We start from the raw sequence: 55731 nt of genomic DNA, 5'->3' as shown, positions 1-55731 counted from the left end.
GGTATTGGCGACGACTGCGCCCTGCTGGATGTTCCCTTCGGGGAACAGCTGGCGATTTCCACCGACACCCTGGTAGCCGGGGTGCACTTCGCAGATCCCTGCGACCCTTTCCTGCTCGGTCAGCGTTCGCTGGCAGTGGCGGCCAGTGATTTGGCGGCCATGGGGGCAACTCCTGTCGCATTTACCCTTGCCCTGACCCTGCCGACGTTTGACGCCGAGTGGCTGCAAACCTATGCCCGTGGTTTGAACCTGATGGCCCAGACCTGTGGCCTGCGCCTTATCGGTGGTGACACCACGCGCGGGCCATTGTGTCTGACCCTTACAGTTTTCGGGCGAGTGCCCACGGGCCATGCCCTGACCCGCAGCGGCGCGCGCCCCGGTGACCTGCTGTGTGTGGGTGGCGAGCTGGGCAATGCGGCCGGGGCGTTGCCGTTGGTGCTGGGGCAGCGCACCGCGGCATCGATGATCGGCGAACCGTTGCTGGCCCATTACTGGTCGCCACAACCGCAGTTGGCGCTGGGCCAGGCCCTGCGTGGTAAAGCCACCTCGGCGCTGGATATTTCCGATGGCCTGCTGGCCGATTGCGGGCATATCGCGGCGGCGTCGAAGGTGGGGCTGGCGATTGAACTCGACCGGGTGCCGGTCTCGCTGGCGCTGGAAGAGTTCCTGGGCGAGGCGGGAGCGCAACAGGCAGCGTTGAGCGGCGGGGATGACTATGTACTGGCGTTTACCTTGCCTGAGGTTGAGGTGCCGACCCTGCTGGCCGATGGCTGGCCTATCCATGTGATTGGTCGCGTGGTTGAAGGGCAGGGCGTCACGCTGCTGGATGACGAAGGCCTGGACATTACTCCGGCAGTCCACGGCTATCAGCATTTTCGTGCGTGACCCTGTGGGAGCGGGCTTGCTCGCGATGGCAGCGCCACGTTCAGCCTGATACACCGCATCGCCTGTTTCGCGAGCAAGCCCGCTCCCACGGGGCCTGTGTAGCGTAAGTCATCAAACTTTTAGATATTTATCCTCGGTAATTCAGCCTAAGCGTCTGTAGGAACCTCCTGTTACAATGTCGCCTCTGCGAATTTCCAGTACTCAAACTGATCAGGAGCACACGGTGCCTGTCGTTTTCGTTGCCGCTTGCAAATTACCCACCCCCTTTGCCGAGTTCACTATGCATGGCTTCCTTGAGAAGGCCACGGGTCGTGAACACGTTGTGCTCAGTTTGGGCGACGTTACAGACGGTGCGCCGGTTCTGGGGCGTGTGCATTCCGAATGCCTGACCGGTGACGCCCTGTTCAGCCAGCGCTGCGACTGCGGCTCGCAGCTTGAAGCCGCCTTGCAGGCCATTGCCCGCGAAGGTCGTGGCGTATTGCTGTACCTGCGTCAGGAAGGCCGTGGCATCGGCTTGCTCAACAAAATCCGTGCCTACGAGTTGCAAGATGGCGGCGCCGATACCGTTGAAGCCAACGAGCGCCTCGGCTTTGCCGCCGACCAGCGCGATTACGCCATTTGCCTGCCGATGCTGGAGCACGTAGGCGTGCATTCGCTGCGCCTGATGACCAACAATCCGCGCAAGGTCAAAGCCCTGACTGACATGGGCATCACCGTGGCCGAGCGTGTGCCGCTGCACACCGGGCACAACCCGCACAACAAGCTGTACCTGGCGACCAAAGCCAACAAGCTAGGGCACATGATGGGTAACCAGCATCAGAGCGAGGCTGACCCGGCATGACCCGTGGCCAGCGTCGTCGGCGCCTGAGTTTCAGTTGGTGGCAACAGCTGCTGCTGACCCTGCTGCCTCTGGTGCTGGTCTGCTGGTTTTTCGGCAGCGCCGAGCCGTTGCTGCCTGAGCTGGCAATGCCGTTATTTATTGCGGGCGTGGCTTCGATGTTCGTCACCCTGCGCACGTTCGGGCCTTACAAACATGGCCTGATCAATCTGCAGAAAGCCCTCAACACCCCACAGGAACCTGCAGCCTGGGATGAGCTGGCGCGTGCACGTCAGCGGTCCCTGCTAGCGGCGGGGCTGCCCACCTGGATTGCCACGCTGGCGGTGTTTGTCGGGCTTGAAGGCGTACCGCTATTGCTGCTGGTACTGTCAACGCTGGTGCTGTTTTACCTCTATCGCGTCCCCCGCCAGGTAGGCTGATGCGCGTCTGGCTGGCAGCTCTGTTGCTGACTGTCAGCTTTTCTGCCCAGGCTGTCAGCCGCGTGGTGAGCCTGTCACCGTCCCTTTCTGAAATGGTTGTCGAACTCGGCGCCGCCGATTTGATGGTGGGGCGTCTGGAAGCAGGGGAGCCGTTACCTGAGCTTGCCGACGTGCCTTCTGTGGGCCGCTACGGGCAACTGGACATGGAGCGTCTGCTCAGCCTGCAACCCGACCTGCTTTTGCTTTGGCCAGGCAGTGTGGGTGTTGCCCAGCGCGAGCAATTGCGTAACCTGAATATCCCCACCTTCACCGCCGAACCGGCAAGCCTCGATCAACTGGCCGATCAGGTTGAAGCCCTGGCCATCGCCCTGGGTCGCCCGCAGCGTGGAAGGGAGCTGGCAACGCAACTGCGCCAACGTCTGGCACAACTGCGTGAACAGTACCGGACTGACGTGCCTGTGCGGGTGTTTTATCAGGTGTGGGATCAGCCGCTGTACACCATCGGCGGCGGGCAAATCATCAGTGATGCGCTGGCAGTGTGCGGAGCAAGCAATGTGTTTGACCACCTCAAACTGCCGGCGCCGCAGGTTGGTATAGAGTCTGTGTTACAGCGTAATCCTGAGGTGATTATCGCCGGCACCCAGGCGCAGCTGGATGCCTGGAAAGCCTGGCCGCAGATCGATGCGGTCAAGCATGGGCGTTTGCTGCTATTGGCCGACAAGGGCCTGGAGCGTCCGAGCGGGCAGATGCTGGAAGCGACGGCCAGATTGTGTGAGCAATTACAGAGATAAAAATTATCTGTGGGAGCGGGCTTGCTCGCGATGCAGGTGATGCGCAGTGTCAGGTAAGTCGCGGTGATGCTATCGCGCTCCCACAGGTTTAGAACGTCGGCGTCCAGGTAATTGCCAGCTGCAGCGAGCGCCGTTCTTCGCGGTAGCCATAGTAGTTGCCGTCATAGCTGTACAGCGCGCGGGTGAAGCTTTTGTCCAGCAGATTATCGACCTTCAGGTCGAGCCGCACTTCTGAGCTGGCCTGCCAGTTGCCGCGTAATCCCAGCAAGCCATAACCGCCAACGGGCTGCTTGTTGTCTTCATCATTGAAGCTGCTGCTCACCGCTTGCCAGCTGGCGCCGACACCTACCTTGTCAAATTGCCGATCCAGATCCAGGCTCAAGGTACGGCGTGCGCGTCGGCTCAGGGTATGGCCGGTATCACGATCGCGCGGGTCAATAATCGCGATACCCAGGCTGCTCTGCCAGCCGAACCATTCTTGCTGCAACGCGCTTTCGAAACCGGTGATCCGTGCTGCGCCGATGTTCTGCTGAATAAAGTCGGCATCGGCCACAATCGCGTCGCGAATATCGGTGCGATACAGCGAGGTTTCCAGGCGACTGGTCTCACTTAGCTGACTGCGCCATTGCAGCTCGTAGCTTTTTGAGTATTCCGGCTTGAGATCGGGATTGCCGAACTGCGGGTAGTACAAGTCATTGAACGTCGGTGCGCGAAACCCTTCACTGTAAGTCAGCATAACGTCGTTGTCGGCGTTCAGCGGCACCGTCAGGCTGGCGCTCCAGGTGTTGTGGCTGCCAAATTGCTGGTTCTGGTCGTGACGCAGGCCCAGCTCGGTCGAGAAGTACTCGCCGTGGAAGCGGTGCTGAACAAACGCGGCGCGGTTCCAGCGGCTGTCTTCCTCGAAAACGGTGCTGCTGCGTACCCGGTCTTGATAGGCGTCGGCGCCGAGGATCAGGCTGTTTTGATCGTCCAGCGTCAGGTTGTTCTGCCAGTTCAGCGAGTCGCGATAGGTGTTGAAGCTGTAGATCTCGGCGCTGAGTTTGTCCCGGGTTTTTTCACGGTTTTCGCTGTGGCCCAGCTCCAGGCGCGAGTTCCAGCGTTCGTTCAGTTGCGCGTCGATAAAACTGCCGACGCTGCTGATATCAAAATCGCTGTAGAGCTGTTGGCCACTGACAGTCTGGGTCTGCGGGTCCCAGCGCCCGAACGAATTGTCGAGTTCGGTCTTGCCGACGTTTTTCATGGCCGTCAGGCCAATTTCAAGCTCTTGGTTCAGGTAGTGGCTCAGGTTCAGGCTCAGTGACTTGTTGCGATAGGCGTCGTGGTCGCTGTCGCTGGGGAAGGATTCGTGGGTGCGGTTGATCCCGGCGGTTTGTTCCAGGCTGCCACTGAGGTTGTAGCGCGTTTGCCCGTCGCCACCGGAGATGCCCAGGCTGTTTTGCGAGCTGCCATAACTGCCCACTGCACTATGCAGGCGAAGCTGCGGGGCTTGATCGGCACCGCGTCGGGTGAAAATCTGGATCACACCGCCAATCGCATCGCTGCCGTAGATCACCGAGCGCGAGCCGCGCAGCACTTCAACCCGCTCGATCTGATCGATATTGAGGTACTGCAGATTGCTGTCGGCCGAAGTGGCATTGGCCATGCGCTGGCCGTCGACCAGCACCAGGCTTTGCGCCGACTTGGTGCCGCGAATGTAAATCCCCGGCAAACCGCCGCGTCCACCGCTGCGGGCCACTTGTACACCGGGTACCCGGCCGAGCAAGTCGGTCAGGCTGGTGGGTTGCAGGCGGTCGATATCGTCACGGGTGAACACGCTGTTGGCGCTTGTGCTGTCCGAGCGAGCCTCGACCTGGCGATTGCCGGTGATCAGGGTCTGCGGGAGTTTGAGCGCATCTTCGCGCTCCAGCGGCTCTGCAAGCAAAGGGCAGGCGGGGATAAAACCGAGGATCAGGGCAAGACGAAGGTGTTTCATGGTGTCTCAACAGGGTGTTGGGCGGATCGTAGCAGCTGCCGTAGGAACGAGGCTGCGTCCGGTGGCGTAGCCACCGTAAACCATGCCTCGCGGTGTATCAGTATCACCGAGGGGGGCGGATTTACGATCGCTTCGCAATCGAACGCAGCCTGCGGCAGCTGCTACGAAATCGCGCAGACCAAGTGGCTCAGAGCCCCAGGAGTTCCATGCGCTGACGTACCGAGGCTTCGATACCTGCCGCATCCAGGCCGCATTCGGCCAGCATCTGGCTCGGTTTGGCATGTTCGACGTAAATATCCGGCAAGCCCAGGTGCAGCACAGACTTGAGCACGTTTTCACGGGCCAGGAACTCGCTGACGCCGGCGCCTGCGCCGCCCATGACAGCGTTCTCTTCGATGGTCACCAGCAGCTCATGGCTGGCAGCCATTTCGCGAACCAGCTCTTCATCCATCGGCTTGACGAAGCGCATGTCGACCACGGTGGCGTCGATTTTTTCTGCCACTTGCAGGGCTTCTGCCAGTTGCACGCCGAATACCAGCATGGCGACTTTCGAACCCTGGCGACGAATCACGCCCTTGCCGATTTCCAGCGGCTTGAGGTTTTTTTCGATCACTGCGTTCGGGCCTGTGCCGCGAGGGTAACGCACTGCCGCCGGGCCGTTGTACAGGTGGCCGGTGGTGAGCATTTTGCGCAGTTCGTTCTCATCGCTCGGGGTCATGATAAGCATGCCCGGGATGCAGCGCAGGAACGACAGATCGAAGCTGCCAGCGTGGGTCGGGCCGTCTTCGCCCACCAGGCCGGCACGGTCGATGGCGAACAGCACGTCAAGATTCTGCACCGCGACGTCATGCACCAGCTGGTCGTAACCGCGCTGCAGGAACGTCGAGTAAATTGCCACTACCGGCTTGGAGCCTTCGCAGGCCATGCCGGCAGCAAAGGTCACGGCATGTTGCTCTGCAATCGCCACGTCGAAATAGCGCTTTGGATACCGCTCGCTGAACGCAATCAGATCCGAGCCTTCTTTCATGGCCGGGGTGATGCCCACCAGGCGCTCATCGGCAGCGGCCATGTCGCACAGCCACTCGCCAAACACGGCGGAGTATTTGGGCCCGCTGGGTGCCTTCGGTGCAGCTTTCGGAGCATTGAGCGGTTCGAGCTTGGTGATGGCGTGATAGCCGATCGGGTCCGCTTCGGCCGGAGCGAAGCCCTTGCCTTTTTTGGTGACGATATGCAGAAACTGCGGCCCTTTGAGGTCGCGCATATTGCGCAGCGTCGCGATCAAGGTCGGCAGGTCGTGGCCATCGATCGGGCCGATATAGTTCCAGCCCAACTCTTCGAACAGGGTGCCGGGTACCAGCATGCCCTTGGCGTATTCTTCTGTGCGCCGCGCAATTTCCCACGCACCAGGCAGACGCGAGAGCACCTTTTTGCTGCCTTCGCGCATGCTTGCATAGGTGCGGCTCGACAGGATCTTGGCCAGGTAGTTGGACAAACCACCAACATTGCGCGAGATCGACATGTCGTTGTCGTTGAGGATCACCAGCATGTTGGCGTCGACTTCGGGGGCGTGGTTCAACGCCTCAAACGCCATGCCCGCAGTCAATGCGCCGTCACCGATCACGGCAATCGCCTTGCGCTCGCTTTTTTGCAGGCGGGCGGCAATGGCCATGCCCAGCGCTGCGCTGATCGAGGTGCTGGAGTGGCCGACACCAAAGGTGTCGTACTCGCTCTCGGCACGACGCGGGAAAGCGGCAATGCCGTCTTTCTGACGCAACGTTGCCATCTGCTCGCGACGGCCCGTGAGGATTTTATGCGGATACGCCTGATGGCCCACGTCCCACACCAGCCGGTCGTCCGGGGTGTCGAACACGTAGTGCAACGCGATGGTCAGCTCAATGACACCCAGGCCGGCACCGAAATGCCCGCCCGTCTGGCCGACGGTATAGAGCAATTCCAGGCGCAACTCATCGGCCAGGGTTTCCAGCTCGGCTTCTGCCAGGCGGCGCAGGCCCGCAGGCGTGCCTGCCCGGTCAAGCAGGGGCGTAGTCGGACGGTTGCGGGGAATCTCTTGAAACGTCGTTGGCATCAGGCGAATCGTTATAGGTATAAGAAGAGGCGGCAGTTTACCTTATGGAACGTAAGCTGCCCACGCAGTCTGGCATTCGTTCGTAAGACCTTGGCATTAGAGCTGTCAGAAAACGTTACTGAGCAGCGCCCTTTAGTGGCGTCGCTCAACGATATAACGTGCCAGTTCACGCAGCGGTTCGGCGGCTGCATCAAAATGTCGCAGGGCGTTGAGCGCCTGGTCGCGCAGCTCAAGCGCATAGCCTTTGGCCTGCTCCAGCCCCATCAGGGCGGGGTAGGTCGGTTTGTCCCGTGCTATGTCGGCCCCCTGGCGTTTGCCCAGAGTTGCGGTATCGCTTTCAACATCCAGAATGTCGTCCTGAACCTGAAACGCCAGGCCAATGGCCCGTGCATAAACGCTCAGTGCGTGCAGGTTGTCTTCGTTTGCATGACCGCTGGCCAGGGCGCCCAGTTGCACGCTGGCTTCGATCAGGGCGCCGGTCTTGTGCCGGTGCATGTATTCCAGCGCGGCCTGGTCAAGCTTGAGCCCCACCGAACCGAGGTCGATCGCTTGCCCGCCGACCATGCCCGCCGGGCCTGCAGCAAAAGCCAGGGCCGTGACCATGCGCAAACGGGTGTCGGCGTCCAGGTTGCTCAGGCGCGGGTCGAGCAAAGCGCTGAACGCCAGGCTTTGCAGGCCGTCGCCCGCCAGAATGGCGCAGGCTTCGTCGAACGCTTTGTGGGTGGTTGGCTGGCCGCGACGCAGATCGTCATCGTCCATTGCGGGCAAGTCGTCGTGCACCAGCGAATAGGCGTGGATCAATTCCACGGCACAGGCCGCGCCATTGGCTTGCTCAGGTGTACTGCCGAGGGCTTCGCAGGCGGCATAGGCCAGCAGCGGGCGAACCCGTTTGCCGCCATTCATGACGCTGTAGCGCATGGCCTCATAAAGACGGGCCAGCTCGGGAGCCGGAGCGACAAACAGGCTTTCAAGCGCCGCATTGACACGGGCCTGGCTGCTGATCTGGTAAGCATCAATCATTCGGACTGTTCCGCATCAAAAGGCTCTTGTGCCAGCTCACCGTCACGCTCAAGCAGGATCTGTACTTTCTGCTCGGCCTGGGCCAGTGCGCCCTGGCAATCACGGGTCAGGCGGATGCCTTGTTCGAAGGCGGTCAGGGAATCTTCCAGCGACAGCTCGCCATTTTCCAGACGCTCGACCAGTGTTTGCAGGTCAGCGAGTGACTGTTCGAAATCCGGGGAAGCTTTTTTGCGGGCCATGGCGGCATTCTCGGTAGGCGTTAAAACCGGCTGACACTAGCAGACGGCGGGTTTTGGGGCAAATCGACAGGGCGCCCATGTATCCAGGTGAGGGGGTTTTCACTTGTCGCTACTAAACGAGTGGGTGGCAGCCGTACGCAGGTTAGTCGACCGGTGCATCCGGAACCCGGCGCGCCACAAGGGCGCCCTGCGCACGGCCACCATAAAACACAGGCCGTAAAAAGCACCTTGCGGAAGTGTTGCCTTGCGCCGGATTACAGATCGGGCGACTAAACCCGACCGCTGATTTTGCAGCGATGGCCCGAGACTATTTCCCGAGTTTGGCAGGCGCAAGCGAACGGGATTTTTCTCGGAAGTTTCACGAGAATGAAAGCGAAGTGTCGTACGAAAAGACCGAATTTAAAGGCTTATGTTGTGTGCCCTGCCAGCGATTGGATCTGTGCACTGCAGATGTTTCGAGCACGCTGGCGTGGTCACGAGAGAAAAAGCCATGAGTGAAACTCCTGTTGGTTTGAGTGCGCAGCCCGAGGGCTACAGTGACTGGTTGAGCGATCTTAAAGGCCGCATTCATGGCGCCCAGCAGCGCGCCACGTTGGCGGTGAACCGCGAGCTGGTACTGCTGTACTGGCAAATCGGTCACGACATTTTGACCCGCCAGACACAGCAAGGTTGGGGCACGAAAGTGATTGAGCGTCTGGCGCTGGATCTGCGCGCAGCCTTCCCGCACATGAAAGGTTTCTCGCCACGCAACCTCAAATATATGCGTGCCTTTGCCCAGGCATGGCCTGACACAGCAATTGTGCAAGAGGTGCTTGCACAATTGCCCTGGTATCACCAATTGGCGTTGCTGGACAAACTCCCCGGCCCAGAAACCCGCCGTTGGTATGCGGCCAAGGCCATCGAACACAACTGGTCGCGAAATACGCTGGTCATGCAGATCGAGGGTCGTTTACTGGAGCGCAGTGGCAAGGCCGTGAGCAATTTTGAAAACTTCTTGCCCAAACCCCAGTCCGATTTGGCCCGTGAGTCGTTGAAAGATCCCTACCGTTTCGACTTTCTTGGACTCGGCGCTGATGCGCACGAGCGAGAGATAGAAACTGCTCTAGTCAGGCATGTCACCGACTTTTTGCTGGAGCTGGGCGCAGGTTTTGCCTTCGTCGGCAAACAAGTGCTTTTGAATGTGGGAGGTGACGAGTTTTTCATCGATCTGCTGTTCTACCACCTCAAGCTGCGCTGCTATGTAGTGGTTGAACTCAAGGCCGGTAAATTCAAACCGGAGCACCTTGGGCAGTTGGGTTTTTATCTGGCCGCCGTGGATGGGCAGGTCAAGGATCCTCAGGACAGCCCCACCATCGGCCTGTTGCTGTGCTCCAGCAAGAACAAGGTGGTGGCCGAGTACGCCTTGCGCGATAACACCCGGCCCATCGGCGTGGCCGAGTACCAGTTGGTAGAGTCACTGCCAGCAGAGTTGCAGACCAGTTTGCCCAGCATCGAACAGATCGAACGCGAACTGGCGGGTGATGGCGTCGCTATCGAGGAGTGTCGAGTGAACGAGGATTATTTCAGGCATTAAAAAGCCGGCTTGTGGCCGGCTTCTCGGGGGCGGGTTTGGCTTATTTTTGGTAAGCCGTACTCGCCTTCAATCGGGACATCCAGCGCGTTGTGGCTGGGTGTGGGGCGTAGCGGCTTTTTGCTGCCTGGCCCTGCATTCCGGCTCGCGTGCCGCGAGGGGGAGTGCACAAGTGCGACGAATCATACTGGGGTTTGAGTACTTTTCCCAGACCTAAGGTTGTTCGTCCAGTTTGTAAGGCACTGGCGGGCGTCGCTGGCTAAGCGTGGACCACCAGAATACCCAGCCCAGTATCCGTATCTGCTGCGCATGGACTTCTGTTGCGTCAAAGACTTCGTCCGGATACTCCAGGCAGTTGTGGCTGCGGATGCGCAGGCCGTTGTTGGGCAGGCGGTAGAGGTATTTGATGCGCAGCATGCCATCCTGCTCGAGCGCGTAGATTTCACCGTCGACGATTTGGGTCAGGCTGCGGTCGATGGCGACTGTGGAACCATCCTGGATCCTGTGCGCCATGCTGTTGCCAATCATGGGTGCGCAAATGGCCTGGTCGGGGCTGACATCCAGGGCCTGCAGGGTCGAGCAACTGAGCCGCACGGTGCAATCAGGAATTTTCACCACATGGGTTTTGCCTGATCCGTCGGGGTGCAAGGTTTCGTTGTAGAAGGGCGCGTCAATATCGCAGGCATTAGCCGGTTTGGGCTGTCCGGTCTGGGCAGGCGATTTTTCATCGTTGCTGCTGACAAGGCCCGGATGCTTGACGCCCTCGCCGGTACGTAGCCAGCGGCTGTTGACGCACAGCAGTTCGGCGATTTCGTCCAGGCGAGCCATCGGAATGCCCCGTTTGAACCAGTTGTTGACGTGCTGCGGCGTAACGCGGCGATTGGCTGCGAAGTCCGAAGCGGTTAAATGGCACTCCCGCAGGAGGGCTTTCAGGCGATCACCGGATGTATTCATGAACACAGAGTCTACGGGCAAGCCAAGCCTGTTTAAATAAACTAAGCGTTCAAAAAAAAACGGTAAAACCAGAAAATTCCTAGACTTGCAGCGATATTTCCTACTGGCATTGACTGGGCATTTTGCGCGCCGTAAACAGGCTGTTTTATTGCGTTTATGCAGGCATAAAAAAACCCCGGCGAGCCGAGGTTTTTTTTAACCGCTTGCTTAGCCTTTGTAGGCCGCAACCGATTTGGTGATTTCGGCGCGGGCAGCTTCAGCATCGCCCCAACCTTCGATCTTCACCCATTTGCCTTTTTCGAGATCTTTGTAGTTCTCGAAGAAGTGCTGGATCTGCTGGATCAGCAGGGGTGGCAGGTCGGTGTACTCTTTCACGTCAACGTACAGCTGGGACAGCTTGTCGTGAGGCACTGCAACCACTTTGGCATCGCCGCCGCCGTCGTCAGTCATGTGCAGGATGCCAACCGGGCGAGCACGGATAACCGAGCCTGGAGCTACCGGGTAAGGGGTAACCACCAGCACGTCCAGCGGATCACCGTCGTCAGCCAGGGTGTTAGGGATAAAACCGTAGTTGGCCGGGTAGAACATCGGGGTGGCCATGAAGCGGTCAACGAACAGGCAATCGCTGTCTTTGTCGATTTCATATTTGATCGGCGCGTGGTTAGCCGGAATCTCGATAGCGACGTAGATGTCATTCGGCAGGTCTTTGCCAGCCGGAATCTTGCTGTAGCTCATTGGGCGGTGCCCCCGTTAGTAGGCCAGTTTGTTTGGCCGATTTGGCCAAAAAGTGGCGGCGATTATAGGCGTATTCCTATAAGGACGTCACCCTTGGGCGATCAGTGCTGCGCGCGGTATTCGGGGTGTTCGCTTTGCAGCTGCTTGAGGCGTGCCAGCGTGTCCTGACGATAAAACAGGCTCAGTTGTTGATAGACCAGCGGGTAGGCATGGTTCAACAGGTCGGGTGCGCTGAAAAAGTACTCGCTGGTGACCGCAAAAAACTCCGCCGGGTTTTCGGCGGCATAGGGGTCGATAGGCGCGTGGTCGGGGTTGTGGTGGTCGAGGTAGTGATTGAGATGGTCGTAGGCCTGTTGCATGGCCTGGGTCCAGTCACTGACATGCATGCTGCTGTGCAAGGGCGGCATGCCATTCGCGGCACCATTGAGCATGTCCAGCTTGTGCGCCAGTTCGTGGATGACCAGGTTGTAGCCTTCCCAGCCACCGCTGGCCAGAACGCCCGGCCATGCCAGAACGACCGGCCCATGCTGCCAGGCTTCACCGCTGTGATGGCCTTCCCATTCATGCTCTACACCGCTGGAATCGCGATGGCGCTGGGGGCTGACGAAGTCGTCGGGGTAGAGCACGATTTCGTGAAAGCCCTGGTACCAGTCCAGGTCACCCAGGTTGAGCAGCGGCAATTGCGCCTGAGCGGCCAGCAACAGCCGGCCCTCTTCGGTCAGCTCAACCCCGGGCATGGGGGTGAGGTGCTTGGCTTGCAGAAACAATACGCTGCTGTCGCGCAGCCATTTGTCCTGCTCGTCATTCAGCCCGTCGAGAATGCTCAGATGCTGGCGCACGTTGTGCCATACGTCAGGCGTTACCGGGTGCTGCGCAAGGATTCGCTGGCGCCGCCATTCACTTAGAGACCACATGGTGGTGTCTCCCGATCAGGCTTTGGCTTTGGCTGGAGTACGGCCCAGACGGCTGCGGATCACGCCAATAATCATCGGTACCAGCGACAGCAGAATGATGCCCACCACCAGCAGCGACAGGTTCTTCTTGATAAATGGCACATTGCCGAAGAAATAACCCAGAGTGACCAGGCCGCCAACCCACAGGATGGTGCCGAATACGCTGAACATAAAGAAGCGCGGGTAGAACATGCGCGCCACACCGGCAACAAACGGAGCGAAGGTGCGGAAAATCGGCAGGAAACGGGCCATGGTTACGGTTTTACCGCCATGACGCTCATAGAAGTCGTGGGTTTTTTCCAGGTAGTCGCGACGGAAGATTTTCGAATTCGGGTTGCTGAACAAGCGCTCGCCTGCCGTTCGTCCGATAACGTAGTTGGTGCTGTCGCCCATGATCGCAGCCAGCATCAGCAAGCCTGCGAGCAGTACCGGGTCCATGCCGCCGCCGGCAGCTACGGCGCCCGCGATAAAGAGCAGCGAATCACCCGGCAAAAACGGCATGACCACCAGACCGGTTTCGCAAAAAATCACCAGAAACAGGATGGCGTAGATCCATGGCCCGTAATTGTTTACCAGCATGTCGAGGTACACATCGAGGTGCAGGATAATGTCGATCGGGTTGAAATCCATGTGAAGCACCTGTGTTGATGACCCGGCTCTGCAGGTCTGTGCGGGTAGGGATGCGTAGTTAACTACAACAATTGTAGTTTTTTCGTACTTTTTTGAAGAACCGGATTATACGGATTGAGACGAATTCTGCAGTGTGAGTTTGTAGCGAAGCGTGTATTGGTAGTCAAAAGCCGTAGCAGCAGCCTCGTTCCTTCGGCAGCTACTACGCAGAGTTAATCGCCCTTGAGCAGAAAGTTTTCGCTGGGCGCCTCGACATCCAGGGTCTGCACCTGGGCTTCATCCTTCAGATTCACTCCCGATAATTGCCGCCGGCAGGCTTCGCGCATCAGGTACGCCAGCCGATGAGCGGCCATGCCGTAGCTCAGGCCTTCAAGCCGTACATTGGAAATACAGTTGCGATACGCATCGGTCAGGCCGATTTTCGGCGCGTAGGTGAAGTACAGCCCCAGGCTGTCGGGGGAGCTGAGCCCGGGGCGTTCGCCGATCAACATCACCACCATGCGTGCGCCCAGCAGTTCGCCAATTTCATCGGCCACGGCAACTCGCCCCTGCTCTACCAGAATCACCGGCGACAGCGACCAGCCTTCAGTCGCCGTGTGCTCTTCCATGCGCGCCAGGAAGGGCAAGGTGTGGCGATGCACGGCCAGTGCCGACAAGCCATCCGCTACCACCACGGCGACATCGATGCCGCCGGGGTTGGCCGCTGCGTAGTCGCGCAATTGCTGCGCAGAGTCGTCGTTGAGCTTGCGTCCCAGATCCGGGCGTTGCAGGTAGCTGTGGCGGTCAGCCGCGGCACTTTGCAGCAGCAGGCTCTCGCGCCCGCGCTCGGTTAACTGTGCACTCAGGCCGGGGTGATCAAACGGCAAATGCACCGCATCCCGGGCCTGGGCATGGGCGAATTGAAAGTCGAGTTGGGCCTGGGTCGGCATGCTGGTGCCGGTGCGTCCCAGGGCAATACGTGCGGGGGTCAGGCGGCGCAGCTCCAGCCACGGGTTAAGGTTGTCGGCCATGCCTAGCGTCCTCCCAAATGAGCCAGCGCCTGGCGAAATGCAGGTGGCAGTTGATGGCCGAACTCGATGCGGCCATCGTTCTGAGTAAAAATGCCCACCTTGCTGAGCCACTGTTCAAACTCTGGGGCGGGTTTTAACCCCAGGGTTTTGCGGGCATACAGGGCGTCATGGAACGACGTGGTCTGATAGTTGAGCATGATGTCGTCCGACCCCGGGATGCCCATGATGAAGTTGATCCCGGCCACCCCCAGCAATGTCAGCAGGGTGTCCATGTCGTCCTGGTCCGCTTCGGCATGGTTGGTGTAGCAGATATCACAGCCCATGGGCACACCCAGCAGCTTGCCGCAGAAGTGGTCCTCAAGGCCGGCGCGGATGATCTGCTTGCCGTTGTACAGGTACTCGGGGCCGATAAAACCGACTACGGTATTGACCAGAAACGGCTTGAAATGCCGTGCCACGGCGTAGGCGCGGGTTTCACAGGTTTGTTGATCCACGCCGAAATGGGCGTTGGCCGACAGCGCGCTGCCCTGACCTGTTTCGAAATACATCAGGTTATTGCCCAGAGTCCCGCGATTAAGGCTCAAGCCTGCGTCATAGCCTTCCTGCAGCACATTCAGGTTGATGCCAAAACTGGCGTTGGCGGCCTCGGTGCCGGCAATGGACTGAAATACCAGATCCAGCGGCACGCCGCGATTGATGGCTTCGATCGAGGTGGTGACGTGGGTCAGTACGCAGGACTGGGTGGGGATTTCATAGCGCTGGATGATGGCGTCGAGCATGTTCAGCAGGTCGCAGATCGAGGCAATGCTGTCAGTGGCCGGGTTGATGCCGATCATGGCATCGCCGTTGCCGTAGAGCAGCCCGTCGAGAATGCTGGCGGCAATGCCGGCCGGGTCATCGGTGGGGTGGTTGGGTTGCAGGCGTGTCGAAAGTCGGCCGCGCAGGCCCATGGTGCCGCGAAACCGGGTAACCACACGGATCTTTTGCGCGACCAGAATCAGGTCCTGTACGCGCATGATCTTCGACACGGCGGCGGCCATTTCCGGGGTCAGGCCCGGCGCCAGGGCCCGCAGGCTGTCCTCGCTGGCTGCGTCGCTGAGCAGCCAGTCGCGAAAGCCACCGACGGTCAGGTGGCTGACCGGGGCGAAGGCTTGAAGATCATGGCTGTCGATAATCAGCCGGGTGACCTCATCGGTCTCGTAGGGGATCAGAACTTCTTGCAGAAAATAGGCGAGCGGGATGTCAGCCAGCGCCATTTGCGCGGCCACCCGTTCGCCGTCGTTTTGCGCAGCCACGCCGGCCAGAAAATCCCCGGAACGGGCCGGGCCAGCCTTGGCCATTACATCTTTAAGGCTATCGAAACGGTAGGTCTGAGTGCCAACCGCATGTGAGAACGTTGCCATACAGGGTGCTCCATGACGCCAGACGCAAGGCGTCTGGCGGGATTCTCAGCGGTCAGTGCAAGGCTTTTTCGGCCTGTTGAATAGCCGCAAATTCCTCTTCCGGCGTACCGGCCACCAAATGGTGCCGACTGTAAAAAGCGAAGTAGGCAATTAATACTCCATAGATCACCGCAGCGCCAATCACCACCCGCGGGTCAACCAGGAAGCCGGCCACCACCGCGACACAGGCAAGCACCAAAGCAGTGCCCGAAGTGAAAATCCCGCCCGGCGTGCGATACGGGCGCTCCATTTTAGGGCGGCGAATACGCAGGGTGATATGCGCGGCCATCATCAGCACATAGGAAATGGTCGCGCCAAATACCGCCACCAGAATCAGCAAGTCGCCCTGGCCGGTCAGTGACAGACCAAAACCGATAATGCCGGGGATGATCAAGGCCAGCACCGGCGCCTTGCTCTTGTTGGTTTCGGACAGTTTGCGCGGCAAATAGCCGGCGCGGGACAAGGCGAAGATCTGACGTGAATAGGCGTAAATGATCGAGAAGAAGCTGGCAATCAAACCGGCCAGGCCCACCAGGTTCACAAAGCCGCCCATCCAGGTCGAGCCGCCATACGCCTTGCTCAGGGCTTCGACCAGCGGATTACCCGATGCCATCAAGTGGTGCGCGCCGGCGCCGCCCGGGCCGATCACCAGAATCAGCAGGGCAAAGGTGGCCAGAACCAGCATGGCGCCGATCAGGCCGCGAGGCAGGTCACGCTTGGGGTTCTTGGTTTCTTCAGCAGCCAGCGGCACGCCTTCGACAGCGAGGAAAAACCAGATCGCATAAGGGATGGCTGCCCAGACACCGACATAACCGAAGGGCAGAAATGCGCTGGCGCCCTTGGCCTCGGTGACAGGGATATCCAGCAGGTTGGCGACGCTGAAGTGCGGCACCATCGCGACCAGAAACACCCCCAGGGCAATGGCCGCCACGGCGGTGATGATGAACATCAGCTTGAGCGCTTCCCCGACCCCGAAAATATGGATGCCGATAAAGATGATGTAGAACGCCAGGTAGATCATCCAGCCGCCAATACCGAACAGCGACTCGCAATAGGCGCCGATAAAACAGGCAATCGCGGCAGGGGCGATGGCATATTCAATCAGGATCGCCGTACCGGTGAGGAACCCGCCCCACGGCCCGAAAGCACTGCGGGCAAAGCCGTAGCCGCCACCGGCGGTGGGGATCATCGAGGACAATTCGGCCAGTGAAAAGCACATGCACAAGTACATGGTGGCCATCAGCAATGTGGCGATAAACATTCCGCCCCAGCCGCCCTGGGCCAGGCCGAAGTTCCAGCCGGCGTAGTCGCCGGAAATCACATAGGCCACGCCCAGGCCCACCAGCAGAACCCAGCCGGCAGCGCCTTTTTTCAGTTCACGTTGTTGGAAATAATCGGAGCCGACTTTTTCAAAATCGACAGAGGACGCCGCCGCAGCGGCAGTAGGTTCGCTAGGCATGGGAATTCACCTGTTCTTTTATAGTTTGAGAAAATATGACAGGGAGATAAGCAAGAGCTAGGCCAGAAGGCCCGGTGTAGAGCTATTGATGCCAGTTTGTGGGAGCGGGCTTGCTCGCGATGCAGGCGCTGCGGTCGTTCAGTACAGCGCAGCGATCCTTTCGCGAACAAGCCCGCTCCTACAGGGTTCTGGGTTAGAAGAAACCCAGCGGGTTGATGTCGTAGCTCACCAGCAGGTTTTTGGTCTGTTGGTAGTGGTCGAGCATCATTTTGTGGGTTTCACGGCCGACGCCGGATTTTTTGTACCCGCCGAACGCGGCGTGTGCCGGGTAGAGGTGGTAACAGTTGGTCCACACGCGACCCGCCTTGATGGCACGGCCCATGCGATAGGCGCGGTTGATGTCGCGGGTCCACAGGCCGGCGCCGAGGCCAAACTCGGTGTCGTTGGCAATCGCCAGCGCTTCGGCTTCGTCCTTGAAGGTGGTGATGCTGACCACCGGGCCAAAGATTTCTTCCTGGAAGACGCGCATTTTGTTGGTGCCCTTGAGCAGGGTCGGCTGGATGTAATAGCCGGTTGCCAGATCGCCTTCGAGCTTGGCTACGGCACCGCCGGTCAGCAGTTCAGCGCCTTCGTTCCTGGCAATTTCAAGGTAGGACAGGATCTTGTCGAATTGCTGTTCGGAGGCCTGGGCGCCGACCATGGTGTCGGTGTCCAGCGGGTCTCCACGCTTGATTGCCTCGACCTTGCGCATCACCACTTTCATAAAGTCGTCGTAGATCGACTCCTGCACCAGCGCCCGCGACGGGCAGGTGCACACTTCGCCCTGGTTGAAGAATGCCAGCACCAGACCTTCAGCGGCTTTTTCAATAAAGGCCGGCTCGGCCTGCATGATGTCTTCGAAGAAGATGTTTGGCGACTTGCCACCCAGTTCCACGGTCGACGGGATGATGTTCTCGGCGGCACATTTCATGATGTGAGCGCCTACAGGTGTGGAGCCAGTAAAGGCGATCTTGGCAATGCGTTTGCTGGTAGCCAGCGCTTCGCCTGCTTCTTTACCGAACCCCTGCACGACGTTGAGGACGCCAGGTGGCAGCAGGTCGCCGATCAGCTCCATAAAAACGGTGATGCTCAGCGGCGTTTGTTCAGCCGGTTTGAGCACGATGCAGTTGCCCGCCGCCAGTGCAGGGGCAAGTTTCCAGGCGGCCATCAGCAGCGGGAAGTTCCACGGAATGATCTGCCCGACCACGCCCAGCGGTTCGTGGATGTGATACGCCACGGTATTGCCGTCAATTTCGGCGGCGCTGCCTTCTTGAGCGCGGATGCAGCCGGCGTAGTAACGGAAATGATCCGCAGCCAGCGGCACGTCGGCGTTCAGGGTTTCGCGTACGGCTTTGCCGTTGTCCCAGGTTTCGGTAATGGCCAGCAGTTCGAGGTTTTGCTCAATGCGGTCAGCAATCTTCAGCAACACCAGCGAACGTGCCTGCACTGAGGTCGCGCCCCAGGCATCAGCAGCGGCGTGGGCCGCGTCGAGGGCTTTTTCGATGTCTTCGGCAGTAGAACGCGGGAATTCGGCAATGGCTTTGCCGTTGACCGGCGAGGTGTTGGTGAAGTACTGGCCTTTGACCGGTGCCACGAATTCGCCGCCGATGTAGTTACCGTAACGGCTCTTGAACGAAACAATCGAGCCTTCAGTACCGGGTTGTGCGTAACGCATGGTGAGTGTCTCCTGGCTTTATTGTGCTTATGGGAGGACGCGCTGTGGCGCTGGCAAAAGTATGAGCAAGGGCTGGGCCATCTTTGTGCAGGCCTTGTCTTCCAAGGCTTTGCGGGTTTTACCCGGTCGTTGGGGAGAGGGGCTTGTGGCACACCTGATACAGCTGTGGTGACAATTTGTACCAGTCTTGGCACAACCGATGACCGGCCGGTCAGTTCGCGATTGCAAAGGCCGGTGAGCAAGAGGATGCTGGGCGTTCGGTTTGGACTGGATCTTTGTTGCCGCTGAGGGCGAGTTGCCTCTGTTGAGCACGGGACCACCGAGACAGAGCGGAGAACAATAAGAAATGCACAGCACCGATTTGCGCCGTCACGCACGGCAAGTCATTGATGTCACCCGCGGTCGCCCGCAAGGGTGTGACCCGTCCATCGTCCGTTCCTGGCAGCGTTGCCTGGAGGACTATCAGCTCGATCCTGCGCAAACCGTAGCCCCGACCGTACTTGAGCAAGGCCGTATCCTTGAAGGCCGCGAGCGTTTGCAGCAGGTGCTGAAAATCGCCGGTCACGAAATGAACAGCCTGCATCAGCAACTCTCCGGTGCCGGGCACGCGGTGCTATTGACTGATGCCCGTGGCGTGATCCTCAACTGTGTCACTGCCCCCTCCGAACGCAAGGTGTTCGAGCAGGCGGGGCTGTGGCTGGGAGCCGACTGGAGCGAAGCCAGGGAGGGTACCAACGGCATCGGTACCTGCCTGGTCGAGCGTCAGGCACTGACCATCCATCAGGATGAACACTTTCGTGGCCGGCACACCGGGCTGACCTGCTCGGCCAGCCCGGTGTTCGATCCGCAGGGCGAGTTGCTGGCGGTGCTCGACGTGTCTTCGGCCCGCCATGAGGCTTCCCGTCAGAGCCAGTTTCATACGATGGCGCTGGTTAATCTGTCAGCGAAAATCATCGAAAACAGCTACTTCCTCGGGCACTTTCAGAATCAGTGGCTGCTGCGTTTTCATCTGCACGCCGAGTCTGTCGGATTGTTCAGCGAAGGCATGCTGGCGTTTGATGGCGACGGAGTTATAGGCGCGGTTAACCAGAGTGCCCTGAACCTGCTAGGGCATGTGCGTGGCAGTTTGCTCGGGCAATCGGTCGACAGTGTTTTCGATTGCCCGCGGGATGAGCTTTTCAGTCGGGCCACCCTCCAGGCGAATGCCAGTTGGCCGCTGCATACCCGCGACGGGCGTCGATTATTTGCGGCACTGCGCGGCCAGCCACGGAACGGGCCTGCCCCGGTCATGGTGCAAGCCGAGCCATCGCGCCCGAGCAGCATCTGCCTGGGTGATGAGGCCCTGCAGACGGATTTTCGCCGGGCATTACGGGTGTTTGAGCGCGATGTGCCGCTGTTGGTCAATGGTGAAACCGGCTCCGGCAAAGAAGCCTTTGCCAAGGCTGTGCATCAAGCCAGCTTGCGCAGCAGCAAGCCGTTTGTGGCGCTCAATTGCGCGTCGATCCCCGAAAGCCTGATCGAGAGCGAACTGTTCGGCTATCGCGGTGGTAGTTTTACCGGGGCACGCAAGGAAGGCATGCAGGGCAAGTTGCAGCAGGCCGATGGCGGCACCCTGTTTCTGGATGAAATTGGCGATATGCCGCTGGCGTTGCAAACCCGGTTGTTAAGAGTGCTGGAGGACCGTGTGGTGGTGCCCATTGGTGGCGAGCCGATGGCGGTCAACGTGCGCATTATCAGCGCCACCCACCGTAACTTGCAGGAGCGCGTGGCGGACGGCAGTTTTCGTGAAGACCTGTATTACCGCCTTAATGGACTGGAAATCGGTTTGCCAGCGTTGCGCGAGCGCACGGACAAATCGCAGTTGCTGGACTTCTTGCTGGCCGAAGAGGCGGGAGGGCAGCGCCTGTTTATCAGCCCGGCGGCACGTGAGGCGTTGCTGGATTTTGCCTGGCCAGGCAACGTGCGTCAGCTGCGCAATGTGCTGCGAACCCTGGCTGCACTCTGCGAAAACGACGTGATCCAGTACGAAGATCTGCCGGCCACTATTCGCCTGGCTCCGCCCAAAGCCCCTGAAGCATGTGAATACCCGCTTGAGGATGCCGAAAAGCAGGCCTTGTTGCTGGCGCTCGAACTGCACCGCTGGCATATGACCCATACCGCGCTGCAACTGGGGGTGAGCCGCAACACCCTGTATAGAAAGCTGCGCAAGCATGGGATTGAGCGGTAATGCTTAAAAGCCCCTCACCCCAACCGTCTCCCGGAGGGTGAGGGGGCTGACCTGAGGCGTTGCGCAAATCCGCTTTTGCTTTTAGTCGCCTCTCCCTCAGGGAGAGGGCTAGGGTGAGGGTTTCAGAATCATCAGGTGCGAAAAGAACCTTGCTACGCTACCCTTCGCCGATGGTTTACGAGGTCAACTATGCACATTCATATTTTGGGTATTTGCGGCACTTTCATGGGGTCGCTGGCGGTTCTGGCCAAAGAACTGGGCCATCACGTTACTGGCTCAGACGCCAACGTCTATCCGCCGATGAGCACCCAGCTGCAGGCTCAAGGTATTGAACTAACCCAGGGCTATGACCCGGTTCAGCTCGATCCGGCGCCAGATGTAGTAGTGATCGGCAATGCGCTGTCCCGTGGCAACCCCGCAGTTGAGTACGTGCTCAACAAGGGCCTGCCTTACGTGTCCGGCCCGCAATGGCTGGCTGACCATGTGCTGCAAGGCCGCTGGGTACTGGCCGTGGCAGGTACCCACGGTAAAACCACGACCAGCAGCATGCTGGCCTGGGTGCTGGAGTACGCGGGCATGGCCCCGGGTTTCCTGATTGGCGGTGTGCCGCAGAACTTTGCCGTGTCGGCCCGTCTGGGTGATACGCCGTTCTTTGTGGTAGAAGCCGATGAATATGACAGCGCCTTTTTCGACAAGCGCTCGAAGTTTGTCCACTACCGTCCGCGCACGGCAATCCTCAACAATCTCGAGTTCGATCACGCTGACATCTTCCCGGACTTGCCGGCCATTGAGCGGCAATTCCACCATTTGGTGCGCACTATCCCGAGTGAAGGGCTGGTTATCCACCCGACCACCGAGCCTGCATTGCAGCGTGTAATCGAAATGGGCTGCTGGACGCCGGTACAAACCACGGGCGTCGATGGTCAATGGCAAGCCAGGCTGCTCAGTGATGACGGCTCTCGCTTTGAGGTGCTGTTTGACGGCGCGCTGCAAGGTACCGTCGATTGGAACATGACCGGCCAGCATAACGTGGCCAACGCCCTGGCGACCCTGGCCGCAGCGCGCCATGTCGGCGTGGTGCCGAGCATGGCGATAGATGGGTTGAGCGCTTTCAAAAGCGTGAAACGACGTATGGAGAAAGTCGCCGAAGTCCACGGCATTACCCTCTACGACGACTTTGCCCACCATCCGACTGCGATCGCGACCACCCTCGATGGCCTGCGCAAGCACATTGGTGACGCGCCCTTGATCGCGGTGATTGAGCCGCGCTCCAACTCCATGAAGCTCGGAGCCCACCGTGATGGCCTGCCGCAAAGCGTGGTGCAGGCGGATCATGTGGTCTGGTATGCCCCGGCCAATCTGGGTTGGGATCTGGCCGCGACGGTGGCATCGAGCCCGGTGCCGACCAAGGTGTGCGATTCGCTGGACGCCATCATTGCCGAGGTCAAGGCCCAGGTTAAGCCCGGTACCCATGTGGTGATCATGAGCAATGGCGGCTTCGGCGGGCTGCATGGCAAGCTGGCGGAAGCGCTGCAATGAGTGGCCCGGAACGCATAACCCTGGCGGTCACCGGTGCTTCCGGCATGCCGTACGCCTTGCGCCTGCTCGATTGCCTGGTGCGCGAAGACCGCGAAGTCCACTTCCTGATCTCCAAGGCCGCACAATTGGTCATGGCAACCGAAACGGATGTCAGCCTGCCGCCAAAGCCACAAGCAATGCAGGCTTTTCTGACTGAATACACGGGCGCTGCCGCAGGGCAGATTCGCGTATACGGCAAGGAGGACTGGATGTCGCCCGTGGCTTCGGGGTCGGGAGCACCCGCTGCGATGGTGGTGGTGCCGTGTTCCACCGGCACCCTGTCGGGGATTGCCACCGGCGCTTGCAACAACCTGATCGAGCGGGCCGCAGACGTGACGCTCAAGGAGCGTCGCCAGCTGATTCTGGTGCCGCGTGAGGCGCCGTATTCCAGTATCCATCTGGAGAACATGCTCAAGCTGTCCAATATGGGCGCGGTAATAGTGCCTGCATCGCCCGGCTTTTATCATCAACCGCAGACTATCGATGACCTGGTGGATTTTGTGGTGGCGCGCATTCTCAACCTGCTCAATATCCCCCAGGACATGCTCCCGCGCTGGGGCGAGTACCATGTGGGCGGCGATGAGTAAGGCGCTATTGGCCCTGCTGGTGGCGGCTCTGGTTTGTGGTTGCGCCAGCGTGCGAACGCTGGATGCGGCCAAGCCGGGCGCTCCCGTTGTGTACTCGGGTACGCGGCTGGACGTGTATGCCCTTGAGGGCGGGTGCTGTGCCAAGGATCGCTTTGGCGCCGAGGCTCCGCGCTATCCGGGCCTGGACCTGCCCGCCAGCGCGTTGCTCGATACCGTACTATTGCCGTTGTCCGTGCTGACGGTGCTGGGTGTCGGGTTTCAGGCCAGCGGTGGTTTGTAGCCAGCAGGGCGGGTGACTATTTACCCAGCTTGCGCAACTCATCGGATTCGATCACCCGCACGCCGTCCTGTTCTTCCAGTGCCAGGCGCCACAGCGCACGGGCCAGCTGGCAGGCTTCGATACCGTGGTACTTGCCCGGAATCAGTTTGGACAGTGGCCCGGCGATCTGTTCGGCCAGACGTGGCTCGACGCGATCGCCCAGTAGCAGGGAAGGACGGGCAATGGTCAGTTGCGGCCAGTTTTGCGCGCGCAGCGACTGCTCCATATCACCCTTGACCCGGTTATAGAACACCGAGGACTTGGGATCGGCGCCGATGGCACTGACCACCACCAGATGGCGTGCGCCCATTTCCCGCGCGCGTTTGGCGAAAGCCACCACCATGTCGTGATCCACCGCGCGGAAGGCTGCCTCGGAACCTGCCTGCTTGATCGTGGTGCCCAGGCAGCAGAAGGCGACATCGACCCGGCCACTGAGTTGAGGCAGGAACACGGCGGGGTCACCTACCGGGTTTTCCAGGTGCGGATGCGCCGCCAGAGGCTTGCGTGAAGGGGCGAGCACGCGGGTGATGGTGGGTTCGTTGAGCAGGCGGTCAAGTAGCAGTTCGCCGGTAAGGCCGGTAGCGCCTGCGAGCAAAATATGTGAAGGCGTCAAGTGCATAATGTTTCTCCCTTGATACAACCAGCTTAGCCATTCCAGGGTTATTTGCTTACTGCAAAGCCTGTTTCGCTTGTTGTTGACGCAAGCGTTGCCAGTGGTTCAGAACGCCTTTTGGCGCCCAGATTTGCGGTTCGGATGGCTCGTAGCCATCCGCTTGTTCGCGTTCGGCCACGTACTGCCTGGCCAGTTTGAAGGCTTTTTGCAGGTCGTCGGTCTGGTTCAGCGCCTGAGCAAACAAGGCATTGCCGAAGTAGGTAAAGTCGGCTTCTTCAGAGCAGCCAAAAGACACGCGGTCAGCCTGGGATGCGGTCATGATCAGGGTTTTTTCATCCTTGAGCGCGGGGATAAAACCGCCTGAATAGCAGGATGAAATCACGATGATCTTGTCGCGGTTTTTCAGTGGGGCCAAGGCTGCAGCCAGCTCGTCGGCGGGCAGGTCTGCCAGCTCCATGCGCGGTTGATCGAGTACCAGCTCGTGTTCCTGGGTGCCGTGGCTGGTCAGATAAATGAAAATCAGGTCTTCAGGGCCGGTGCGCCCGGCCAGGGTTTTTGCCGCGCGGTACAGGTTTTCGCGGGTGGCCATGGGGCTATCGAGCAGATGGTCGCGGTGGTTCACCAGGGTGATCCGGCCACGGCTGCCAAAACGGCTGGCCAGCATGTCGCTGACGTAATCGGCTTCGCGCTTGAACACGCTCTGCTTGCCGTCGCCCGCCAGCACCAGGCTGTACAGCTCGATTGCCGGGGTGGATGGGGCAACGCCGTCCAGCGCCTTGTTGAGCAATGTGCCCTGGTTGAGCAGCCCCAGCTCCAGCGGGTCGGGCAAGACTGTCCCTTTGGCATCGCGCACTCGCTGGCCGTTTAGCCAGTAGCCGCTTTGTACGGTACCGTCGCTCAGGGTCAGGGTGCCCTGGCCCTGATAGGTGTCTGCGGCGAACTCGCCAACATAGGTGCTGCCGTCGGGCAGGCTCAAATGGCCGGGACCGTTGAAGCGCCACTCGTTGAACATGCCGCTGTAGTGGCTGCCGTCGATGCCTGTCAGTTCGCCCTTGCCGGTTAAAGCGCCGTCTTTGAAGTCGCCGCTCCACACATCGCCGTCGGCATTCTCATAGCGACCCTTGCCGTTGAGCTGGTTGTGCTTGAACGCACCCTCGTACTGGTCGCCGTCGGCGCTGTTGAAGATGCCGTTGCCTTCAAGTTCGCCATTGACGAACTCGCCGACGAACTCATTGCCGCTGGCATCGCTGCGCCTGCCGGTGCCGTGGGGTTTGCCGTGGGCAAACTGGCCCTGGTACTGGCTGCCGTCTTCCAGCTCCAGATGGCCATCGCCCGAGAACTGGTCATCCTTGAAGTCGCCGCGATAGCTCAGGGTACCTTGCTTGAGCGTGCCCTCGCCCTCGCGGTTGCCCAGCTTGAACCCGCCCTCGTAGGTACTGTCGTGGGTGGTCAGGCGGCCATGGCCGCTGTACAGGCCTTGCGCGAAACCGCCGCGATAGCTATCGCCATTGCTGGCGTGCCACTCGCCCTGGCCGTGCCACTGGCCATTTTTGAACTCCCCTGCGTACCAATTGCCATTCGGATAGTCGATACGGCCCTGGCCCTGCAGCAACCCGTTGACCACTTCGCCTCGATAGCGCCCGCCATCGGGCAGGCGTGCGTCGGGCGGTAACAGTGATTCACCGTCTCCACAGGCCGTCAGCAGCAGGGTCAAAGCAAGGGGGGCAAATGGGCGCATAACGGGATCCGCATAATTAAGCCACCGAGTATGCCGCAGCAATGGAAGCTGTCTATAGGCCCGGATGAAACATCGGCAGTTATTGTATGCCAAGGTGCAAGCCTGGGCCGTTGGTCGGTAGGACGTGCTTATAATGCGGCACAAAAATATTCGCTGGAGAGGTGAAATGTTGCTACGCGGCTTGACTTGGCTGGTGCTGTTTCAATTGCTCGGTACCGCCCTCAATCACTTGTTCGTCCCCGTATTGCCCGGGCCCATTATCGGATTGCTGCTGTTGTTGGGCTTCTTGATGGTGCGCGGTCAAGTCAGCGAGCCATTGAGTCTGGCTGCCGGCGGGTTGTTGCGTTATTTACCCTTGCTGTTGGTGCCGCCCGCAGTGGGCGTGATGGTGTACGCCGCCGATATTGCCGCTGACTTCTGGGCGATTGTCGGGGCGCTGGTGCTGTCGCTATTGATCTCGATGGCATTCGTCGGCGTACTGATGCAGCGTCTGCTCAAGGATCACAGCCATCCCGAGGAGCGGCCATGAATCTGCAATGGCAGGGCGCCTGGGAGTCAGTCATCCATCATCCGTTGTTTGGTATCGGTATCACCCTGGGCGCCTATCAACTGGTGCTCGCCGCTTACGAGAAAACCCGCTGGCTCTTCCTGCAGCCGGTGCTGGCCTCGATGCTGCTGGTGATCGGTGTGCTGCTCAGTTGCGGCCTGAGCTACGCGGAGTACCGCAAGAGCACCGATATCCTGAGTATTTTGCTGGGCCCCGCAACGGTGGCGCTGGCGGTGCCGCTGTACCTCAACCTGCGGCGGATCCGGCAGTTGTTCTGGCCCATTTTTACTACGCTGGTAATTGGCGGCGTGTTCGCCACTGCGTTGGTGGTGGGCCTGGCCTGGTGGTTCGGGGCCGAGCACATGATGCTGATGACCCTGGCGCCCAAGTCGGTGACCTCACCGATTGCCATGCTGGTGGCCGAGCAGATTGGTGGTGTGGCGGCGCTGGCAGCAGTGTTTGTGCTGATTACCGGGGTGATCGGCGCAATTTGCGGGCCGGGCCTGTTGCGCCTGCTCGGGGTTCACAGCCCGGAGGCCCGAGGTATGGCCCTGGGCATGACGGCGCACGCGGTTGGCACTTCGGTGGCCCTGCAGGAAAGTGAAGAGTGTGGCGCCTTCGCGGCGCTGGCGATGAGTCTGATGGGTCTGGGTACGGCGGTGTTCCTGCCGTTGGCCGTGACCCTCATGGTGTAAGGGTGAAGCTATGACATTGCCGCTGTTTCCTTTGAATACCGTGCTGTTTCCAGGTTGTGTGCTGGATTTGCAGATATTTGAGGCGCGCTACCTGGACATGGTTGCCCGCTGCATGAAGCAGGGCACAGGCTTTGGTGTGGTGTGCATCCTGGATGGCCGTGAGGTCGGCAATGCACCCCAGGGTATCGCCGGGATTGGCTGTGAAGCCTTGATTCGCGATTTTCAGCAGCAGGACAACGGCCTGCTGGGCATTCGCGTCGAGGGCGGGCGGCGCTTTGAAGTGCTGGGCACTGAGTTGCAGCGCGATCAGCTACTGCTGGCGCAAATCGAGTGGCTGGATGACGCCCCCGAGCAGCCCCTGCAGGAAGAAGACCAGGACCTGCTGGCCTTGCTCAAGGCGCTGGCCGAGCACCCGATGGTGGCGGCCCTGAACATGAACACCGAGGTGGCGGGGCAACAGTCGCTGTCCAATCAACTGGCGTACCTGTTGCCCTTTGCCGAGGCAGACAAGATCGAACTGCTGCAGGTCAATGACCCGCAGCAGCGTCTGGACGGGATACAAGTGCTGCTCGATGAGATCCAGGGCGAAGCCCTCAACTGATCTCAGTAGGCGTAGCGCAGCAGTTCCCTGGACAAGTGCCCGAGCATGAAAAACCCGTAGAGCGCAGTGACTGACGGCAAGATCAGCCACCAGATTTTCTGCGGGATCGGCTCAAGGGGCATGTATCGCTGGCTTAGCGCCAGAGCGAATGCGTTGACCGTGATGGCGAGCAGGGCCCCAGCGGTGATGTCCGTTGGCCAGTGAGCGCCCAGGTACACCCGCGACATCGCCACGGTGATCGCCAGCAGGCAACCCAGCAATACCCAGGTGACGCGCATGCGTTGTGGCTGGTTGCGCCCGGCCAGAATGGCCAGGGCTATAAAAAATGCGAATGCCCCTGAACTGTGGCCGCTGGGCATGCTGTAGCTGGTCAGCGGGTCCACCAGCACTTCGGGGCGCACCCGGGCGAAGAAGTGCTTGGTCGCGGTATTGGCCAGCGCGGTAAACAGCGTGATCCCGCCAAAGAACCACATTGCCCGCCATTGCCGGGTAAACAGCAGAATGACGCACACCAGGGCTGCCGCCAGAAACTGGGTACGGAAGTTGCCGATTTGCGTCACCAGCACGGCGGCGCTGTCCATGGCACTGCTGCGATGCTCTTGTACCAGGGCCGTGATGCCCTGGTCGAAGGCGGTCATGTGTGGATAACCGATAAAGACGGCCAGTAGCAGGGCGAAGCTGAGTGTGCCGATCAGCAGCGTGGCCCGGGGTTGGCGACGGATACTGGCATTGATGCTCAGGCCCAGCAGGGCGGCAAGGCCTGCGGCAACAATGGCGGCCTGTAGCCAGAAGCCTTCGGGCAGTGGCAGGCGAATGGCAGCACCGGTGGCCCAGCCCGGTAGCAGGTACGCCACCGACCAGCCTGCTCCGGCCAGCAGGCTGACGCCGATAAAGCGCGGGATCGGCATGTCGCACATCCCGGCCACCATCGGCAGCATGGGCCGCAGCGGGCCGATAAAGCGCCCGACCAACAGGCTGACAATACCGTAGCGATGGAAGTAGCTCTCGGCCCCGTTCATCCATTCGGGATGAGTGCGCAAGAGGGGTAAGCGGCGAATGTTCTGGTGGAAGCGCCTGCCCAGGGCGTAGGACACCGCGTCGCCGAGCAACCCGCCGAGAAAGCCCAGCAGCAGGGTTTGGCCCAGGGACAGGGCGCCGCTGCCGGCCATGACGGCAATGGCGAACAACAATACGGTGCCGGGAACAATGATGCCGGCAATTGCCAGACACTCCACGCAAGCCACAATAAACACCGCGAGGCCCAGCCACTGCGGGTTGGCTGTCAGCCAGCCGGTGATGCTATCGAGCCATGGGCCCATGTTCCGATTTCCTTGTCTGCTTATTAGGTTGTTTGTAGGCGCTACAGTCTTGAAGCTGGCCCGGCTCTAGTTGTGGGAGTGGGTTTGCACGCGATGCAGGCCCCGCGGTCTGTCAGGACAATTGCGGCGATGCCATCGCGAGCAAACCCGCTCCCACAGGATCAGTTGTGCTCCAGGGTGATGAAATCCCGCCCCTCAACCTGCCCGCGACGCAGCGGATTACGCGTGCAATACGCAGCGTAGTCAGCATCGACAAAGCGGTACATCAAATGCTCGTCGCGCCCGTGGGGGATGCCCAGACGGGTGGTCTGGATAATTTTCGAAGGTTGTTCTCTGACGTCATCGACCCACAAGCGTTCGGGGTCGAAACATTTTGCATCCCATTCGCGCACCTTCAACCCCAGCGCTTTGCACAGCAGGGTTTGCCCCGCGCACAGTTTGTGTGCAGGCCGGGGGTTGCCTTGGGCGTCCGGGTTGTTGCGTTGCATCTGCGCCAGGCTGTCCGGGCCCGCCAGTTCATCAAGCCAGGGATGGGCCGATTTGATCAGCACTGCGTTGCCGGGGCCGTGGGCGCTGAAATTCAGCGAGTCGCCGCCGCGGGCGTAATACATGTAGATATGCCCGCCATCGAGAAACAGCGCCTTGCGCTTGTCGGTATAGCCCAGCGAGGCGTGGCTGCCTTTGTCGGTGAGGTAATAGGCTTCGGTTTCGATAATCCGGGCGCTGAGCCACAGCCCGTTGACCCGATGGCGAATGACTTTGCCCAGCAGTTGGCAAGCAACAAGCTGGGCATCTCGATCGAAAAAGGCATCAGGCAGCATCATTGGCATGTGCAGGACGGTCAGTGGATAGCTGAAAAGGTGCAGATCATAGCAAGTCATGCTTAATCGGGGCTGAACGCAGTGTATTTGTGGTCCATTTCGACCATCCGCCTGCCACCGCTGTGCGTGAGGCGGCGGGACCGCTATAATCGGCCGCTTTCCTCCCTGCCAAGACCCTTGAGACCATGACTGAGTCCGTTCTTGACTACATGACCCGCCTGGGTCGCGCTGCTCGCGAAGCCTCCCGCGTGATCGGCCGTGCCAGTACGGCGCAGAAAAACCGTGCCCTGCACGGCGCTGCTGCTGCATTGGATGCCGCACGTCTGGAGCTGGTTGCTGCCAACGAACTGGACCTGGCCGCCGGCCGGGCCAACGGCCTTGAGCCGGCCATGCTGGAGCGCCTGGCGCTGACCCCTGCACGCATCGACAGCATGATTGTCGGTTTGCGTCAGGTGGCAAGCCTGCCAGACCCCATCGGCGCGATTCGCGACATGAGCTACCGCCCTTCGGGTATTCAGGTCGGCAAGATGCGTGTACCGCTGGGTGTAGTCGGAATCATCTACGAGTCGCGTCCTAACGTGACCATTGATGCTGCCAGCCTGTGCTTGAAGTCGGGCAACGCAACCATCCTGCGCGGTGGCTCCGAGGCGATTCACTCCAACCGTGCCATTGCAGTGTGCATCCAGCGCGGCCTGGCCGAAGCCGGTTTGCCGCCCGCCGTGGTGCAAGTGGTTGAAGTGACCGATCGTACCGCTGTCGGCGCGCTGATCACCATGCCCGAGTACGTTGATGTCATCGTGCCTCGCGGCGGCAAGGGGCTGATCGAACGGGTCAGCCGTGATGCCAAGGTGCCGGTGATCAAACACCTGGACGGCATCTGCCATGTATACGTCAGTGCCCATGCCGATCTTGCCAAGGCGCAGCGCATTGCGTTCAACGCCAAGACCTACCGTTATGGCATTTGCGGCGCGATGGAAACCCTGCTGGTGGATCAGGCCGTCGCGGCAGAATTTTTGCCGGCAATGGCTGAACAATTTCGCGCCAAGGGCGTCGAACTGCGCGGTTGCGAGCGTACCCGGGAGTTGATCGACGTGGTTGCCGCCACTGAAGACGACTGGAGCACCGAGTACCTGGACGCCATCCTGTCGATTCGTATCGTGGAGGGTCTGGACCAGGCGATTGAGCATATCAATCACTATGGCTCCCATCACACCGACTCGATCGTCACCGAACACCAGGGCGATGCCCGGCGTTTTATGGCCGAAGTGGACTCCAGTTCCGTGATGCTCAACACACCAACCTGCTTTGCCGATGGATTTGAATACGGATTGGGTGCGGAGATTGGCATTTCTACTGATAAGCTGCACGCCCGCGGCCCGGTGGGTCTCGAAGGTCTGACCTGCGAGAAGTACATTGTGGTCGGCGATGGCCAGTTGCGCGGTCAGGAGCCAGTCTGACTTGGTCAAGCTGAAAGCGTCAGCGCCGGCACCTGTGATCGACGTGTTACCCCAGCGCATAGGCGTACTGGGCGGAACCTTCGATCCGGTGCATATCGGTCATCTGCGTGGCGGGCTGGAAGTGGCGGAGATGATGGGGCTCGACGAGCTGCGTCTTACCCCCAATGCCAGGCCACCGCACCGTGACACCCCCCAGGTGTCAGCCCACGACCGTTTGGCGATGGTCGAGTGCGCTGTCGCAGGAGTGGCTACGCTGGTAGTGGACGCCCGGGAGCTGCAAAGGGACAAACCGTCCTACACGATCGATACACTGGAATTGATGCGGGCCGAGATGGCCGCGTATGACCAGTTGTTTTTACTGTTGGGTTGGGACGCGTTTTGCGGCCTGCCCACATGGCATCGCTGGGAAGAGTTGCTCCAGCATTGCCATATCCTGGTGCTACAGCGCCCGGATGCCGACAGCGAACCGCCGGATGCCTTGCGCAACCTGCTGGCAGCGCGCTCGGTAAGCGACCCGCTGGCCCTGAAGGGGGCAAGCGGACAGATTGCATTCGTTTGGCAGACGCCGCTCGCGGTATCCGCCACCCAGATCCGCCAACTGCTGGCCAGCGGTAAGTCGGTACGTTACCTGGTGCCCGACGCGGTCCTGGCCTACATCGATGCGCACGGGCTTTACCGTGCGTCGAACTGAAAAAGGGTGTGTTTCAAGGCGCCAATTGTCGTGTATTGAAACACCCGAACATACGAGCAAAACGAGTTTTATATGACTGACAAAGATGTAAGCAAAGTAAAGCGCAAAGGCACCTTCAAAAGCGCGCCATTGCCGGAAAAAACCTTCAGCGCCGAGCCTCTCAAGGGTGAAGAGCTGGTCAAGGTTGCTGTTGCCGCCCTGGAAGACGTCAAGGCCCAGGATATCCAGGTCATCGACGTGCGTGACAAGCACAGCATCACTGACTTCATGATCATCGCTACCGGTACTTCGAACCGTCAGATCGGTGCGATGCTCGACAAGATCCGCGAAGCGGTGAAGGCTCTGGGCGTCAAGCCGCTGGGCGAAGAAGGCAAGGGCGACAGCGACTGGGTTCTGCTGGACATGGACGACGTGATCGTTCACATGATGACCGCCAGTGCCCGTCAGTTCTACGACCTGGAGCGTCTGTGGGCCGGTGCTGAACAAAGCCGTGCAGGCAGCGCTGCTCACCACAGCCCGGAAAACACCCATGAGCACTTCCTGAAGCTCAACAAAGACCAAGAGTAAGGGTTCGCTGTGCGCCTGCGTTTGATCGCTGTCGGTTCGCGTATGCCCAAGTGGGTGGAAGAAGGCTGGCATGAATATGCCAAGCGTCTGCCATCCGAGCTGGCACTTGAACTGGTGGAAATACCGCTCAACACCCGTGGCAAGAATGCTGACGTGGCCCGCTTCATCCGCCAGGAAGGCGAAGCCATGCTGGCCAAGGTAGGCCCGGGCGAGCGCATCGTAACCCTCGAAGTGCACGGCAAACCGTGGAGTACCGAGCAGCTGGCGGTTGAGCTTGACCGCTGGCGCCTGGATTCGCGCACGGTGAACTTTATGGTCGGTGGCCCGGAAGGGCTGGCGCCGGAAGTCTGTGCCCGCGCTGACCAGCGCTGGTCGCTGTCGCCATTGACGCTGCCGCACCCGTTGGTGAGGATTCTGATCGGTGAGCAGTTGTATCGCGCCTGGACAGTGCTGTCCGGGCACCCGTATCACAAATAGTCAGCGCTCTGAATGACTCAGCCGATCCGCCTTAAAGACCACGAGAAAGACGCACGCCTTGTGCGCGGACGAGTCGTGGTCGGTGCGATTGTGGTCGTGACGCTGATTTGTGTGCTGCTCGCGCGGCTTTATTACCTGCAGGTGGTGCAGTACGACTACCACTCCACCTTGTCAGAGAACAACCGGGTGCATGTGCAGCCGATCCCGCCTACCCGCGGTCTGATTTTTGACCGTAATGGCGTGGTGATCGCAGACAACCGCCCCAGCTTCAGCCTGAGCATGACCCGCGAACGCTCTGGTGACTGGCAGCAAGTGCTCGACGTTATTGTTGAAGTGTTGCAGCTTGCGCCCGAGGATCGCGCCCTGTTCGAAAAGCGCATGAAGCAGGGGCGGCGGCCGTTTGAGCCGGTGCCCATTCTGTTTGAGCTCAACGAAGAACAGATCGCCCGGATTGCCGTAAACCAGTTCCGCCTGCCCGGGGTTGAAGTGGTTGCGCAACTGGTGCGGCATTACCCTCAAGGCGCGCATTTTGCGCACTCGGTGGGTTACATGGGGCGGATCAACGAAAAAGAGCTTAAAACCCTCGATCCGGTCAATTACAGCGGCACCCACCATATCGGCAAAACCGGCATCGAGCGTTTCTACGAAGCCGAGCTGCATGGCCAGGTGGGTTACGAAGAAGTCGAAACCAATGCCCGTGGCCGCGTGTTGCGAGTACTCAAGCGCACCGACCCGATCCCTGGCAAAGACATCGTACTCAGCCTCGATATCAAACTGCAGGAAGCAGCTGAAGAGGCGCTGGCAGGGCGTCGTGGCGCAGTGGTGGCACTCAACCCGATGACGGGGGAAGTGCTGGCGATGGTCAGCCAGCCGAGTTTTGACCCCAATCTGTTCGTGACCGGCATCAGCTTCAAGGCCTATGCCGAGCTGCGTGATTCGATTGACCGACCATTGTTCAACCGCATCCTGCGCGGCCTGTATCCACCGGGCTCGACGATCAAGCCTGCAGTGGCGATTGCCGGCCTGGACAGCGGCGTGATCACCGGCTCCTCGCGGGTGTATGACCCCGGCTATTACCAGCTGCCCAATTACGATCACAAATACCGTAACTGGAACCGTAGCGGTGATGGCTACGTCGATCTGGATACCGCAATCATGCGCTCCAACGACACCTATTTTTATGACCTGGCCCACAAGCTGGGGATTGACCGTCTGTCGAGCTACATGAACCAGTTCGGTATCGGCCGCAAGGTCTCGCTGGACATGTTCGAAGAGTCCGCCGGGCTGATGCCGTCCCGCGAGTGGAAACGTGCCACCCGACGCCAGGCCTGGTTCCCGGGCGAGACGCTGATTCTGGGGATTGGCCAGGGCTATATGCAGTCCACACCCTTGCAACTGGCCCAGGCCACCGCGTTGATCGCCAGCAAAGGCAAGTGGATCCGTCCGCACCTGGCCAAGACCATCGAGGGCGTACCGCCGGTGGACCCGGACCCGGTGCCGGATATTGTCCTGCGTGACCCGTCCAACTGGGCCAAGGTCAACCACGGCATGCAGCAAGTGGTGCATGGCGCTCGCGGCACGGCGCGGGTGGCGGGCGTTGGCGCGCAATACCTGATTGCTGGCAAGAGCGGTACGGCCCAGGTGGTGGCGATCAAGCAGGGCGAAAAATACGACCGTTCCAAGGTGCAGGAGCGTCACCGCGACCACGCCTTGTTCGTCGGCTTCGCGCCGGCCAACAACCCGCAGATCACCGTCTCGGTGATGATTGAAAACGGCGAAGCCGGCAGTCGTGTCGCCTCGCCCGTGGTGCGCAAGGTCATGGATGCCTGGTTGCTGGGTGAAGACGGCAAACTCAAACCCGAGTACGGCGGCCCGGTAAAGGCAGAGGTTCCGGCCAATGATGAGTAATTTTGACCGCATCCTCTCCAGTGAGGACGTGATGCGTCGCCGTGCCACGCTGCTTCAGCGTTTGCATATCGATGGCCCGCTGCTGATTCTGCTGCTGACCCTGGCGGCTGGCAGCCTGTTTGTACTGTATTCGGCCAGCGGCAAAAGCTGGGACTTGCTGAGCAAACAGGCGACTTCGTTCGGTATCGGGCTGGTATCGATGTTTATCATCGCCCAGCTGGAACCGCGATTCATGGCACGCTGGGTACCGATCGGCTATCTGATCGGGGTGATGTTGCTGGTGGTGGTGGATGTCATGGGCCACAACGCCATGGGTGCCACTCGCTGGATCAATATCCCCGGGGTGATTCGCTTTCAGCCCTCCGAGTTCATGAAAATCCTGATGCCTGCGACCATCGCCTGGTACCTGTCCAAGCGAACCTTGCCGCCGCAACTCAAGCATGTGGCGGTCAGCCTGATGCTTATCGGGGTGCCTTTTGCCCTGATTGTGCGCCAGCCCGACCTGGGTACGGCGCTGCTGGTACTGGCAGGCGGTGCATTTGTATTGTTCATGGGCGGTCTGCGCTGGCGCTGGATCCTCAGCGTACTGGCAGCGACGGTTCCAGTGGCGGTGGCCATGTGGATCTTCGTGATGCACGACTATCAGAAGCAGCGCGTGCTGACCTTCCTCGACCCTGAAAGCGACCCGCTGGGCACTGGCTGGAACATTATCCAGTCCAAGGCCGCGATTGGTTCGGGCGGGGTGTTCGGCAAGGGCTGGCTACTGGGTACCCAGTCGCACCTGGACTTCCTGCCCGAGAGCCATACCGACTTCATCATCGCGGTGATGGGCGAAGAGTTCGGTCTGGTCGGCATTTGCGCGCTGCTGCTTATTTATCTGTTGTTGATTGGTCGTGGCCTGGTGATCACCGCCCAGGCCCAGACCCTGTTCGGCAAATTGCTGGCAGGCAGCCTGACCATGACGTTTTTTGTTTATGTTTTCGTCAACATCGGTATGGTCAGTGGCCTGCTGCCGGTGGTGGGCGTGCCATTGCCCTTTATCAGTTACGGCGGCACTTCGCTCGTGACGCTGTTATCAGCGTTCGGGGTTTTGATGTCGATCCACACACATCGCAAGTGGATCGCACAAGTTTGATTAAGGTGAATTATTCAATGCAAGCAATGCGTGGCTGGGCTGCTCGATACGCGTCGTGGGTAGGCCTGCTGGGTCTGTTCGGGACCGCACAGGGTGCGCTGGCCGGTGACTACGAAGGCTCGCCCCAAGTGGCTGAGTTCGTAGGCGAAATGACCCGTGATTACGGATTTGCCGGCGAGCAGCTGATGGGCGTGTTCCGCGAAGCCGAGCGCAAGCAAAGCATCCTCGATGCCATTTCGCGCCCGGCCGAACGGGTCAAGCAGTGGAAAGAGTACGGCCCGATGTTTTTGACCGACGCCCGCGTCGCCCGCGGTGTCGATTTCTGGCGCGAGCACGAAGCTGTTCTGGCCCGCGCCGAGCAGGAGTATGGCGTTCCGGCCCAGGTGATTGTGTCGATTATCGGCGTCGAAACCTTTTATGGTCGCAACACCGGTAACTACCGCGTGATCGATGCCTTGTCGACCCTGGGTTTCGATTACCCGCCCCGCGCCGAGTTTTTCCGCAAGGAACTGCGAGAGTTCCTGTTGCTGAGCCGCGAAGAACAGGTTGACCCGCTGACCCTGAAGGGTTCCTATGCCGGAGCCATGGGCTTGCCGCAGTTTATGCCGAGCAGCTTTCGCGCCTATGCCGTGGATTTCGACGGTGATGGCCATATCAATATCTGGAGCAACCCGGACGATGCCATCGGTAGCGTTGCCAGCTACTTCAAACGTCATGGCTGGGTAGCCGGTGAGCCGGTGGTGATTCGCGCCGATGTGACCGGTGATCGCGCCGATGAAGGCCTGACCCAGGGGATCGAACCGGTCAAGACCGTCGGGGAGTTGCGAGCGCTGGGCTGGTCGAGTCATGATGCGTTGCGCGACGATATGCCGGTCACGGCGTTTCGTCTGGAAGGCGCCGACGGCCCTGAATACTGGATGGGCCTGAAAAACTTTTATGCGATCACACGCTATAACCGAAGCGTGATGTACGCCATGGCAGTGCATCAACTGTCCGATCTGCTGGTTCAAGCACGGGGCAACAAGTAATGCCGTTTCTAGCGACCCGTACACCTTTGAAACTCGCCGCCTGCGCCGCTGTTGCGTTGCTGCTGGTGAGCTGCTCGAGCAGTCGCTCGACGCCCCCGCAAACATCGACCGCGGTCAGTTCCAAGCCGGGCCTGGATATCAACCGTGCCCACAAGGACGGTGCGCCGTGGTGGGATGTTGACGTTTCGCGCATCCCCGACGCCACGCCGACCCTGCACACCGGGCCTTACAAGGCGGCGCCGTACTCGGTACTGGGTAAGACCTATTTCCCGATGCAAGAGTCCAAGACCTATGTGGCCTCGGGCACCGCGTCCTGGTACGGCACCAAGTTTCACGGCCAGAACACCGCCAATGGCGAGGTCTATGACCTGTACGGCATGAGCGCGGCGCACAAGACTTTGCCGCTGCCCAGCTACGTCAAGGTGACCAACCTGGATAACGGCAAGGCCGTGATCCTGCGCGTCAACGACCGTGGCCCGTTTTATTCGGATCGTATTATCGACTTGTCCTACGCTGCTGCCAAAAAGCTCGGCTATGCCGAAACCGGTACGGCCCGGGTCAAGGTTGAAGGTATTGACCCTCAGGCCTGGTGGGCTCAGCGCGGTCGCCCTGCGCCGCTGATGCTCAACGAACCGAAAGTGGCCCAGAACACCGCCCCGACCGTGTCCACCGGCAAGGTTGAACAATGGACGCCGCCCGCACAGCAGCATGCTGCCGATGTGGTTCCGGTCAGTCCAATGGCCAAGGGCCAGGGTACCTACCTTCAGGTCGGTGCCTTTGCCAATCCGGACGCTGCCGAGTTGCTTCGTTCCAAACTCAGTGGCATGGTCAGTACCCCCGTGTTTATCAGTTCGATTGTGCGCAATCAGCAAACCTTGCACCGTGTACGCATGGGGCCAATAGCCTCGGCGGGTGAGGTGGCACAAACACAAAACAGCGTGCGCCTGGCCAATCTGGGCCAGCCGAGCGTTGTGACGTCGGATCAGTAACACCGAACAAAGCGTTGGGCCCTGAGCAGTCGGGGCCCAAACGCAGTTGCAGAGGTCAAGAATAAAAGCCCTTCCAGGGGCCGGGACTGCAACTGAATACGCGGCAGTCAGTCAAACGACTGCCTGTACAGTTTTGCCCGCGAGGGTAAGTTTCCATTAACAACTTCGAGAGACGGATGAACATCACCACCTTTGCCAAACGCCTGTGCCTGCTAGTACCGCTGATCGTCACTCCTGCCGCCTGGGCAGTCGAGATGATGCCGTCGCCACCACAACTTGCAGCCAAGTCCTATGTTCTGATGGATGCCAGCAGCGGTAACGTGCTGGTCGAGAACAACGGCGACCAGCGTCTGCCGCCAGCCAGCCTGACCAAGCTGATGACCGCTTACATCGCGACTCTGGAAATCCGTCGTGGCCAGATCGGCGAAAACGACCCGGTAACTGTCAGCGAAAACGCATGGCGCACCGGTGGTTCGCGGATGTTCATCAAGGTCGGCACCCAGGTGTCGGTCAGCGACCTGCTGCATGGCATCATCATCCAGTCGGGTAACGACGCCAGCGTCGCCCTGTCCGAGCACATTGCCGGCAGCGAAGACGCTTTTGCCGACATGATGAACAAGACCGCCGGTGAGCTGGGCATGTCCAACAGCCACTTCATGAACCCGACCGGCCTGCCGAACCCGGATCACTACTCGTCGGCTCACGACATGTCGTTGCTGGCTCGCGCCATCATCCACGAAGACCCGACTCACTACGCGATCTACTCGCAGAAAGAGTTCTTCTGGAACGGTATCAAGCAGCCTAACCGCAACCTGTTGTTGTGGCGCGACAAAACCGTTGATGGTCTGAAAACCGGTCACACCGACGAAGCCGGCTATTGCATGGTGTCTTCGGCCGTACGTGATGGCATGCGCCTGATCGCCGTGGTGTTCGGCACCAACAGTGAAGCGGCCCGTGCTGCAGAGACCCAGAAGCTGCTGACCTACGGTTTCCGTTTCTTCGAAACCCAGACCTTCTACCAGAAGGGCACCGAGCTGGCTCAGGCTCCGGTCTGGAAAGGCACCACCAACCAGGTCAAGGCTGGCCTGGCGGATGACCTGACCATGACCCTGCCAAAAGGCCAACTGAAAAAGCTGGCTGCAAGCATGACCATGAACCCGCAACTGATGGCCCCTATCGCCAAAGGTGATGTGATCGGCAAGGTTGAGGTCAAACTTGACGACAAGGTTGTGCACAGTGCTGACCTGATCGCCCTTGAGCCCGTCGAGGAAGGTGGTATTTTCCGACGCGTGTGGGATAGCATCCGTCTATTCTTCTACGGGCTGTTCAACTGATTGCACCCACCTGTGTGACCCCGCGCCTACCCTGCGCGGGGCCACCTTTGTTGTTCCGGGCTTACGAGGCCAATACGCCATGAGCGATACCGAAGTAAAGGCGCCAAAGATCGAATTCCCCAACGTGGATTACCCGGTTAAGGTGATCAGCGACACGGGTGTGGGCAATAAGGACAAAATCATCGATATCGTCAAGAAACACGCGACGGTCAACGATGATCGTGTCGATGAGCGCCAGAGCACCAACGGCAAGTACACGACGATCCAGCTGCATATCGTGGCCACTGATCAGGATCAGCTCTACAACATCAACAGCGAATTGCGAGCCACCGGCTTCGTACATATGGTGTTGTGATGTCGCAGGTCTTGGGTATTCGTGAGCTGGGCCAGCTTGATTACGAGCGCACCTGGCTGGCGATGCAGCGTTTTACCGATGAGCGCAAGCTGGTGCCGGACACGCAAGACGAAGTCTGGCTGGTGCAGCACCCGCCGGTGTTTACCCAAGGCCAGGCAGGCAAGGCCGAGCATCTGCTGCTACCGGGAGATATCCCGGTGGTGAAGTCGGATCGCGGTGGCCAGGTGACCTACCACGGCCCCGGCCAATTGGTTGCCTACCTGATGCTCGATGTGCGCCGGCTGGGCTATGGCGTACGTGAGCTGGTCACGCGGATGGAACAGTGCCTGATCGACTTGCTCACCAGCTATGGCGTGAGCGCTGCAGCCAAGGCCGATGCGCCGGGCGTGTATGTTGATGGCGCGAAAATCGCCTCTTTGGGCCTGCGGATCCGCAATGGCTGCTCCTTCCACGGTCTGGCCCTGAATGTGGACATGGACCTGGAACCGTTTCGACGGATTAACCCCTGTGGCTATGCGGGGCTGGCGATGACCCAGCTGCGTGACCATGCAGGGCCGATTGAATTTGCCGAGGTTGGTGCCCGGCTGCGCTCGCAGCTCGTCAAACACCTCGACTATGCTGAGCAGACGACCCTGACGGGCGGAATCGATTGATATGACTACTGCGCAAGACGCTGTTCAAACCCTGATCCCAACGCTGGATATCTCAGAACGTGCGGCCCGCGCCAGCGAGGCCCGTTCCAAGGTTGAGACCGGCGTCAAGTTGCGCGGTGCCGAGAAGGTTGCGCGTATCCCGGTAAAGATCATTCCGACCACCGAACTGCCGAAGAAGCCTGACTGGATTCGCGTGCGCATTCCGGTTTCTCCGGAAGTCGACCGTATCAAGTCCCTGCTGCGTAAGCACAAGCTGCACAGCGTGTGCGAAGAAGCCTCCTGCCCGAACCTGGGCGAATGCTTCTCGGGCGGTACCGCGACCTTCATGATCATGGGTGACATCTGCACCCGTCGTTGCCCGTTCTGTGACGTGGGCCACGGCCGACCGAAGCCACTGGACACCAATGAGCCGGAAAGCCTGGCGATTGCCATCGCTGATCTGCGCCTGAAGTACGTGGTGATCACCTCGGTAGACCGCGATGACCTGCGTGACGGTGGTGCCCAGCACTTTGCCGACTGCATTCGCGAAATCCGCAAACTGTCGCCGGGCGTGCTGCTCGAAACACTTGTTCCGGACTACCGTGGGCGCATGGATGTTGCGCTTGAAATCACCGCAGCCGAGCCGCCAGACGTGTTCAACCACAACCTCGAAACTGTGCCGCGCCTGTACAAGGCTGCGCGTCCGGGCTCCGATTACCAGTGGTCGCTGACCCTGCTGCAACGCTTCAAGCAGATGATGCCGCACATTCCGACCAAGTCGGGCCTGATGCTGGGGCTGGGCGAGACAGACGAGGAAGTGATCGAAGTGATGAAGCGCATGCGCGAACATGACATCGACATGCTGACCCTGGGTCAGTACCTGCAACCGTCGCGCAACCACTTGCCGGTCCAGCGTTTCGTGCACCCGGACACCTTCGCGTGGTTTGCCGAGGAAGGCTACAAGATGGGCTTTAAAAACGTGGCATCCGGTCCGCTGGTACGTTCTTCGTACCACGCTGATGAACAGGCCAAGCTGGTCAAGTCCATGCTGGTGAGTGCCTGATCCCATGAACAACCGGCTCACCGCGCCAGTGTCTTTCAAGGCTCACAGCGCGGTGCCCGCGTTGCCCGCTGGCGGGGTGATCGGCCTGATCGCTCCGGCAGGGCCTGCCGAACTTGATCTGAACCTCGCGACCCAATGGATGCATGCCCGTGGCTATCAGCTGCGGGTATATCCGGGGGTGTGGCAAAGGGATGGTTATCTTGCCGGCTCTGATGCAGAGCGCTTACGCGACCTGCATGATGCTTTTGCCGATGACAGCGTCGATGCCATTTTCTGCCTGCGTGGCGGTTATGGCAGCCCGCGTTTGCTTGATGGTATCGATTTCGAGCTTCTACGCTCTCACCCCAAGCCTTTTGTCGGCTATAGCGATATCACCGCGCTGCATCTGGCGATCACTCGTTACGCGGGCTTTGTGACCTTTCACGGGCCAATGGTGAACGCTGATCTGCTGGGCAACAAACAACCGCCTACCGAAACTTCATTGCTGCGTATGCTCGGCGGGCAACAGCCGCCCGTGCTGGAGCATCCCGCGGCCTGGCCGTTGACGACCATTGCCCCGGGCTGCGCCAGTGGCCGTTTGCTGGGTGGCAATCTGTCGATGATCTGCGCGGTGATGGGCACGGCGTTTGAACTGGACAGCGAAGACATCATCCTGTTTATCGAAGACGTCAACGAACCGTTGTACCGGGTCGACCGTCTGCTGACGCATTTGCGCCTGGCGGGCAAGCTCGACAGGTTGTGCGGAGTGCTGGTGGGGGATGTGGCCGGGGTTGATGTCGCGGCGCTGGAGCGGTTGCTCACCCAGGAGCTGGGCGGTCTGGGTATTCCGGTGCTGGCCGGTTGGCGCAGCGGGCATTGCGATCCGAACCTGACCTTGCCGATGGGTGCGCAGGTCAGGCTGGATGCTGATCAGCAGTTGCTGGTGCTTGAGCAGGATGTAGTTGTAAGCGCCTGAACCTGAAGACCCTCTCCCATAGGGAGAGGGTAGCAACCTTACCGGCTACGCAAACTCTCCAGCAGCTTGTGGCTCGGATAGCCGTCTGCTGGCCAACCCATGGCCTGCTGCGCGCTGCGAATAGCCTTGCGGGTATTGGCGCCGATAATGCCGTCTGCATTACCCGCATCATAATTGCGCTGGCTCAGCAGCATTTGCAGTTCGACGCGCTCGGAGCGGCTCAGCGGTCGGTCGTCTTTTGGCCAGTCGGCCAAAATGGTCCCGCCACCGTTGAAACGTTGCGACAACAAGCCCACGGCCAGTGCATAGGATGATGAGTTGTTGTAACGCAGGATGGCGCGGAAGTTATCCAGTACCAGAAACGCCGGGCCACGATAGCCTGCAGGGAGCAGCAGGGCAGCGCTTAACTGCTCTGAGCCTGCGGCGCTGGCAGGTACCTTGACTCCCAGTTTTTGCCATTCGGCAACGCTCTTTTTGATTGCGCCATCAGCCAGGGCGTAGTCGAACCCGGCAGGCAGCGTCACTTCAAAGCCCCACGGCTGGCCTTGCTTCCAGCCCGAGCTTTGCAGGTAGTGGGCAGTCGAGGCCAGGGCATCTGCCGAGCTGTTCCATATATCACGACGGCCATCCCCATCGAAATCCACTGCGTGGGTTTCATAGGTGGTGGGGATAAACTGGGTCTGGCCCATTGCGCCCGCCCACGAGCCGAGCATTTTTTCGGGGCTTATATCGCCTTCCTGAATAATCTTCAGTGCAGCGATCAATTGGCTTTGAGCAAACTCCGGGCGACGCCCTTCATAGGCCAGGGTCGCAAGGGAGCGAATGACTGACTTGTTGCCTTGGAACGAGCCAAAATTGCTTTCCATGCCCCAGACCGAAACCAGCGCCTGGCGATCAACGCCATAACGCTGCTCGATGCGGCCCAGCAGTTCGGCATTCTGCTCCAGCAAACGCTGGCCATTACGTACACGCAAAGGCGACAGGGCACCGTCCAGGTACTCCCAGACCGGGCGGCTGAATTCGGGCTGGCTGCGGTCGGCCTTGATCACGCTCATGTCTGGCGTAATGCCGGCAAAGGCGTTATCGAATACCAGCGGGTTGATTCCGGCTTTAAGCGCCTGGGCGCGGAAATCGGCTTGCCACTCGCTGAAGCTTTGAGTGGGCTGAACAAGAGGGGTGTCGGTGCCTGGCACTGGCGCGCTGCTGATGACCGCAGGTGCCGGAGGTACCACAGGCAAGGTTTGAGCATCGGCTGCGGTCGGTTTCTCTGCGCAGGCGACTAAAAGGATGACGCTGGAAGCAGCGATCAGTTGGCGCATCGGCCAACGGCGTGTATGACGTGAGAGCATGCGCAGGTCCAGGTAATGCAAAACAGAAGCAGACCTTATCATCCCCGTCGTCAGGCAGCCAGAAAGTAAAAAGCCTCCCGGTCTCTCGACTGGAAGGCTTCGCGGCGGTAGCTGCCTTTGCCTTTGGCGGGGCGTTCCTGGCGGCTGCGGAACAGGGGTTGGGCAACAATGGATTTGGCCTTGTTGGGGCGCTTGCTCATGGCATGTGCTCTCGCTTGAGTTGAACAAGCGCAAATCATCGGCCGGTTTTTTCGTATTGTCCACAGGATAGTGATCGGTGGGAGCGGGCTTGCTCGCGTTAGCATCAACGCTATCAGCCTGTCAGGCCGCGACGCCCGTATCGCGAGCAAGCCCGCTCCCACAGAAAGCAGTGTTTATTCAGCTGGCAGATTCAGGCGTTGCCCGCACATCAGCAGCACCAGACGACTCAGGCTGCTCCAGGCAGACCCTGCTGCCTGGCCCTTGATCTGGGCATCGATACGCTGCGCGTCCAACAACAATTGTGCCCAGCGCTGCGCCGAATAACGCTGCAAGGCTTTGCTCATCAACGGTTTGCGCTTGTCCCACACCGGTGGTCGCGCCTGGCTGAACGCCTTGTCCAATGGCGTGCCCTGGCTGTACTGCAGGGCAATATTGGCCAGTACCCGCAGCTCACGCGCCAGGGCCCACAAGATCACAGGAGGCTCTACGCCTTCACCGCGCAAGCCTTCGAGCATACGCAGAGCATGGGCAGCTTCGCCGTTAAGTACCGCATCCACCAGGCCAAACACATCAAACCGCGCACTGTCAGCCACTGCGGCTTGCACGGTTTCGACAGTGATTTGCCCGTCTTCAGCCATTAACTTGAGCTTTTCGATTTCCTGCGCAGCAGCCAGAAGATTGCCTTCGACCCGGGCTGCTATCAGTTCCACCGCATCATGGGTGGCCGACAGCCCGGCCTGCGACAAGCGCTGGCGAATCCATTGCGGCAACTGGTTGGCGTCCACCGGCCAGATCTGCACGAACTGAGTTTGCGCCCCTTCAATCAGCGCCTTGCCCCACTTGGTCTTTTGCGCACTGCCGTCGAGTTTGGGCAGGCTGATCAGCAGCAGGGTGTCTTCGGCAGGGCGCGAGCAGTATTCGATCAACGCCGCAGCACCCTTGTCGCCAGGCTTGCCCGAAGGCAGGCGCAGTTCCAGCAGGCGCTTTTCGGCAAACAGCGACATGCTGGCACCGGCTTGCAGCAGCGTGCCCCAGTCAAAGCTGGCGTCGGCGCTGAACACCTGGCGCTCATCGAAACCCTGCTTGCGGGCGGTACTGCGGATGGCGTCGGCGGTTTCCTGGCACAACAACGGGTCATCGCCGCTGATGATGTAGACGGGAGAAAGGGGGCCTTGCAGATGCTTGGCGAGTTGGGCGGGAGCGAGTTTCATAGGACCATAACGATAGCGGGGCGCTTGAGCGCCCCGTATGCCTTACTGGTTTTGCAGTTCGAGAGGCGACTGTTGAGGAGTTTCCTCTTGAGCCTTGCGTGCAGCTTCGATGGCATCGGCTTCAGCCTTGGCCTTCGCTTCGGCTTGCTGTTGCAGTACTTCCAGCTGGGCCGGGGTCAATTGCTCCAGGCGCAGAACCAGTTGCTGGATCAGGTCGCGGCGCATTTCCTTACGGATCATGTCGCCTTCCTGGGTGCTGCCTGCCACGTTACTGCCATCCTGCAGGTAGACTTTGTAGGCTTCAACCTTGTCGCTCAGCAGCGTCAGATGGCTCGGCCCCTGAATTTCGTATTTCACTACGTTGTTCAACTGATACTCGGCGGTACCCGAATTGCCGGTGTAGCTGGCAGAACGCTGGGTTTCCTTCTCGTCGGTCAGAACCAGTTTGTATGGTGCGTTGGCAGTGATTTTCACGCCGCTGTTTTCCAGCACCTGACGCAGCTGGCGCACAGTGTCGCCATAGGCGTTGCGCGCGCTGACATCGAGTTCGGTGATCGTCAGCTGGTTGGTGCCGGTACCGCGCAGTTGAAAGCCGCAGGCGCTCAACAGAACTGCGAGACCCATCACCAGCAAGTTGCGTTTGATCATGTGTTGCTCCCCTTGAAACCAGATGGGCCGACCACGCGGCCCTGAAGGTCTTGTTGGGCGCCCGCGCATGACGCGGGCGCCTGTTCCAGTTAGCTGGCGACGATATTGACCAATTTGCCTGGTACCACGATCACTTTGCGAATCGTCAGGCCTTCTGTAAAGCGCAGTACGTTTTCGTTGGTGCGGGCAGCAGCTTCAACCTCTTCACGGCTGGCAGCAGCTGGCATTTCAATATGCCCGCGCAGCTTGCCGTTGACCTGGATAACCAGTTGCAGGGTGTCTTGAACCAGCGCGGTTTCATCCAGGGTTGGCCATGCAGCGTCGATGATTGCACCTGCATGCCCCAACCGGTTCCACAGCTCATGGCTGATGTGCGGTGTGATCGGCGCCAGTACCAGAGCTACAGTCTCGAGACCTTCCTGCAGCAGGGCGCGGTCTTGTTCAGTCGCTTGCGGTGCTTTTTCGAGCACGTTCATCACGGTCATCACCTGGGCGACGGCGGTGTTGAACTTGTGGTGCTGGCCGACGTCCTGGCTGGCTTGCTTGATAGCCTGGTGGATGGCACGGCGAATGACTTTTTGCTCATCGTTCAGGCTGGCGATATCCAGCGCGCCCGGCAGGCCTTGGCCTACATGGGCATGGGCCAGGCGCCATACACGCTTGAGGAAGCGGTGGGAGCCTTCAACACCCGAGTCGGACCATTCCAGGCTTGCGTCAGGCGGCGAAGCAAACATCATGAACAGGCGGCAGGTGTCTGCGCCGTACTGTTCGATCATGTATTGCGGGTCAACACCGTTGTTGAGCGACTTGGACATTTTCTGCGTGCCGCCGATTTCCACCGGCAGGCCGTCACTCTTCAGCGTGGCGCCGATGATCTTGGCCTTGGCATCACGTTCGATTTCCACGTCGTCCGGGTTGAAGTAATCCTTGCCGCCGTTGTCCAGCGTACGGAAGTAGGTCTCTGCGATTACCATGCCCTGGGTCAACAGGTTCTTGAACGGCTCGTTGGAGCTGACCAGGCCTTCGTCACGCATCAGCTTGTGGAAGAAGCGCGCGTACAGCAGGTGCAAAATGGCGTGTTCGATACCGCCGATGTACTGGTCCACCGGTAGCCAGTGGTCTGCTGCCGATTTCTCGACCAGACCGCCTTCATAGTGCGGCGAGGCGTAACGTGCGTAGTACCACGACGACTCGACGAAGGTGTCCATCGTGTCGGTTTCGCGTTTGGCCGGTGCGCCACATTTAGGGCAGCTGCACTCGTAGAATTCAGGCATGCGTGCCAGTGGCGAACCGGCGCCATCGGGTACGACATCTTCTGGCAAGACCACTGGCAGCTGGGCTTCAGGTACTGGTACGTCACCGCAGGTATCGCAATGCACGATCGGGATCGGGCAGCCCCAGTAGCGCTGGCGGCTGATGCCCCAGTCACGCAGGCGGAACTGGGTGCGCGCCTGGCCCAGGCCTTTGGCAGTCAGGGCGGCTTCGATGGCGGCGAATGCGGCGTCGAAATCCAGGCCGTCAAATTCGCCGGAGTTGATCAGCGGGCCGTGCTCGTTGTAAGCGTCCTGCCACGGTGCCGGTGACTCGTCGCCAGCACTGGTACGCACAACCGGCTTGATCGGCAGGTTGTACTTGGTGGCGAATTCGAAATCACGCTCGTCGTGTGCTGGTACAGCCATCACCGCGCCGTCGCCGTAATGCATCAGTACATAGTTGGCGACCCATACAGGAAGCTTTTCGCCGGTCAGCGGGTGCTCGACAAACAACGAGGTTGGCAGGCCCATTTTTTCCTGGGTTGCCATGTCGGCTTCTGCCACGCTGCCGCCTTTGCACTGGGCGATAAACGCTTGCAGCTCGGGGTTTCCCTGCGCTGCCTGGGTGGCGAGCGGGTGCTCGGCAGCCACAGCGACATAGGTCGCGCCCATCAAGGTATCAGGGCGGGTGGTGAAAACCTTGAGCGCGCCTGCTGCGCCGATGGACTCGACGTTGTAAGGGAACTGCACTTCCATGCCGCGGGATTTGCCAATCCAGTTGCGCTGCATGGTTTTAACCTGCTCGGGCCAGCCCGGCATGTCGTCGAGGCTTTCAAGCAGCTCATCCGCGTAAGCGGTGATCTTGAAGTAGTACATCGGGATTTCGCGTTTTTCGATTACCGCGCCCGAACGCCAGCCACGGCCGTCGATCACTTGCTCGTTGGCCAGAACGGTCTGGTCCACCGGGTCCCAGTTCACGGTGCCGTTTTTACGGTAGATCACACCTTTTTCGAACAGGCGGGTGAACAGCCATTGTTCCCAACGGTAGTAATCCGGCTTGCAGGTCGTGATTTCGCGCGACCAGTCAACGGCCAGACCCAGGCTGCGCAGCTGGGTTTTCATGTAGGCGATGTTTTCGTACGTCCATTTGGCCGGCGCGACCTTGTTTTTCATCGCGGCGTTTTCGGCCGGCATGCCAAAGGCGTCCCAACCCATGGGTTGCAGGACGTTTTTGCCGAGCATGCGCTGGTAACGGGAGATCACGTCACCGATGGTGTAGTTGCGCACGTGCCCCATGTGTAGCTTGCCGCTTGGGTACGGGAACATCGATAGGCAGTAGAACGTCTCTTTGCCTAGATCTTCGCTGACTTCGAAGGACTTTTGGTTGTCCCAGAATGATTGGGCGGCGGCTTCTATTTCACGGGGCTGATATTGTTCGTGCATGGCTACTTGTACTGATAAAGGGTGGCCTAATCCTCTTCAACATAGACCGGCGACAGTGTTGCCCGGTCAGGTTGGAGCAGGGGTTACAGGAAGTCCCGTAGCATACATGACCCCGCTCTATCGAGGGAAACCCTGATTGCCTCATCACTCCGTTGGTCGCAGCAGCACGCCGCTTTTACAAGCGCAGCTAAGCTCTCCTGTGGGGGAGATTCATTTCCTTAAATGAGGTGGACGGATGGCAGAGTTGCAACGCAGCGTAGCAACATCGCAAGTGTATGAGCGGCTGATTGATCGTTTGAGTGTGGCTCTTGATTCAGCAAAGACGGCTGTCCAATTACGTGATGAACGCCCAGTCGAGTTGGAATTGCGAGGCTTGAGTCATGCCGAGCTGGAGTTGATCAACCTCTATTTGAACCGGATCGGGCGTGAGGCAATTAAACGCTCGCAAGGCAGCGTGAACATGCAGGATGCCCCCAGGGCCAAGGTTATCTGGCTTAAAGACAGGGTGCAGGGAGCTTAGGCCATACGGCGATTCAAGCCCGGCCTTCAACAAAGCCGCATCAAGAAAGTTGTACCTCCGGGTTGATGCATTACACGTTTGTGTTTGGGTTTCTCACCTGCGTTGTTGATGCGCTCAATCAACCCCCTTAGGCTTCGGGCATCTTTGGAGATGCTCGATGCCTATTCGATACTTTTTAAAACAGCTTCTATTACCCCCTGGCATTTTTCTGTTGCTCCTGGCGCTTGCCTGGTGGCTACGGCGTTCGCGCCCGCGAGTGGCGGGTGTGTTGTTTGCCCTGGGGCTGGGCGGCTTCTGGCTGATGAGTTTGCCAATAATGGTGGAGTGGGGCGCCCGTGTGCTGGAGCGCGAACCACCGCTGGCGCAGAGCGAGTGGTCGACGCTGGCCGCGCGTGCCGATGCCATTGTGGTGCTGGGCTCGGGGCGTGAGCGGGGGGATCCGGCCTGGGGCAGCGATCAGCCGACTGGCATTGGTCTGGAGCGCCAGCGCTATGCCGCCCGACTGGCGAAGGCTTCGGGCTTGCCGGTGTTGACCACTGGCGGTTTGCACTACGGCTCGCCGCCCAGTGAGGCGCAGTTGATGGCGGATTCATTGCGTGATGATTTCGGCGTGCAAGTACGGTGGAAAGAAGAGCAAAGCCGCACAACGTGGGAAAACGCCAAATTGACCGCAGACATTCTGCTGCCGCTGGGGGTCAAGCGGGTGGTCGTGGTGACGCACGGCTGGCATATGTCGCGTTCGGTGTGGAGTTTTGAAAAGGCTGGTTTTGACGTGGTGCCTGCGCCGGTCGGTTTTTTCAGTGCCGACAATGGGCGACCGCTGGGGGGCTGGATGCCTGAGTACAAAGCGTTCTGGCAGTCCGGGCTGTTGATCAATGAAGCGGTAGGGCAGATTGCCTATCCGTTGTTTTATCGCTGACCCATTAAGCAAAAGCCCCTCACCCTGGCCCTCTCCCGGAGGGAGAGGGGATTAAAGGCAAAAGCAGCTCTACGCAACACCACCTATCAGCTCCCTCTCCCTCCGGGAGAGGGTTGGGGTGGGTAGAAGACGCAGAAGCACAAGGCTAGACCGTCTTGGCAATCCGGCTGGTGACCAGGGCCCAGCCAATCAGCAGGCTGCACAGGATGATCAGTGGCCATGAGCGCCATTGCAGGTAAGGCGTGAGGTTGTGCATGGGCACCACTTCGCCGTACAGGATGCCTTGCTCGAACTGGGGAATTTGCGTGGTGATTTGCCCAAACGGGTTAATCAATGCCGTGACGCCATTGTTGGTGGCCCGAATCATCCAGCGCCCGGCTTCCAGGGCACGCATCTGCGCCATTTGCAGGTGTTGCAGCGGCCCAATCGAGGTGCCGAACCAGGTGTCATTGCTGATGGTCAGCAGGATATCGCTCTGGGCAGCAAGCCCGGCCACGAAGTCCGGATACACCACTTCATAGCAAATCAATGGCGCGATTTGATAACCCTTGGCCTGCAACATGGCCTGGTCAGCCGGGCCGCGGGCAAAGTCCGACATTGGCAGATCAAAAAATGCGATCAGGCCGCGCAGTACATCCTGCAGCGGCACATATTCGCCAAATGGCACCAGCTTCTGTTTCAGGTAAACACCATCGCCCTCACCCACAGCGGTGATGCCGTTGAAGTAGCGCGGTTCATGTCGCACTTCCTGGCGGATCGGCACGCCGGTAATCAGCGCTGAGTTACGATCGGCGGCAAACCGGCCCATCATGCTCAAAAAGCCTTCAGCGTTCTCTTTGAGGACAGGGACAGCGGTTTCCGGCCAAACGATCAGGTCGACACGTTTGGAACTGAAGGTCATGTCACGGTAAAGGGCCAGCTGTGCATTGACCTGGGCCGGGTCCCATTTCATGCTTTGTTCGATATTGCCCTGGATCGCCGCCACGCTCAGCGGGTCACCCGATGGGCTGGTCCAGGCGTGGTGCTTGAGGGCCTGGCCGACGGCCCAGGGGCCGATCAGCAAGACCACCCCTGCGGCGACAAAAGCCTTGCGTCTGGCCTTGATCAGGCGTGGCAAATTGCACAGCAGGGCAGCGGTCAGGGCCAGAGTGAAAGACACCAGCCACATGCCGCCCAACGGTGCGAGCCCGGCCAAAGGGCCGTCCAGCTGGCTGTAACCGGAATACAGCCATGGGAAACCGGTGAGGAACCAGCCGCGGAACGCCTCTTGAGCAACCCATAGCGCGGCAAATGCCAGGGTATCGGCCAACGGCGCTTCATTGCGACGGATCCAGCGCGCCCACACCCAGGCGGGCAGGGCAAAGAACCAGGCGATGGCTGCCGTGAACAACAACATCAGGAAACCGGCCAGCAGCACCGAAGCGCCGCCGAAGTGGTGGATGCTGTAGTAGATCCAGCTGGTGCCCGCGCCAAACAGGCCAAAACCGAAACACCAGCCTCGGCCCAGCGCCTGTTTTGGCGACAGGTCGCGCAAACCGAGATAGAACAGGGCCAGGGCAACCAGTGCCAATGGCCAGATATCGAAGGGGGCCAACGCCAGGGTTGTCAGTGCGCCGGCCACCACGGCCAGCAAGTTACCGGGCCAGCCGGGGGAGGTTATCCAGCGCATTTCAATCCTTGGTATTGAGATTTAGCGGGCAATAGGCGTGAGACGAATCAGATGGATCCGGCGGCTGTCAGCATTGAGGATGCGGAAGCGGTAGGGGCCGATTTCAGTGGTTTCGTTGCGTTTGGGCAAGTGCCCGAATGCGCTCATGACCAGGCCGCCCACGGTGTCGAACTCGTCGTCGGAGAATTCGGTGTCGAAGAACTCGTTGAAGTTCTCGATCGGGGTCAGGGCCTTGATCAGGAAGTCACCGCTGGGCAACGGCTTGATGTAGCTGTCTTCTTCGACGTCGTGCTCGTCTTCGATGTCGCCGACGATCTGCTCGAGAACGTCTTCAATCGTCACCAGACCCGCAACGCCGCCGTATTCGTCAATCACGATGGCCATGTGGTTGTGGTTGGCGCGGAACTCGCGCAACAACACGTTAAGGCGCTTGGACTCGGGGACAAATGTCGCCGGACGCAGCAAATCCTTGATGTTGTACTTGTCGCCGTTCTCTTGAAGGATCAGCGGCAGCAGGTCTTTGGCCAGGAGGACGCCAAGGACGTCGTCGTGGCTTTCGCCGATCACCGGGTAGCGCGAGTGCGCCGCGTCAATGATCGCCGGGAGAAATTCGCGGGGGGTCTGGGTTGCCTTGATGCTGATCATCTGCGAGCGAGGAACCATGATGTCCCGTACCTGCAGGTCAGCCACTTGAATGGCACCTTCGACGATGGCCAGCGCTTCACTGTCCAAAAGTTTGTTCTGGTGTGCTTCGCGCAGCAGCTCAAGCAGCTCCTGGCGGTTTTTCGGCTCATGGGCAAAGGCCTGGGTCAGCTTACCTAACCATGACTTTTGCCCGTTGCTCGATCGGTCTTCGCTCATAGCGATTTACTCGTATCCCTTGGTAGTTTCAGTGGGTGTTATTCGGTTTCGTCGTCTGCATACGGGTCAGGATGACCCAGTTCTGCAAGCAACGTTCGTTCCAGTGCTTCCATTTCTTCGGCTTCTTCGTCTTCTATATGGTCGTAACCCAGAAGATGCAAGCAACCGTGTATCACCAGATGGGCCCAGTGGGCCTCAAGGCTTTTGCCTTGTTCGGCGGCTTCGCGCTCGACCACGGCCACGCAAATCACCAGATCGCCCAGTAGCGGGATATCGAGGAACTCATCAGGCACGTCTGCGGGGAAGGACAGCACATTGGTGGCGTAGTCTTTTTGGCGCCAGGTGTGGTTCAGTTCACGACCTTCGGGTTCGTCTACCAGACGAATGGTCATTTCCGAATCGGCGCTGCGCTGGCGCAAAGCCAGTTCACACCATTGGCGGAACTGGGCTTCGCTGGGGGCACTGGCGTCAGTCGCCAGTTGCAGGTCAAGCTCAAGCATCGTGGCGGTAATCCTTTGCAGCGGGCAGCGCGGCCAGCTTGTCGGCGGCTTCCTGTTCGTAGCGACCGTAGGCCTCGACGATGCGCTGCACCAGCGGGTGGCGCACGACGTCCTTGGACTGGAAGTGGGTAAAGCTGATGCCCGGCACGTCCTTGAGCACTTCAATGACATGGTTCAGCCCCGATTTCGTGCCTTTGGGCAGGTCGATCTGGGTGATGTCACCGGTGATCACGGCGGTCGAGCCGAAGCCGATGCGGGTCAGGAACATTTTCATCTGCTCGACCGTGGTGTTCTGGCTTTCGTCGAGAATGATGAAACTGTTGTTCAGCGTGCGGCCGCGCATGTAGGCCAGTGGCGCGACTTCGATCACCTGGCGCTCGATCAGCTTGGCCACGTATTCAAAACCAAGCATTTCGTACAGTGCGTCGTAGAGCGGGCGCAGGTACGGGTCTATTTTTTGCGACAGGTCACCCGGCAGGAAACCGAGCTTCTCACCGGCCTCAACCGCCGGGCGCACCAGCAGGATGCGGCGGATCTGCTCGCGTTCCAGGGCATCAACTGCGCAGGCCACAGCCAGATAGGTTTTACCCGTACCCGCCGGGCCAATGCCGAAGTTGATGTCGTTGCCCAGGATCTCTTTGACGTAACGCTGCTGGTTGATCCCGCGAGGGCGGATCATGCCCTTTTTGGTGCGCAGCGAAACACTGGCTTCAGCCACCGGGTTGCTGGCGAGGTCTTGTACCGCAGACTCTTGCAGGAACAGGTGAACCATGTCCGGCGAAAGCTCGGTGGCCTTGGTTTCGCGGTACAGGCGGCGCAGCAGGTTTTCTGCCGAAGAAGTGATTTTCGGATCGCCGATCAGCTCGAACTGGTTACCGCGATTGCGGATTTCGATCGTCAGGCGTTGCTCGATCAAGCGCAGATGCTCGTCGAATTGCCCGCACAGATTGGCGAAACGGCGGGCCTCAAAGGGCTCGAGAAGGAAGCGATGTGGTTCGATGGGTGCGTTCAAGGTCGTATTTAGCCGCCCTTAGGCAATTGATATGAAATTAAGGATAACGCTAGCAGGTCAAGCGTGAAAGGACTTCACCAAATGTTTGATGTGGGAGCGGGTTTGCTCGCGATTGCACCACCGCACTCATCCAGTCGGACCGTGTTGCGTGCATCGCGAGCAAGCCCGCTCCCACAAGGGACGATGGCGTGTGGTCAGTTCAGCAGCGAGCCCCGCAACGAGTGCGGCTGGGCCGCATCAATATGCACATCGGCGAATTGCCCGATCAACTGCGGGTTGTCGCAGCGGAAGTTGACGATGCGGTTGTTCTCGGTCCGGCCCTGCAATTCGCCCGGGTCTTTTTTCGAGTAGTCGGTTACCAGGATCCGCTGGGTCGACCCTACCATCTGGCGGCTGATCTCGAAGCCCTGTTGGTTGAGACGATGTTGCAGCGCGTTCAGACGCTCTTTCTTGCGCTCTTCCGGGGTGTCGTCCGTCAGGTCTGCTGCCGGGGTGCCCGGGCGCTGGCTGTAGACAAAAGAGTAGGAAAAGTCGAAACCCACGTCTTCGATCAGCTTCATGGTCTGTTCGAAGTCTTTTTCGGTTTCGCCCGGGAAGCCGACAATAAAGTCGGAGCTGATGCAGATCCCCGGTACGGCAGCACGCAGTTTGCGCAGCTTGGACTTGTACTCCAGCGCCGTGTGATTGCGTTTCATCGCCGACAGAATGCGGTCGGAGCCCGATTGCACCGGAAGATGCAGGTGTTTGACCAGTTCCGGGACTTCGGCGTGAGCCTGGATCAGGCTGTCGGAAAACTCCAGAGGGTGGGAGGTGGTGTAGCGGATACGCTCGATACCGTCGATCGCCGCAACCACACGGATCAGCTCGGCAAGGTCGGCGAGGCGGCCACCTTCGGTCAGGCCGCGATAGCCGTTGACGTTCTGGCCAAGCAGGGTCACTTCACGCACGCCGTTTTCAGCCAGGTGGATCACCTCGGCCAATACATCATCGAAGGGCCGGCTGACTTCTTCGCCGCGGGTGTAAGGCACCACGCAGAACGTGCAGTACTTGCTGCAACCTTCCATGACCGATACGTAGGCGCTTGGGCCGTCGATGCGAGGCTCTGGCAGGTGATCGAATTTCTCGATTTCAGGGAATGACACATCAACCTGCGGCAGTTTGGTAATGCGCGCGGCGTCAATCATTTCCGGCAGGCGGTGCAGGGTTTGCGGGCCGAATACCACGTCCACATACGGGGCGCGATCGCGGATCGCCGCGCCTTCCTGGCTGGCCACACAACCGCCCACGGCGATAACCATGTCGGGGTTGGCCAGTTTCAGTTCGCGCCAGCGACCCAGTTGGGAGTACACGCGGTCCTGGGCACGTTCACGGATTGAACAGGTATTCAGCAGGATGACATCAGCGTCTTCGGCGCGCGCTGTGACTTCCAGGGCCTGATGTTCACCCAGCAGGTCGACCATGCGCGAGCTGTCGTACTCATTCATCTGGCAACCGTGGGTTTCGATGTAAAGCTTCTTGGCCATGGGTGTTCATCAAGTGGTTCAAAGAACCGCACATTATAGGGGTCATAGCCGTTGCTTCCTAGCGTTGTGCGTCTGATGGCTATGCTATAGTTCGCGCCCTCTTTTTTACCTTCAGATGCTTACCCGCCCACCATGACCAAACGTGAAGCTCCAATCTACAAGGTGATTTTCCTCAACCAGGGCCAGGTGTTCGAAATGTACGCCAAGCAGATCTATCAAAGTGATCTGTGGGGGTTTCTGGAAGTAGAGGAATTCGTCTTCGGTGAGCG

Annotated in this window: 54 protein-coding genes (2 of these 54 running past the window's edge); 28 read left to right on the top strand and 26 right to left on the bottom strand. The window is 59.7% G+C overall.

Going from position 1 to position 55731, the window contains the following annotated elements:
- From thiL to EQV96_RS13680, 4 genes are all read left to right on the top strand, one after another.
- Positions 1-885 carry the 3' portion of a thiamine-phosphate kinase gene (gene thiL / locus EQV96_RS13695; protein WP_095019064.1) on the top strand. It extends 75 nt beyond the left edge of the window, so only the last 885 of its 960 coding nucleotides appear in the window; the start codon falls outside the window, past its left edge; it ends in the stop codon at positions 883-885.
- 223 nt (positions 886-1108) lie between these two features.
- Complete coding sequence (gene ribA / locus EQV96_RS13690) at positions 1109-1726, top strand: GTP cyclohydrolase II (protein ID WP_165446501.1); 618 nt, start codon at positions 1109-1111, stop codon at positions 1724-1726.
- A complete protein-coding gene (locus tag EQV96_RS13685) occupies positions 1723-2142 on the top strand; it encodes an MFS transporter (protein ID WP_240882120.1) in 420 nt (139 codons plus the stop codon). Before ribA ends, EQV96_RS13685 begins: the two co-directional genes overlap by 4 nt.
- Positions 2142-2933 (top strand): cobalamin-binding protein, encoded by a 792-nt coding sequence (locus tag EQV96_RS13680; protein ID WP_240882119.1) that lies wholly within the window; start codon positions 2142-2144, stop codon positions 2931-2933. Before EQV96_RS13685 ends, EQV96_RS13680 begins: the two co-directional genes overlap by 1 nt.
- An 88-nt stretch (positions 2934-3021) precedes the next feature.
- Here the strand turns inward: EQV96_RS13680 and EQV96_RS13675 are convergent, their stop codons facing one another.
- The 4 genes from EQV96_RS13675 to EQV96_RS13660 all read right to left on the bottom strand — a co-directional run bounded on the left by EQV96_RS13675 (position 3022) and on the right by EQV96_RS13660 (position 8250).
- Entirely contained in the window at positions 3022-4905 is a 1884-nt protein-coding gene (locus EQV96_RS13675; RefSeq protein WP_095020963.1) for a TonB-dependent receptor, read from the bottom strand.
- Positions 4906-5092: 187 nt separating this feature from the next.
- Positions 5093-6991: a 1-deoxy-D-xylulose-5-phosphate synthase gene (gene dxs / locus EQV96_RS13670; protein ID WP_240882118.1), complete on the bottom strand. Its 1899-nt coding sequence runs from the start codon at positions 6989-6991 to the stop codon at positions 5093-5095.
- A gap of 132 nt (positions 6992-7123) precedes the next feature.
- Entirely contained in the window at positions 7124-8011 is an 888-nt protein-coding gene (ispA, locus tag EQV96_RS13665; RefSeq protein ID WP_153327130.1) for a (2E,6E)-farnesyl diphosphate synthase, read from the bottom strand.
- Positions 8008-8250, bottom strand: a complete 243-nt coding sequence (locus tag EQV96_RS13660) for an exodeoxyribonuclease VII small subunit (RefSeq protein WP_019824297.1) — start codon at positions 8248-8250, stop codon at positions 8008-8010. Before EQV96_RS13660 ends, ispA begins: the two co-directional genes overlap by 4 nt.
- 490 nt (positions 8251-8740) lie before the next feature.
- Here EQV96_RS13660 and EQV96_RS13655 point away from each other — a divergent pair, with 490 nt between their 5' ends.
- Complete coding sequence (locus tag EQV96_RS13655) at positions 8741-9823, top strand: PDDEXK nuclease domain-containing protein (RefSeq protein ID WP_094999458.1); 1083 nt, start codon at positions 8741-8743, stop codon at positions 9821-9823.
- A gap of 210 nt (positions 9824-10033) precedes the next feature.
- On the opposite strand, the gene EQV96_RS13650 is transcribed toward EQV96_RS13655, so the two are convergent.
- The 8 genes from EQV96_RS13650 to EQV96_RS13615 all read right to left on the bottom strand — a co-directional run bounded on the left by EQV96_RS13650 (position 10034) and on the right by EQV96_RS13615 (position 18717).
- Positions 10034-10774 (bottom strand): XRE family transcriptional regulator, encoded by a 741-nt coding sequence (locus EQV96_RS13650; RefSeq protein ID WP_094999457.1) that lies wholly within the window; start codon positions 10772-10774, stop codon positions 10034-10036.
- 207 nt (positions 10775-10981) lie between these two features.
- Positions 10982-11509, bottom strand: a complete 528-nt coding sequence (gene ppa / locus EQV96_RS13645) for an inorganic diphosphatase (RefSeq protein ID WP_016779241.1) — start codon at positions 11507-11509, stop codon at positions 10982-10984.
- Positions 11510-11610: 101 nt separating this feature from the next.
- Positions 11611-12423, bottom strand: a complete 813-nt coding sequence (locus EQV96_RS13640) for a M90 family metallopeptidase (RefSeq protein ID WP_094999456.1) — start codon at positions 12421-12423, stop codon at positions 11611-11613.
- A 15-nt stretch (positions 12424-12438) separates the two neighbouring features.
- Positions 12439-13092 carry a DedA family protein gene (locus tag EQV96_RS13635; protein ID WP_094999455.1) on the bottom strand — a complete coding sequence of 218 codons (654 nt, stop codon included), beginning with the start codon at positions 13090-13092 and terminating at the stop codon, positions 12439-12441.
- Between the two features lie 212 nt (positions 13093-13304).
- Complete coding sequence (eutC, locus tag EQV96_RS13630; RefSeq protein WP_240882117.1) at positions 13305-14102, bottom strand: ethanolamine ammonia-lyase subunit EutC; 798 nt, start codon at positions 14100-14102, stop codon at positions 13305-13307.
- A gap of 2 nt (positions 14103-14104) precedes the next feature.
- A complete protein-coding gene (locus tag EQV96_RS13625; protein WP_094999453.1) occupies positions 14105-15505 on the bottom strand; it encodes an ethanolamine ammonia-lyase subunit EutB in 1401 nt (466 codons plus the stop codon).
- Between the two features lie 52 nt (positions 15506-15557).
- Complete coding sequence (gene eat / locus EQV96_RS13620) at positions 15558-17003, bottom strand: ethanolamine permease (RefSeq protein ID WP_094999452.1); 1446 nt, start codon at positions 17001-17003, stop codon at positions 15558-15560.
- A gap of 193 nt (positions 17004-17196) precedes the next feature.
- Entirely contained in the window at positions 17197-18717 is a 1521-nt protein-coding gene (locus tag EQV96_RS13615) for an aldehyde dehydrogenase family protein (protein WP_095020958.1), read from the bottom strand.
- Positions 18718-19063: 346 nt separating this feature from the next.
- On the opposite strand from EQV96_RS13615, the gene EQV96_RS13610 reads away from it, so the two are divergent.
- The 4 genes from EQV96_RS13610 to EQV96_RS13595 all read left to right on the top strand — a co-directional run bounded on the left by EQV96_RS13610 (position 19064) and on the right by EQV96_RS13595 (position 23389).
- Positions 19064-20944, top strand: a complete 1881-nt coding sequence (locus tag EQV96_RS13610) for a sigma-54-dependent Fis family transcriptional regulator (RefSeq protein WP_240882116.1) — start codon at positions 19064-19066, stop codon at positions 20942-20944.
- Positions 20945-21133: 189 nt separating this feature from the next.
- Positions 21134-22483: a UDP-N-acetylmuramate:L-alanyl-gamma-D-glutamyl-meso-diaminopimelate ligase gene (gene mpl / locus EQV96_RS13605; RefSeq protein WP_094999449.1), complete on the top strand. Its 1350-nt coding sequence runs from the start codon at positions 21134-21136 to the stop codon at positions 22481-22483.
- Positions 22480-23109, top strand: coding sequence for a flavin prenyltransferase UbiX (ubiX, locus tag EQV96_RS13600; protein WP_094999448.1), 630 nt, complete (start codon positions 22480-22482; stop codon positions 23107-23109). Before mpl ends, ubiX begins: the two co-directional genes overlap by 4 nt.
- Positions 23102-23389, top strand: coding sequence for a YceK/YidQ family lipoprotein (locus EQV96_RS13595; RefSeq protein ID WP_094999447.1), 288 nt, complete (start codon positions 23102-23104; stop codon positions 23387-23389). Before ubiX ends, EQV96_RS13595 begins: the two co-directional genes overlap by 8 nt.
- Positions 23390-23405: 16 nt before the next feature.
- On the opposite strand, the gene EQV96_RS13590 is transcribed toward EQV96_RS13595, so the two are convergent.
- Together EQV96_RS13590 and EQV96_RS13585 are read right to left on the bottom strand one after the other, a co-directional pair.
- Positions 23406-24047, bottom strand: coding sequence for an oxidoreductase (locus EQV96_RS13590; protein WP_240882115.1), 642 nt, complete (start codon positions 24045-24047; stop codon positions 23406-23408).
- 49 nt (positions 24048-24096) lie between these two features.
- Positions 24097-25779, bottom strand: coding sequence for a C13 family peptidase (locus EQV96_RS13585; RefSeq protein ID WP_153380265.1), 1683 nt, complete (start codon positions 25777-25779; stop codon positions 24097-24099).
- Between the two features lie 166 nt (positions 25780-25945).
- On the opposite strand from EQV96_RS13585, the gene EQV96_RS13580 reads away from it, so the two are divergent.
- Genes EQV96_RS13580 through EQV96_RS13570 form a run of 3 tightly spaced genes read left to right on the top strand, consistent with a single transcriptional unit; the run spans position 25946 to position 27622 of the window.
- Complete coding sequence (locus EQV96_RS13580; protein WP_240882114.1) at positions 25946-26308, top strand: CidA/LrgA family protein; 363 nt, start codon at positions 25946-25948, stop codon at positions 26306-26308.
- Positions 26305-27021, top strand: coding sequence for an LrgB family protein (locus EQV96_RS13575; protein WP_094999443.1), 717 nt, complete (start codon positions 26305-26307; stop codon positions 27019-27021). Before EQV96_RS13580 ends, EQV96_RS13575 begins: the two co-directional genes overlap by 4 nt.
- Before the next feature lie 10 nt (positions 27022-27031).
- The gene (locus tag EQV96_RS13570; RefSeq protein ID WP_095019053.1) at positions 27032-27622 is read left to right on the top strand and encodes an LON peptidase substrate-binding domain-containing protein; all 591 of its coding nucleotides are present in this window, start codon (positions 27032-27034) and stop codon (positions 27620-27622) included.
- 2 nt (positions 27623-27624) lie between these two features.
- Here EQV96_RS13570 and EQV96_RS13565 read toward each other — a convergent pair whose 3' ends face one another.
- Together EQV96_RS13565 and EQV96_RS13560 are read right to left on the bottom strand one after the other, a co-directional pair.
- Positions 27625-28941: a bifunctional DedA family/phosphatase PAP2 family protein gene (locus EQV96_RS13565; RefSeq protein ID WP_240882113.1), complete on the bottom strand. Its 1317-nt coding sequence runs from the start codon at positions 28939-28941 to the stop codon at positions 27625-27627.
- 161 nt (positions 28942-29102) lie between these two features.
- Entirely contained in the window at positions 29103-29771 is a 669-nt protein-coding gene (locus EQV96_RS13560; protein WP_094999968.1) for a DNA-3-methyladenine glycosylase, read from the bottom strand.
- A gap of 176 nt (positions 29772-29947) precedes the next feature.
- Between EQV96_RS13560 and EQV96_RS13555 the strand changes: the two genes are divergently transcribed.
- From EQV96_RS13555 to EQV96_RS13495, 13 genes are all read left to right on the top strand, one after another.
- Positions 29948-31219, top strand: coding sequence for a glutamate-5-semialdehyde dehydrogenase (locus tag EQV96_RS13555; protein WP_095024991.1), 1272 nt, complete (start codon positions 29948-29950; stop codon positions 31217-31219).
- A complete protein-coding gene (nadD, locus tag EQV96_RS13550; RefSeq protein WP_232527619.1) occupies positions 31188-31910 on the top strand; it encodes a nicotinate-nucleotide adenylyltransferase in 723 nt (240 codons plus the stop codon). Before EQV96_RS13555 ends, nadD begins: the two co-directional genes overlap by 32 nt.
- Positions 31911-31982: 72 nt before the next feature.
- Positions 31983-32477, top strand: a complete 495-nt coding sequence (rsfS, locus tag EQV96_RS13545) for a ribosome silencing factor (RefSeq protein WP_016779261.1) — start codon at positions 31983-31985, stop codon at positions 32475-32477.
- Positions 32478-32486: 9 nt separating this feature from the next.
- On the top strand, positions 32487-32954 hold the full coding sequence (gene rlmH / locus EQV96_RS13540) for a 23S rRNA (pseudouridine(1915)-N(3))-methyltransferase RlmH (protein WP_003444191.1): 468 nt from the start codon (positions 32487-32489) through the stop codon (positions 32952-32954).
- A gap of 12 nt (positions 32955-32966) precedes the next feature.
- Positions 32967-34862, top strand: coding sequence for a penicillin-binding protein 2 (mrdA, locus tag EQV96_RS13535; protein WP_094999438.1), 1896 nt, complete (start codon positions 32967-32969; stop codon positions 34860-34862).
- Positions 34863-34893: 31 nt separating this feature from the next.
- Positions 34894-35997: a rod shape-determining protein RodA gene (gene rodA, locus EQV96_RS13530; protein WP_165484550.1), complete on the top strand. Its 1104-nt coding sequence runs from the start codon at positions 34894-34896 to the stop codon at positions 35995-35997.
- 17 nt (positions 35998-36014) lie between these two features.
- Positions 36015-37025: a lytic murein transglycosylase B gene (gene mltB, locus EQV96_RS13525; protein ID WP_094999436.1), complete on the top strand. Its 1011-nt coding sequence runs from the start codon at positions 36015-36017 to the stop codon at positions 37023-37025.
- Positions 37025-38014, top strand: a complete 990-nt coding sequence (locus EQV96_RS13520) for a septal ring lytic transglycosylase RlpA family protein (protein WP_094999435.1) — start codon at positions 37025-37027, stop codon at positions 38012-38014. The genes mltB and EQV96_RS13520 overlap by 1 nt, the downstream gene beginning before the upstream one ends.
- A 176-nt stretch (positions 38015-38190) precedes the next feature.
- A complete protein-coding gene (locus tag EQV96_RS13515) occupies positions 38191-39348 on the top strand; it encodes a D-alanyl-D-alanine carboxypeptidase family protein (protein WP_094999434.1) in 1158 nt (385 codons plus the stop codon).
- A 79-nt stretch (positions 39349-39427) separates the two neighbouring features.
- Positions 39428-39703, top strand: coding sequence for a DUF493 domain-containing protein (locus EQV96_RS13510; RefSeq protein ID WP_016779266.1), 276 nt, complete (start codon positions 39428-39430; stop codon positions 39701-39703).
- Positions 39703-40356 carry a lipoyl(octanoyl) transferase LipB gene (gene lipB / locus EQV96_RS13505; RefSeq protein ID WP_240882112.1) on the top strand — a complete coding sequence of 218 codons (654 nt, stop codon included), beginning with the start codon at positions 39703-39705 and terminating at the stop codon, positions 40354-40356. The genes EQV96_RS13510 and lipB overlap by 1 nt, the downstream gene beginning before the upstream one ends.
- Position 40357: 1 nt before the next feature.
- Positions 40358-41398: a lipoyl synthase gene (gene lipA, locus EQV96_RS13500; protein WP_094999432.1), complete on the top strand. Its 1041-nt coding sequence runs from the start codon at positions 40358-40360 to the stop codon at positions 41396-41398.
- Positions 41399-41402: 4 nt separating this feature from the next.
- Positions 41403-42353 carry an LD-carboxypeptidase gene (locus EQV96_RS13495; protein WP_240882111.1) on the top strand — a complete coding sequence of 317 codons (951 nt, stop codon included), beginning with the start codon at positions 41403-41405 and terminating at the stop codon, positions 42351-42353.
- A gap of 38 nt (positions 42354-42391) precedes the next feature.
- Here the strand turns inward: EQV96_RS13495 and EQV96_RS13490 are convergent, their stop codons facing one another.
- The 5 genes from EQV96_RS13490 to leuS all read right to left on the bottom strand — a co-directional run bounded on the left by EQV96_RS13490 (position 42392) and on the right by leuS (position 48458).
- Entirely contained in the window at positions 42392-43702 is a 1311-nt protein-coding gene (locus EQV96_RS13490) for a lytic murein transglycosylase (RefSeq protein WP_094999430.1), read from the bottom strand.
- A gap of 50 nt (positions 43703-43752) precedes the next feature.
- Positions 43753-43902 (bottom strand): alternative ribosome rescue factor ArfA, encoded by a 150-nt coding sequence (gene arfA, locus EQV96_RS13485; protein WP_003444166.1) that lies wholly within the window; start codon positions 43900-43902, stop codon positions 43753-43755.
- A 174-nt stretch (positions 43903-44076) separates the two neighbouring features.
- Positions 44077-45114: a DNA polymerase III subunit delta gene (gene holA / locus EQV96_RS13480; protein WP_094999429.1), complete on the bottom strand. Its 1038-nt coding sequence runs from the start codon at positions 45112-45114 to the stop codon at positions 44077-44079.
- 42 nt (positions 45115-45156) lie between these two features.
- The gene (gene lptE / locus EQV96_RS13475) at positions 45157-45762 is read right to left on the bottom strand and encodes an LPS assembly lipoprotein LptE (protein WP_094999428.1); all 606 of its coding nucleotides are present in this window, start codon (positions 45760-45762) and stop codon (positions 45157-45159) included.
- 89 nt (positions 45763-45851) lie between these two features.
- Positions 45852-48458 carry a leucine--tRNA ligase gene (gene leuS / locus EQV96_RS13470; RefSeq protein ID WP_095039136.1) on the bottom strand — a complete coding sequence of 869 codons (2607 nt, stop codon included), beginning with the start codon at positions 48456-48458 and terminating at the stop codon, positions 45852-45854.
- Between the two features lie 235 nt (positions 48459-48693).
- Between leuS and EQV96_RS13465 the strand changes: the two genes are divergently transcribed.
- Positions 48694-48978 carry a hypothetical protein gene (locus EQV96_RS13465; RefSeq protein ID WP_094999426.1) on the top strand — a complete coding sequence of 95 codons (285 nt, stop codon included), beginning with the start codon at positions 48694-48696 and terminating at the stop codon, positions 48976-48978.
- A gap of 157 nt (positions 48979-49135) precedes the next feature.
- Positions 49136-49897, top strand: coding sequence for a YdcF family protein (locus EQV96_RS13460; protein ID WP_095024988.1), 762 nt, complete (start codon positions 49136-49138; stop codon positions 49895-49897).
- A 145-nt stretch (positions 49898-50042) separates the two neighbouring features.
- Here the strand turns inward: EQV96_RS13460 and lnt are convergent, their stop codons facing one another.
- The 5 genes from lnt to miaB form a co-directional block, all read right to left on the bottom strand.
- Positions 50043-51566 carry an apolipoprotein N-acyltransferase gene (gene lnt / locus EQV96_RS13455; RefSeq protein ID WP_130871822.1) on the bottom strand — a complete coding sequence of 508 codons (1524 nt, stop codon included), beginning with the start codon at positions 51564-51566 and terminating at the stop codon, positions 50043-50045.
- Between the two features lie 21 nt (positions 51567-51587).
- Positions 51588-52427, bottom strand: a complete 840-nt coding sequence (locus EQV96_RS13450; protein WP_016779277.1) for an HlyC/CorC family transporter — start codon at positions 52425-52427, stop codon at positions 51588-51590.
- A 38-nt stretch (positions 52428-52465) separates the two neighbouring features.
- Entirely contained in the window at positions 52466-52927 is a 462-nt protein-coding gene (ybeY, locus tag EQV96_RS13445; RefSeq protein ID WP_016779278.1) for an rRNA maturation RNase YbeY, read from the bottom strand.
- On the bottom strand, positions 52920-53939 hold the full coding sequence (locus EQV96_RS13440; RefSeq protein WP_094999423.1) for a PhoH family protein: 1020 nt from the start codon (positions 53937-53939) through the stop codon (positions 52920-52922). Before EQV96_RS13440 ends, ybeY begins: the two co-directional genes overlap by 8 nt.
- A 194-nt stretch (positions 53940-54133) precedes the next feature.
- Positions 54134-55462 (bottom strand): tRNA (N6-isopentenyl adenosine(37)-C2)-methylthiotransferase MiaB, encoded by a 1329-nt coding sequence (miaB, locus tag EQV96_RS13435; RefSeq protein ID WP_094999422.1) that lies wholly within the window; start codon positions 55460-55462, stop codon positions 54134-54136.
- Between the two features lie 132 nt (positions 55463-55594).
- On the opposite strand from miaB, the gene EQV96_RS13430 reads away from it, so the two are divergent.
- Positions 55595-55731, top strand: partial view of a DUF1820 family protein gene (locus EQV96_RS13430; RefSeq protein WP_016779282.1) — the start only. 190 nt of this gene lie beyond the right edge of the window; 137 of the gene's 327 nt are visible here — the first part of the coding sequence; it begins with the start codon at positions 55595-55597; its stop codon lies beyond the right edge, outside the window.

This window comes from Pseudomonas sp. TMW22080, assembly GCF_022496745.1.
GTDB classification, from domain to species: domain Bacteria; phylum Pseudomonadota; class Gammaproteobacteria; order Pseudomonadales; family Pseudomonadaceae; genus Aquipseudomonas; species Aquipseudomonas bubulae.
This window is presented reverse-complemented; position numbering and strand designations above follow the sequence as displayed.

What these genes read in the sequence shown, in the direction of transcription:
- EQV96_RS13685 (WP_240882120.1), top strand. Translation starts at nt 1,723, where the DNA reads ATGACCCGTGGCCAGCGTCGTCGGCGCCTGAGTTTCAGTTGGTGGCAA.
- EQV96_RS13680 (WP_240882119.1), top strand. Translation starts at nt 2,142, where the DNA reads ATGCGCGTCTGGCTGGCAGCTCTGTTGCTGACTGTCAGCTTTTCTGCC.
- EQV96_RS13675 (WP_095020963.1), bottom strand. Translation starts at nt 4,905, where the DNA reads ATGAAACACCTTCGTCTTGCCCTGATCCTCGGTTTTATCCCCGCCTGC.
- dxs (WP_240882118.1), bottom strand. Translation starts at nt 6,991, where the DNA reads ATGCCAACGACGTTTCAAGAGATTCCCCGCAACCGTCCGACTACGCCC.
- ispA (WP_153327130.1), bottom strand. Translation starts at nt 8,011, where the DNA reads ATGATTGATGCTTACCAGATCAGCAGCCAGGCCCGTGTCAATGCGGCG.
- EQV96_RS13660 (WP_019824297.1), bottom strand. Translation starts at nt 8,250, where the DNA reads ATGGCCCGCAAAAAAGCTTCCCCGGATTTCGAACAGTCACTCGCTGAC.
- EQV96_RS13655 (WP_094999458.1), top strand. Translation starts at nt 8,741, where the DNA reads ATGAGTGAAACTCCTGTTGGTTTGAGTGCGCAGCCCGAGGGCTACAGT.
- EQV96_RS13650 (WP_094999457.1), bottom strand. Translation starts at nt 10,774, where the DNA reads ATGAATACATCCGGTGATCGCCTGAAAGCCCTCCTGCGGGAGTGCCAT.
- ppa (WP_016779241.1), bottom strand. Translation starts at nt 11,509, where the DNA reads ATGAGCTACAGCAAGATTCCGGCTGGCAAAGACCTGCCGAATGACATC.
- EQV96_RS13640 (WP_094999456.1), bottom strand. Translation starts at nt 12,423, where the DNA reads ATGTGGTCTCTAAGTGAATGGCGGCGCCAGCGAATCCTTGCGCAGCAC.
- EQV96_RS13635 (WP_094999455.1), bottom strand. Translation starts at nt 13,092, where the DNA reads ATGGATTTCAACCCGATCGACATTATCCTGCACCTCGATGTGTACCTC.
- eutC (WP_240882117.1), bottom strand. Translation starts at nt 14,102, where the DNA reads ATGGCCGACAACCTTAACCCGTGGCTGGAGCTGCGCCGCCTGACCCCC.
- EQV96_RS13625 (WP_094999453.1), bottom strand. Translation starts at nt 15,505, where the DNA reads ATGGCAACGTTCTCACATGCGGTTGGCACTCAGACCTACCGTTTCGAT.
- eat (WP_094999452.1), bottom strand. Translation starts at nt 17,003, where the DNA reads ATGCCTAGCGAACCTACTGCCGCTGCGGCGGCGTCCTCTGTCGATTTT.
- EQV96_RS13615 (WP_095020958.1), bottom strand. Translation starts at nt 18,717, where the DNA reads ATGCGTTACGCACAACCCGGTACTGAAGGCTCGATTGTTTCGTTCAAG.
- EQV96_RS13610 (WP_240882116.1), top strand. Translation starts at nt 19,064, where the DNA reads ATGCACAGCACCGATTTGCGCCGTCACGCACGGCAAGTCATTGATGTC.
- mpl (WP_094999449.1), top strand. Translation starts at nt 21,134, where the DNA reads ATGCACATTCATATTTTGGGTATTTGCGGCACTTTCATGGGGTCGCTG.
- ubiX (WP_094999448.1), top strand. Translation starts at nt 22,480, where the DNA reads ATGAGTGGCCCGGAACGCATAACCCTGGCGGTCACCGGTGCTTCCGGC.
- EQV96_RS13595 (WP_094999447.1), top strand. Translation starts at nt 23,102, where the DNA reads ATGAGTAAGGCGCTATTGGCCCTGCTGGTGGCGGCTCTGGTTTGTGGT.
- EQV96_RS13590 (WP_240882115.1), bottom strand. Translation starts at nt 24,047, where the DNA reads ATGCACTTGACGCCTTCACATATTTTGCTCGCAGGCGCTACCGGCCTT.
- EQV96_RS13585 (WP_153380265.1), bottom strand. Translation starts at nt 25,779, where the DNA reads ATGCGCCCATTTGCCCCCCTTGCTTTGACCCTGCTGCTGACGGCCTGT.
- EQV96_RS13580 (WP_240882114.1), top strand. Translation starts at nt 25,946, where the DNA reads ATGTTGCTACGCGGCTTGACTTGGCTGGTGCTGTTTCAATTGCTCGGT.
- EQV96_RS13575 (WP_094999443.1), top strand. Translation starts at nt 26,305, where the DNA reads ATGAATCTGCAATGGCAGGGCGCCTGGGAGTCAGTCATCCATCATCCG.
- EQV96_RS13570 (WP_095019053.1), top strand. Translation starts at nt 27,032, where the DNA reads ATGACATTGCCGCTGTTTCCTTTGAATACCGTGCTGTTTCCAGGTTGT.
- EQV96_RS13565 (WP_240882113.1), bottom strand. Translation starts at nt 28,941, where the DNA reads ATGGGCCCATGGCTCGATAGCATCACCGGCTGGCTGACAGCCAACCCG.
- EQV96_RS13560 (WP_094999968.1), bottom strand. Translation starts at nt 29,771, where the DNA reads ATGCCAATGATGCTGCCTGATGCCTTTTTCGATCGAGATGCCCAGCTT.
- EQV96_RS13555 (WP_095024991.1), top strand. Translation starts at nt 29,948, where the DNA reads ATGACTGAGTCCGTTCTTGACTACATGACCCGCCTGGGTCGCGCTGCT.
- nadD (WP_232527619.1), top strand. Translation starts at nt 31,188, where the DNA reads ATGGCCAGTTGCGCGGTCAGGAGCCAGTCTGACTTGGTCAAGCTGAAA.
- rsfS (WP_016779261.1), top strand. Translation starts at nt 31,983, where the DNA reads ATGACTGACAAAGATGTAAGCAAAGTAAAGCGCAAAGGCACCTTCAAA.
- mrdA (WP_094999438.1), top strand. Translation starts at nt 32,967, where the DNA reads ATGACTCAGCCGATCCGCCTTAAAGACCACGAGAAAGACGCACGCCTT.
- rodA (WP_165484550.1), top strand. Translation starts at nt 34,894, where the DNA reads ATGCGTCGCCGTGCCACGCTGCTTCAGCGTTTGCATATCGATGGCCCG.
- mltB (WP_094999436.1), top strand. Translation starts at nt 36,015, where the DNA reads ATGCAAGCAATGCGTGGCTGGGCTGCTCGATACGCGTCGTGGGTAGGC.
- EQV96_RS13520 (WP_094999435.1), top strand. Translation starts at nt 37,025, where the DNA reads ATGCCGTTTCTAGCGACCCGTACACCTTTGAAACTCGCCGCCTGCGCC.
- EQV96_RS13515 (WP_094999434.1), top strand. Translation starts at nt 38,191, where the DNA reads ATGAACATCACCACCTTTGCCAAACGCCTGTGCCTGCTAGTACCGCTG.
- EQV96_RS13510 (WP_016779266.1), top strand. Translation starts at nt 39,428, where the DNA reads ATGAGCGATACCGAAGTAAAGGCGCCAAAGATCGAATTCCCCAACGTG.
- lipB (WP_240882112.1), top strand. Translation starts at nt 39,703, where the DNA reads ATGTCGCAGGTCTTGGGTATTCGTGAGCTGGGCCAGCTTGATTACGAG.
- lipA (WP_094999432.1), top strand. Translation starts at nt 40,358, where the DNA reads ATGACTACTGCGCAAGACGCTGTTCAAACCCTGATCCCAACGCTGGAT.
- EQV96_RS13495 (WP_240882111.1), top strand. Translation starts at nt 41,403, where the DNA reads ATGAACAACCGGCTCACCGCGCCAGTGTCTTTCAAGGCTCACAGCGCG.
- EQV96_RS13490 (WP_094999430.1), bottom strand. Translation starts at nt 43,702, where the DNA reads ATGCTCTCACGTCATACACGCCGTTGGCCGATGCGCCAACTGATCGCT.
- arfA (WP_003444166.1), bottom strand. Translation starts at nt 43,902, where the DNA reads ATGAGCAAGCGCCCCAACAAGGCCAAATCCATTGTTGCCCAACCCCTG.
- holA (WP_094999429.1), bottom strand. Translation starts at nt 45,114, where the DNA reads ATGAAACTCGCTCCCGCCCAACTCGCCAAGCATCTGCAAGGCCCCCTT.
- lptE (WP_094999428.1), bottom strand. Translation starts at nt 45,762, where the DNA reads ATGATCAAACGCAACTTGCTGGTGATGGGTCTCGCAGTTCTGTTGAGC.
- leuS (WP_095039136.1), bottom strand. Translation starts at nt 48,458, where the DNA reads ATGCACGAACAATATCAGCCCCGTGAAATAGAAGCCGCCGCCCAATCA.
- EQV96_RS13465 (WP_094999426.1), top strand. Translation starts at nt 48,694, where the DNA reads ATGGCAGAGTTGCAACGCAGCGTAGCAACATCGCAAGTGTATGAGCGG.
- EQV96_RS13460 (WP_095024988.1), top strand. Translation starts at nt 49,136, where the DNA reads ATGCCTATTCGATACTTTTTAAAACAGCTTCTATTACCCCCTGGCATT.
- lnt (WP_130871822.1), bottom strand. Translation starts at nt 51,566, where the DNA reads ATGCGCTGGATAACCTCCCCCGGCTGGCCCGGTAACTTGCTGGCCGTG.
- EQV96_RS13450 (WP_016779277.1), bottom strand. Translation starts at nt 52,427, where the DNA reads ATGAGCGAAGACCGATCGAGCAACGGGCAAAAGTCATGGTTAGGTAAG.
- ybeY (WP_016779278.1), bottom strand. Translation starts at nt 52,927, where the DNA reads ATGCTTGAGCTTGACCTGCAACTGGCGACTGACGCCAGTGCCCCCAGC.
- miaB (WP_094999422.1), bottom strand. Translation starts at nt 55,462, where the DNA reads ATGGCCAAGAAGCTTTACATCGAAACCCACGGTTGCCAGATGAATGAG.